The organism is Caproicibacter fermentans (assembly GCF_009746625.1).
GTDB lineage: Bacteria > Bacillota > Clostridia > Oscillospirales > Acutalibacteraceae > Caproicibacter > Caproicibacter fermentans.
Map to the genome: position 1 here is coordinate 1 of NZ_VWXL01000046.1, position 57,260 is coordinate 57,260.

Consider the following 57,260-nt stretch of genomic DNA (forward strand, 5'->3'; position numbering starts at 1 on the left):
CGGTCTGACCCCGGCACAAGTTGCGGGCCTAAACCTTTCTGCCAGAAGCAAACGCAAGCTTTTCCTCGTCGCTTGAAGCAATTGGCTGATTTCCCTTCTTAATCTTTCATGTTTACTTTACAAAGCCTTTGAATTAGGGTAGTATACCCATTTTTATATGAATGATACATGACGATTAAAAAATCCCTTATCAAAAAAATAAAATAGAGACCAACAGTAATGCGGCTTTCGAGCGTTTTTGTAGCAACGCCGAAGCAACAGCATGTCCTTCCTGATTTATATAGCATAATTAATGCTATCAGACTTAGGACAAAAATCTTAACGAAGTTTGTCGACGCATAAAAATCAGCCCGCTCACATCAGGCGGGGCCTTTACTCACTTTACCGTTTTCCACCCTCCTCTTTCCCCTCAATCCCCTTTAGCTCTGTGTAGATCTGATCTCGTGCTATAGCCGAATGTCGCGATTTTCAATAATTTTTCCAATACTTTATCCATTCCCGTCACCCCTGTAATATTTCCTTCTAATTATTAAGATTGGAATAATTCACCCGAGGCTAATTTCCCCTGCCCGGTCCGCTGAGGCATTGCCTTGCAAATAATTCAGCTTGAATTTTAAAAGTTGCACAAAGCAAAAACAGATAGTTTGTTCTATCAGCAGTGCAAAAATTTAATTAATTATATCCATAAATTTACTGTAATTGTTAATTATGGGTTTATATAAAGTATAATATTACATCTAATATTTATTTTTATTAGGAAAGTCCTTTCTTTAATTTGTTAATTTTTAGACTTGACCTTATTATAGTATTGATTACAATAATACGTAGCTTGGAAAAATTGGTACCAACAATTTTAAGCAAAGTTAATCAAAATTAAGGAGGTTATATTTTATGCCAAGAAGTAAACATCTGTCACGCGCTATTTGTTTTGCTTTATCTTTTTGCTTTATGTTTTCGGCGGTCTTCTGCCTGTCATCCGCAAAAGCGTATGCAAGTACGGATCCGAATGTTCAGCTTCTTTACGCCCAGAGAGACGAGCCGGGCGAAGCTGCATACGGCGGCTACTTGGGATTCATCGACGTTAAAAATCTTGCGTATCAAAAAAATGTAACCGTGCATTATACAACAGACGGAAACTCCTGGAAAGATGTTTCAGCTCAATATTTGAAAAACGATCCCGAAGATCCACAGTATGACGTGTGGGAGTTTAGCATTTTTGCTCCTTCTTCACCCGTAACGTTTGCAATTAAATATGAAGTCAACGGTCAAACCTATTGGGATAATAATAACGGAAATAATTACACTCTTTCGCCGACGGACCCTATCGTTCTGGAAAAATGTGCGCTTAAAACCGCACAGCTCAAAGAAGGGTCTCCCACAGCGATATTCCTGAAAAACCTCGGATATGAAAAAACCGTGCTTGTGAAATACACGACAGACAATTGGGCTACTACTAACAGCGCAAACGCCAGTTATGAAAAAACTTTGCCGGGCAATGTTGAGCAGTGGAGCATACCGAGCGATCTTCCTCATGGCTCCAACGTAAAATACTTCGTATCTTATACTGTAAACGGCATTACCTATATCGATAACAACTTCGGTGAAAATTATACCAACTATTAAATATTACAATTCAATCAAAAAAAGGGCCGCTGCAAAACGAAAATTTGCAGCGGCCCCTTTTTTGTGTTTAAGAGTCATCCGGTTCAATGTTTTGTTGAAAACTTACGGCCTTTTTATCCCACCGGAAATTTATTCAGAAAGATTGCTCGAAATTTGCGGACAAGCTCTATTTTTCAGCTAAGTTCCAAAATTTGAGTGCGCGGGGGCGAAGGTCCCCCGCAAGATACAGGGATCCGCAGATCAGCAAAGCCCCGTCCGGTTTCAAATATTTACTCGCCTTTAGGAGCGCGTCGTCGAACCCGGCGGCAGGTTCCGAACCTGTGCCGAGCCGGAGCCAGCGCTGTGCCAGCATCCCGGCATTCATGGCGCGCGGGCTGGAAGGCTCCACCGTTATGACGCGGGCGAACAGCCCCGACAGATTCTTGAGGGCGTCGTCAACATCTTTGTCCTGCAGCATACCCATTACGGCGACAAGCTGCCGCCCGGAGAAATAACGGCGGACCGCGTCGGCCAGAGCGGCTGTACCGTCCGGATTATGCGCTCCATCCAGAATAATAAGCGGGCTTTGCGACAAGATCTCAAACCGGGCGGGAAACACGGCCTCGGAGCAGCCGTTGATTACCGCTTCGTCCGGAATGGAAAAACCGGATTCCCGCAGCACTTCCAAAACAGTTAGCGCCGTCGCAGTGTTTTTGACCTGATGTTCCCCAAGGAACGGGATTCGAAGTCTGGTGCCGCGCCAAAGCAGCTGCGTACCGGACAGATCGGAGGAAAGCTCCGTGACATCGGTGCGGGCCGCGTCTATAAAACGGTTGCGGCGCTCCGCGGCAATTCTGCGGATGGTCTCCAGGGCTGCGGGCTTTTGATCCGGGTAACTGACCGTTACGCCGCCGTCCTTGATGATCCCGCATTTCTCATAGGCAATCTGTTCCACCGTATCACCCAGAATTTTCGTATGGTCGAGAGAGATGGAGGTAATCACCGAAACCAGAGGCTTTTGAATGACATTGGTTGCATCCAGACGTCCGCCGAGCCCGACTTCCAGAACAACAAGGCCGCAGTTGTTTTCCGCATACCACAGAAAAGCCATCGCGGTGACGGCCTCAAATTCCGTGATGATTTCCCCCCGCGATTTCATCTCTTCGATCACAGGGAAAACACGGTCGGCAAGAGAAGCCAGCTCCTCACGTGAAATCATCTGACCGTTCATCTGCATCCGTTCACAGAAATCCGTAATATGGGGCGAAAGATACAGCCCCGTCCGGTACCCGGCGCAGCGGAGAACGGACGCAAGCAGCACACAGGTGGTGCCCTTCCCGTTGGTTCCCGCCACATGGAGAAATTTCAGCTTGTCCTGTGGGTTTCCAAGCCGTTCCATCAGCCCGCCGATGCGTTCCAGGCCGGGCCGCGAACCGAATTGCTGCAGCGCTTCAATTTTCTGAATTGCCTCTTCGTAGTTCATTTTTCCCTCTCGGTATAAAACGGGAGCATCAAAGCTGATGCTCCCGGTAGAATTCCTTCAGTTCCTTCTTATCCTTTTCTGAAAGTCCGTGCCAGCGAATTCCCTGCACCGCGCCTTCCAGCGCGCACAGACGGTTGTAACAGGCGGAGGGATCAAAGCCCTGGATACGAAGCCATGCTTCCCGGCTGCCGATTTCTCTGAGCTGCTCCGGCGTTTCGACGCCGGCCCGGCGGAGCTGCTGCCCCACCGCTTTGCCGATGTTCGGCATAGCCTCCAGTGTTTCCATTTCTGTTCCCTCCTATGATTGACAAAGCAGAAAACCGCGCCGCTATTTTAACGATTCCAGAGACGACTGGATCAGCGCAATATGGTCTTTCAGCTTCGCGGCGTTCTGCCGGACGCCTTCCACCACATTTTCAGGGGCTTTCGTAATAAACTTCTCGTTTTTCAGCTTCGCCAGCGCGGTTGTCAGCTGCTTTTGCGCTGCTTCGAGTTCCTTTGACAAACGGGTTTTCTCCGCCTCACGGTCAACCAGCTCATCCGTAGGAATCAATACTTTCGCATCCGGCGTAACAATCGTAACGGCATCCGTCACATTGAGGTCCGTGCCGATTTCAACGCGATTTGCGTAGGCGAGGCGCTCCAGAATCGCGGCGCCTTCCCGGAACGTTTCCGGTGACGCGGTGTCGACCGACAGATGCGTCCGACGCGACGGCGGAACATTCATTTCCGCGCGGCGGTTGCGAACGGCGCGGACGGCTTCCATAATTTTGCCCATTTCCTGCGCCGCTTCCGGGAAATTGTGGGCTTCCTGCGGAACAGGCCATTGGGAAACCATAATAGATTCGCCCTCGTGCGGCAGGGCCTGCCAGATTTCCTCGGTGATAAAAGGCATAAACGGATGCAGCAGCTTCAATGTTCCCGACATCACCCAGACCAGCACCCGGCGCGCGGTCTGAGCCGCTTTTTCATCGCCGGAATTCAGACGGATTTTGGAAATCTCGATGTACCAGTCGCAGAATTGATCCCAGAGGAAATCATACAGCTTCTGAACGGCAATTCCGAGTTCAAATTTATCCAGATTTTCCGTGACCTCTCCCGCTACGCGGTTGAAGGAATCCACAATCCATTTGTCCTCCAGGGCAAGATCTTCCGGAAGGGTACCCGGAACGTCTTTTCCTTCCAGATTCATCAGGATAAATCTGGCGGCGTTCCAGATTTTATTCGCAAAATTCCGGCTTGCTTCCACCTTTTCCTGCGAATAACGCATATCGTTCCCGGGGCTGTTGCCGGTTGCCAGGGTAAAGCGGAGCGCATCCGCGCCGTATTTGTCGATTTCCTGCAGCGGATCGATCCCGTTGCCGAGAGACTTGCTCATTTTGCGGCCCTGTGCGTCGCGCACCAGACCGTGCATCAAAACATTGTGGAACGGAACCTCGTCCATCTGCTCAATGCCCGAAAAAATCATGCGGGCGACCCAGAAGAAGATGATATCGTACCCGGTAACCAGCGTGTCGGTAGGATAGAAATAACCCAAATCAAGGGTTTTGTCCGGCCATCCGAGCGTAGAAAACGGCCAGAGTGCGGAAGAAAACCAGGTGTCCAGCGTATCCGGATCCTGCTTTAATTTTTTGGAGCCGCACTTTGGGCAGACATGGGGCTCTTCACGGGATACAATCGTTTCTCCGCAGTCCTCGCAGTACCATGCCGGAATCCGGTGCCCCCACCAAAGCTGGCGGGAAATGCACCAGTCCTTGATGTTCTCCATCCAATGGTAATAGATTTTAGAGAAACGATCCGGAATAAAGCGAACCTTTCCGTTCTGAACTTCCGTGATTGCGGGTTCGGCCAAAGGTTTCATCTTCACAAACCACTGCTTGGAAACGCGGGGCTCCACCGCCGTTCCGCAGCGGTAGCAGGCGCCGACATTGTGCTTAATCGGCTCAACCTTAATCAGGAAGCCTTCCGCCTCCAGATCTTTCACAATCTTTTTCCGGGCGTCCGCTCCGGTCATACCCGCGTAAGCGCCGCCGTTCTCATTGATATTGCCGCTCTCGTCCATCACATTGATGACTTCCAGGCCGTGGCGCAGTCCTACTTCAAAGTCGTTCGGGTCATGGGCAGGGGTAATTTTCACCACTCCGGTTCCGAAGTCGCGCTCGACGTATTCATCGGCAATCAGCGGAATTTCACGGTTTACCAGCGGGAGAATCAGCGTTTTGCCAACCAGATCCTTATAACGTTCGTCCTCCGGATGGACGGCCACGGCGGTGTCGCCCAGCATGGTTTCCGGGCGGGTGGTCGCAAGCTGGATATACCCGCTGCCATCCTTGAACGGATAACGGATATGCCAGAAAAATCCGTCGCGCTCTGAAAATTCCACCTCCGCGTCGGAAATGGAGGTTTTGCAATGGGGGCACCAGTTGATAATGCGCTCGCCGCGGTAGATCAGCCCCTTTTCATACAGGCTCACGAAAACCTCGCGGACGGCTTTGGAGCAACCCTCGTCCAAAGTGAAGCGTTCCCGGTCCCAGTCGCAGGAGGACCCCAGCTTTTTCTGCTGCTCCACGATTCTGCGGCCGTACTTTTCTCTCCAATCCCAGGCGCGCTTTAAAAACGCCTCGCGGCCGATTCCTTCTTTCGTCAGGCCCTCCCTGCGCATGGCCTCGACGATCTTCGCCTCGGTAGCAATGGAAGCATGATCCGTGCCGGGCAGCCAAAGGGCGCAGTAACCCTGCATCCTGCGGTAGCGGATCAGAATATCCTGCAGGGTGCAGTCGAGGGCGTGTCCCATATGAAGCTGCCCCGTGATGTTGGGCGGCGGCATAACAATGGTATAAGGCTTTTTTTCCGGGTCGCGTTCCGCATGGAAAAGATCACCGGACAGCCAAAAATCGTAAATTCGGTCTTCCACTTCCCGTGGGTCATAGGTCTTTGCCAATTCCCTGCTCATTTACTTTCCTCCAATCGGTCAAACACGCAGGTTTAACCGAATTATTATGCCACTTTCAGGATTTTTTGTCAATCAGCCGCCGGCCGGAACCGGAGCCGTACAGTTACCCGAAACGGTACAGTCAATCAAAACGGCAAGGCACAGGCAGAGGAGAATGTTTTCCCGGTCGTTTATGTCAACTCCATAGCAGTCTCCCGCCACGCCCCAGTACTTGCCGTGCGTCATGACGACCTGAGATGCTTCATTCAGAATATCGAAAGAACGGGTGAGAAAGCTTCCGCGAAAATGCCAGCGTTTCCCCCGTATCCTGACGGGCTTGCGCAAAGAGAAGCAGTTGATGGCAACATGGATTCTCTCTCCGCCCGCCGCGGCAGAATACTGAGCGGCACCGGAAATCCGCACGGCGGAAATCCGGCCGACAACATCGTGCGAGCCGTCCAGCAAAAAAAACCTGTTGCCGAAAGGAGTTGTTCTGCCGGTTACTTCATAGACCGGTTGGCCTTTGGAATTCAAGATGGTAAAAAGGCAACGGGCTCCCCCCACAGGCTTGATATAAAACTGCAAGCGGACCCCTCCCCTTCTGCGGCAAATTCTTTTTTAATCATACCATTTTTCTTGGGACGCGGCAAGCCGCTTATAAAAAAACGCCCGGGGCTTTTGCCCCGGCGCAGAAATTGATTTGACCGGATTCCGCGGATTATTTTCCTTCCGACAGAATCGGAACCCGCTTTGTATGCGACATGGAAAACGCGATATTCGTCGCATGATCCGCAATTCGTTCCAAATTAATCAGCAAGTCGTTGAAAAGCGCGCTGGACTCCGCGTTACATTGACCGTTGTTCAGCCTGCAAATGTGGTTTTCTTTCAGCTCTTCGGTACGGTTGTCGATCGTTTCCTCCGTATTGTTTACCGTGAAGGAAAGCTCCGCGTCGTTGCTGCCCAGGAGAAACAGCTGAAAGGAGTCGTCCAGTATGCTTACAATCAGGTTCTGCATCTCATGCAGTTCATCGGATGCAACGCTGCTCAGCGACGCTTTCCCGTCTATGACGATCTGCGCCTGCTCGCCTATATTCTCGCTGTGATCGCCGATTCTTTCAATATCGTTGATCACGTGGAACAGCGCGCCGACAATTTGGCGGTCGTTATCCTCAAGATCGAGAGCGTTGATCCGGATTAAGAAAGATGTGATCCTTTGATTCAGGAAATTGATGACGCTCTCGTTTTCCTCTAACTCCTTGATTTTCACAGGATCCTTGTCAAAGAGCGCGGCCATCGAGTTCAGAAAATTTGTTTTTGCCAGGCTGGCCATGCGGCCTACTTCCTTTAAAAGCTGCGATACCGCCACCGGAGGAGTGCTGAGAATGCGGGAATCCAGGTATTTCAGGCTCATGGCCTGCGAACGGGCGTCTTCACCCGGGATGATCTTGTAGGCCAGTCGGATCAGGACACCGCTCATCGGCAGCAAGAGCGCCGTTGTGACCACATTGAAGATAATATGCACCAGGAAAATCTGGAACAGCACATTTTCCGGCGACAGGAACATGACCAGCCGGGCAAACGGCGTGATGATGGTAATAACCGTAAACAGCGCCGCACCGATCACGTTGAACAACAAATGAACGATCGCGGTCCGCCGGGCGGTTCTGTTCGTCCCGATGGAAGAAAGCATGGCAGTGACGCAGGTGCCGATATTGAGACCAAAAATAACAAAGATCACGGATTTCAAATCAATCACGCCGGAAAGCGCGAGCGACTGAAGGACGCCCACCGTTGCGGAGGAACTCTGGATGACCGCGGTGAAAAGCATCCCGGCCAGCAGACCGATCAGCGGATTCTGGAAATTCGTGATAATGTCTGAAAAAAGCGTGGACTGTCCAAGCGGCTTCATGGCCGAGCTCATCGTGGACATTCCGAGAAAGAGAATACCGAAACCGGCGATAATCTGACCGATATGTTTCGAGTTGCTTTTCTTCGAGAACATGATCATCCCGACGCCGACAAAAACCGCCACCGGGGCAATCGCCATGAAATTAATTGCAGTGATCAGACCCGTCACGGTCGTGCCGACGTTCGCGCCCATGATAATGCCGACGGCCTGGGTCAAATCCATGATGCCGGCGTTGACAAAGCCGACCACCATGACCGTAGTTGCGGATGAGCTTTGGATCACGGCCGTGACCGCGAATCCGAGCAAAGCCCCCATGTATTTGTTCGTAGTCAGCCGTTCCGCCATTTCTTTAATCCTGGAACCCGCCGCAAGCTCCAGGGACTCCCCCATCAGCTTCATCCCGTACAGGAACAGTCCCAGGCCGCCAAGCAGCATCAAGATATTATCCAGCGTCATAGTTTCTCCTGCCAATCGTTTTATTTGCTATGTTTTCCTGATTAAATCTGATATACAGAGTTAAGCGTATCCGCTTTGTTAATATTCTGTAAAATCCATGTAAAATAATATTACGAAAAGCAGGCTGCTATATTCCGGTGCCGAAAATATCTTGATCTTGAAGATATTTTTTCTTTTCATGATTACTATTAATTACTTAGTAAGCGGAATTTGCAAATATATGTTATAATGAAAGAAAACTTTCATTCGGAGGAGAAAATGCGTCGGTACTTGCAACAAGCCGGAATCGGCAAGAGACTCTGGTTTCTGATTCTTTTCCCAGCGTCGCTGCTTCTTACCATTTGTGCCGACTTGAAGTCTTCGTTTGCGGAATGGTATGCGACCGGGTTCTATTCCGCTCTTTCCCGAACCGTGAACCGTATGACCGGACTCGTTCCTTTTTCCATTGCGGAAGTTCTGGTCATCCTGTGTTTTCTGGGCCTTCCAACCGCCATTATTCTGTTTAGCGTCGGAATTGTCAGAAAAAAAGGAGGCCGCGCCCCCTTCGCGCTGAAATCGGCAATTAATCTGGCGGTTTTTGTCAGTATTGTCTGTTTTTTATTTACCTTAAACTGCGGAATCAATTATTACCGCTACCCGTTTGCCGACACCTGCGGGCTAAAAGTGCAGCCCTCTTCCCAGGCCGAGCTGCAAAAGCTCTGCGCTTCGCTTGCTTCGGACTTGAACCGTCTCCGCCCCGGCCTTGATACAGACGGGCATGGCGTTATGAAGCTCCATTCGGGGAGCATCGGCAAAACCGCAGTGCAGGCAAAGCTGGCCTACGATAAGATCGAACAGGACTATCCCCTGCTGCGCTCAGGCTACAGCGCTCCCAAGCTCGTTACTTTTTCCAGACTGATGTCCCGATGCGATATCACCGGTATCTTTTTTCCTTTTACTTTTGAAGCCAATGTCAACAACGACGTTCCGGAATACACGATTCCCGTCACCATGTGCCATGAACTTTCCCACCTGCGCGGGTATATGCGGGAAGATGAAGCAAACTTTATCGGCTATCTGGTCTGCCGGAAAAGCGGCGATCCCGATTTTGAGTATTCCGGCGATATGCTCGCCTTCACTTACGCAAACAACGCGCTTTTTTCCGCCGATTCAGACGCCGCAGATCGTATTTACTCATCGCTTGATGACGGGGTCCGCCGCGACCTGTCTTTTAATTCGGCATACTGGAAACAGTTTGAAGGCCCGGTTGCGAAAGTCTCTAACAGCGTGAACAACCAGTACCTGAAAGCAAATCGTCAGGAGGACGGAGTCAAAAGCTACGGCAGAATGGTTGATCTTTTGCTGGCGCTGCAGCGAGCGAATCAACATTAAAATTTTCTTTCTCCTTGACAAAGAGATTTTTTAGTCTTATAGTAAGTTTAACGATATATCGGAAAACATAATAAAGGAGCAAACGCCTTGCATGAATCCTACCAGACCGGAGCATTGACGGAAATTACTTTTTATATTCTGCTGAGCACTTTTCAGCCTAACCATGGATATGGAATTATGCAGACGATTGAAACAGAGACGCAGGGTCGGCTTGTTCCGGGTGCGGGAACCCTGTACGGAGCGCTCCGCGTTTTGATAAAAAAGGGCTGGATCTCGCCCTGCGGTAAAACAGAAAACGGGCGCGGGCAGCTGTACCTGATTACAGAACAAGGAAAACAGGCGGTTGCGAAAGAGACGTCTCGAATCAACCGGCTGCTGCAAACGGCAAAAAAACTGACAGCAGGGAGGAATCTGCATTGATTAACAAGTTCAGAATACGTTATCTGTTCGCTCCTCTTTCGGGACGGGAAAAATGGCTGAATCAAATGGCGGCTTCCGGTTACCGTCTGAAAGGCGTCTCAAAACTTCACCGCTATTCTTTCGAACCATGCTCACCGAACGAATATGAATACCGGGTGGAATTCGCAGCCGACCGGTCCGCCGATGAACTAAGAAAGTACCGCGCATTTCTGTCGGAACTCGGAATCACCGCTTATCCCGTCAGCGGCAGCCTTGGAAAATACTCATACGGAAATATTCGGCTGCGCTGGTTTGGCGGGGCGAGAATCTCGCTTGCCACATCTCCCGGGAACATCAATTCCGAATTTTTAATCCTGGAAAAGAAGAAGGACGGAAAACCGTTTCAGCTTCATTCCGACTTGAACAGCCTGATGGAATACATGAGAAAATGCCGTGGGGCATGCCTGTCGCTTGCGATCTTTTTTGCGTTTTTTACCATTATGAATCTTTCAAAAGGGTTGTGGACAGAAGCGCTTCTATGCGCTTTGGCTTTTGTGATTCCCTTGATTTTTACAACTGTCTGGTCATGGAAAATTCATCTGGTTCAACGGGACCATAAAATACACGAATGATATAAAAATTGAAAAGCAGTCCCTGAAAAGCACGAGATGCTTTTCAGGGACTGCTCTGATTATAACCATCAGCTCTTCCGTTTTTGGTGCTTTACTGAGGATTTTCGGGGTTCTCGGGCTGCTGAACCGGCTGTGAAGGTTCTTCTCCGCCGACATCAATCGGGTCAATGCTGCCGTCGGAAATCTCAACCTTGCCCTTCATTTTCGCCCCGCTGCTGATCGTGATGGTTGTCGAAGTGATATCGCCGATAATGACGGAATTTCCCTGACAGCTGACGTTTCCCATTACATGGACGTTTCCCTTCAGCTTTCCGTCTATTGTCAGATTCCCGCACTTGATATCCCCGACAATGACGGAGTCACTGTCCACGTTAACATCTTCGGCCGCATTCAAACATCCCCGTACCGTGCAGGTGTATAAATCGATGCTGGCCCCCTGAACATTGCCAACCTGCTTTCCGTTGATTTTCACATTCCCCGAAGTCGCGATGCTGCCCGTCATGCTGCCAAGCATTTCAATGCTGCTGTCCGATTTTATGTCGCCGGTAATTGTCGTTCCCTGCGAGATCACCGTGACGTTTTTGGGAATTTCAGCAGTCGGATTTTCAAAATTTCCGGAGGGCTCCCCGTAACCGGAATCCGATTTTGAATGACCCTCATCATAAATCTCATCCTGTTTTGCCATGCCCGCACGGCTAAAATTCATGTTCTCCGCTTTTTCCCTGTTCATCGGGGCTGTTTCCTCCATCTCAAGGTCGGTGTCCTGATACGGCCCGTTCCAGATTTTTTTTACTATTTTGGCAAAGGTAGTCTCGCGGTTTTCGCTCGCGATATCCATGTGCTTTTGCCTCCAATATAAAACTGGGCTTGCGGCTACCAAAACAGCAACTCACTGCCTGTGCGTATAATGATAATACATAATCCGATAAATTTCCACTATTTTCTGGGTTTTCAGTAATTTTTTTTAATATTTAGGATGTTTTTTGAAGTTTTTGAATTTTAAGGAACAGTTACATGCGGGCAAAGCCCTGTTTTACTGGCAGCGCCTCAAGGCGCTCGGAGTTTTCTTACGCTTGCAACGGTACTTCTCACCCCCTGCCCCCTCCCATTTCATGGAAGCCGCCTGCTTTCGCTTCGAAATTAGAATGGGAGGAGTTTGGGGTAGGTTCGATGACATTTTCTGCTCAACGCTAAAGCTCTTCTGAACCCCCCGGCTATGCCGGGGGGGCAAAGGGCACAAAAAAACGGAGCCGGCTAACTTCGCCGGCTCCGTTTTTGCAGTTATTCCGTCATCAAGCTGCAAATCTGATTGGAGAATGCAACCGGATCGTCAATCGGCGCCCCTTCGATCAGCAGCGCCTGTGTATAGAGCAGAGACGCATAGGTCTTGAGTTTCTCCCTGTCAGAGTCATACAGCTTTGTGAGCTTTTCGAACACGGGATGGTTTGCGTTGATCTCCAGCACGCGTTGTGCCTTCACCTTGTCCTGCTCCGCGTTGGGAAGTGAATTCAGAACCTTTTCCATTTCCATTGAGATTGCTCCGCTTGTGGTCAGGCAGACAGGATGGGTTTTCAGCTTGTTGGAGAGAACAACGGCCTTTACTTTGCCATTGAGCGCATCCTTCAAAAACGCAAGCATGTCCTTATTCTCTTCTACCTTTTTGGCTGCCTCCTGTTTTTCCTCCTCAGTCTCCAGATCCAGATCGTCCGCGGAAACGGATTTGAACTCCTTATCCTGGTACTTTTCAAGCACGCGCACGGCAAATTCGTCGATCGGGTCGGTAAGATACAAAATTTCATATCCGTGGTCCTTCACAGCCTCGGTCTGCGGAAGCAGCTCAACCTTCTGCACGGTTTCGCCGCAGGCGTAATAAATATATTTCTGGTCTTCCTTCATTCGGGCGACATATTCGGCCAGGGTGGAATATTTTTCACCGGCCGAGGTGTGGAACAGCAAAAGATCCTTTAAAGCATCCTTGTGGGCCCCAAAGTCCTGGTAGACTCCGTATTTGAGCTGAAGTCCAAAGTTCCGGAAGAATTTTTCGTAGTCTTCACGTTCGTTTTTCAGCATGGATTCCAGCTCCGACTGGATTTTCTTTTCCACTCGGCCCGCGATAACCGTCAGCCTGCGGTCATGCTGAAGCATTTCGCGGGAGATGTTCAGGGAAAGGTCCTGGGAATCGACCAAGCCGCGGACAAAACTGAAATAATCCGGAAGCAGATCGGCGCATTTGTCCATAATCAAAACGCCGTTGGAATAAAGCTGAAGGCCCTTCTCGTACTCCTTCGTGTAAAAATCATACGGGGCTCTGGCCGGAAGGTACATCAGCGCGTGAAAAGTTGCAACGCCCTCTGTGTACATATGAATGACTCTGGCGGGGTCCTCGTAATCCATAAATTTGTCCTTGTAAAACTGATGATACTGTTCCTTTGTAATCTCATTCTTATTTTTCCGCCAGAGAGGAACCATGCTGTTCAGCGTTTCTTCTTCGGTATAGCTTTCATATTCATCCTTGCTGCCCTCTTTCAGGCGGCTTTTCTCCACGTTCATCCGAATGGGATAACGGATGTAGTCGGAATATTTTTTGATGAGGCTTCGAAGGGTGTATGCATCCAGATATTCACCGTACTTCTCGTCTTCGGTATCGGGCTTCAAATCGATGATAATATCTGTTCCGCAGGTTTCTCTTTTTTCGCAGGGCTCGACGGTATACCCCTCCGCGCCGTGCGACTCCCAGCGGAAGGTCTCATCGCCGCCAAACGCCCGGCTGACGGCGGCGACATGATCGCTGACCATAAACGCGGAATAGAATCCCACCCCGAACTGACCGATAATCTCGATATCCGGCTTCTTTTCAAATTCGTTTTTAAAATCGAGAGAACCGCTCTTGGCGATAGTGCCGAGGTTGGTCTCCAGCTCCTCCCTCGTCATGCCGCAGCCGTTGTCCGAAATCGTAAGCTTCCGGTTTTCCTTGTCCGGCACAATCCGAATGGCAAAATCGTCGCGGTTCAGCCCGGTATTTTCCTCTGAAAGCGTCTTATAATAAAGTTTATCGATGGCGTCGCTCGCGTTGGAGATTAGTTCCCTCAGAAAAATCTCCTTGTGAGTGTAAATCGAGTGAATCATCAGATCCAAAAGGTGTTTTGATTCCGCCTGAAACGGCTTTATCGGCATAAAAAATCCCGTCCTTTGCAAAAAAAGAATTAGCACTCAAAATGTCCAAGTGCTAATTCTTATTTTATTCTATCGGACGGAAAATTTCAATAGGACAATTGTTAAATTTTTGTATCATAATCGAGTCGGAACATAATCGTGGTCCACCGTGATGACCGGATAGCAATTTCCCGGAACTCCGCGCACCCTTTCCGTTATTTGCCTCACGAGTTCTTCATCCGACAAGGGAAACCCGAAGGAAACGCAAATGTCAAACACAAGATTGGCATGGGTCGGACCCCAGACGACGCGAAAATCGTGCATTCCGATCTCGGGAGAAATCTCGGCAATCAGCTGAGTAATCTGCCGTTTCAGTTCATTGGTCCGCGGATCATTCGTTGTAACCGGGTCCATGTGAATAACGAGATGAATCCCCTTTTTTTCCAGAAAGTCGCGCTCAATATTGTCTATGATGTCATGACTGAGCAGAATGTCCCGTTCGGCGGGCACTTCGCAGTGTACGGTTGCAAAGCAGCGCCCCGGACCGTAGCTGTGAACATTCAGATCGTGAATGCCGAGAATCCCGTCATAAGCGCTGATCGTGCGGTAAATATCATCCACGAATTCCCGGGTCGGCGCCTCGCCAAGCAGAGGATTCCCCGTTTCACGGACCAGCTGAAAGCCGGTAAACATGATCATGACGGCGACGACCAGACCCATATATCCGTCCAGGTTAAAACCGGTCAGCCGTGTGAGCACCGCCCCCACCAGAACGGCCGAGGTAGCCAGAACGTCGTTCATGCTGTCCGCCGCGGTCGCGGAAATCGTCGAGGAGGAAATCGTCTTTCCTACTCTGCGGTAAAAAGCGCCCTGCCACGCTTTCAGCAGAATGGAACAAACCAGCACCGCCACGACGATCAGGCTGAATTCGCTTTGCTCGGGACGGATTATCTTATTTATGGAAGTCTGGGCAAACTGGAACCCGGTTACAAACACAACCAGAGATACCATCAGCCCGCTGATATATTCGATTCTGGCATGCCCGTAAGGATGGTCGGAATCGGCAGGCTTCGCGGCCATCTTAAACCCGACCAGAGTAACGATCGACGATACGGAATCGGTCAGGTTGTTCACCGCGTCCGCCGTCACGGAGATGCTGTGAAACAGCAGTCCGACGGTTATTTTCCCGGCAAACAGAAACAGATTTGTCACAATGCCGACCAGGCCGGAAAATTTACCATAGCGTTCCCGTACCTGCGGATCATCGATATTCTGGTAATCCCTGACGAACAGCCGAATTAAAAGGCGTGTCATTTTTAACCCCCGAACAGACTGCCGCCATAACAGTCAATGGCTGTCAAAAGCGGAAAATCCTCAAATTCCAAACGCTTGACCGATTCGCAGCCGAGATCCTCAAACGCGATCACTTCCAGCGAACGGACGCATTGCGCGGCCAGAGCGCCGGCTCCGCCGATTGCGCAGAGATACACCGCTTTGTTGCGCCGGATCGCGTCCACAACCGCCTGCGACCGGTTCCCCTTGCCGATCATGCATTTCAGGCCCAAGTCCAGAAGGCGGGGCGCAAACACATCCATACGAGACGAAGTCGTAGGCCCGCAGGAGCCGATGGGCAAGCCGGGCGGCGTTGGAGTCGGCCCGGCGTAATAAACCGAAGCGCCGCAGAGCTCGAACGGCAATGGCTCCCCTTTGTCCAGCAATGCAAAAATTCTTTTGTGCGCGGCGTCGCGCGCGGTGTACACCGTTCCGCTGAGCAGCACACGGTCACCGGCATGCAGTGCGGCGGCGGCCTCAGACATCTCCTCGGTATGAATTCGAATGGAATCCACGTCATGATCCCCCTTTTTCTATGTAAAAAGGGAACCGCGCGGCAGTCCCCTCTTTGTACCGGATATGATTTTCCATTACAGCATTTTCTTTCTATGAAGAATCCAGTATGCGATCGCAATACAGAGGAACGATAAGGCGGCCGGAAACCAAAAGCTGGGGAACGGTATCCCCGTGACGTTCATCCCATAAGCGCCGGTAATCACCGCCGGCACCGAAAACAGCAGCGTAATGGATGCCAGCGCCTTCATTACGATATTCAGATTGTTGGAAATAACGGACGCAAAGGCGTCCATGGTTCCGGACAATATGTTCAGGTGTATGTTGGACATTTCAATGGCCTGTTTCACTTCAATCAAAACATCTTCCAAAAGGTCCTGGTCTTCGTCGTACAGCTTGATCACCCTGCCCCGCATGATTTTTTCCAGAGTGATTTCATTCCCTTTTAGGGAAGAGGAAAAATAAACAAGGGATTTTTCAATATCCAGCAGCTGCAGGAGTTCCGAGTTTTTCATCGACTCCCTCAGTTCCGATTCCACGGTATTGCTGATTTTATCGATCTGTTTCAGGTACTGCAGATAGCGGCTGGCCACGCGAAGCATGATATGCAGCAAAAAACGGGTTTTCAGATTGGTACGCACGCCCTTGACCAATCCCCGTGCGAATTCGTCGACAACCGTATTATCGCGGATGGAGATCGTGATCACATTTTTTTCCGCCAGGATCAGCCCCATCGGCATTGTGGAATAGGCCAGGCTCTTCCCATTCTGTTCCACAACCGGAATATCGATCACAACCAGTGTGTTATCATCCTCATTGTCGATATGGGAGGATTCCTCTTCATCCATTGCGGCACGAATAAAATCCGGCTCAATCGCAAAATCCGCAATCAGGCTTTCTATCTCGCGGTCGTCCGGAGCAACACAGTTGATCCAGCAGCCGGGCTCGCACGCCTCGATCTGCGTCATGCGTCCATCCACCGTTTTGAAGTAGGACAGCATTGTGCTCATCTCCTTTATGAAATTTTCTTCGCGGTTTCCCCAAAGGGTCGGGATTCACAATGCCACCCCCTTTAAAAATTTACTGATTTCTTTTCCATGAGCTATTATAGCACATAAAACGGAGATTGCAAGAGAGTGGGCGATATTTTAAGGCCTATTTTTCCGTACCGGTCGAAAAACATCTTCAGCAGGCTTTTTTGATTGATTTTAGCCATTTTATACTAAAACGCAGAGTCAAAACCTGTTTTTCATATGTTTCGCTTTTCCGGGAGATCTCATTCACGCAATCACCCCAAAGAAAAAGCAGACCCCCCTCGGGGTCTGCCTTCGGTGATACCTTTCATTCAGGATTTGCGATTGAAAATCTGCATGATATCGGTAAAATCGTCGTCCTCGATCGAACTGCCGTCGTGGACGGCAGCCCGCTCATGACTCCCTTCTTCCTGCTTTTCCTTCGATTTCGCAACGGGTTCGTCCCCGGCGGACGTTGCGAATCCCGTCGCGATGACCGTCACGCTCATTTCATCGTCCATATTTTCATCAAACGCTGCGCCCCAAATGATGTTCGCATCCTCGTGCGCCTGCGACGCGATCATGGACGACGCGGTTTCTATTTCATCAAGTCCGATGTCCGGCGAAGAGGTAATGTTGATAATAACACCCTTTGCCCCGTTGATGGCGGTCTCCAGAAGCGGGCTGGAAATCGCCATGTTCGCCGCTTCCTGGGCCTTCTCTTTGCCGGAGGCCCGGCCGACGCCCATATGCGCGTAACCGGCGTCTTTCATGACCGCGGTAACGTCCGCAAAATCAAGATTGACCAGCCCGGGAAGCTTAATCAGGTCCGAAATGCTCTGCACGCCCTGACGCAGCACGTCATCCGCGATGGAGAACGCGTTTAACAGGGTGATACGCTGCTCGCTGACCAGTTTCAGCCGCTCGTTGGGAATAACCACAAGCGAGTCCACATGCTCCCTCAGGGCCGTTATGCCGTTTTCCGCCTGTTCCATGCGGCGGCGGCCCTCAAACTCAAAAGGTTTGGTGACAATACCAACCGTCAGAACCCCCATATCGTGCGCGATTTCTGCCACAATCGGCGCGGCGCCGGTGCCGGTGCCGCCCCCCATGCCCGCCGTGACAAAAACCATGTCGCTTCCGCGGATTGCGGCCGCGATGGCCTCCCTGCTTTCGTCGGCGGCCTTTTGTCCCATCTCGGGTTTGGAACCGGCGCCCTTTCCATGGGTCACTTTTTCACCGATCTGAATTTTCTGCGTGGCTTTGGAACGGTAAAGCGCCTGCCTGTCCGTATTTACGCTGATAAACTCAACGCCCTGTACGCCCATGGCAACCATCCTGTCAATCGCGTTGCCGCCGCCGCCGCCGACCCCAATGACTTTTATTTGAACAATATTATCAAAGTCATTTTCAATTTCAAAAGGCATGTGCCGCAATCCCCCTTATGCGAATCCTTTTTTGTGTAACCGCCTGTATCGTAAATTTGTCAATTATATATCGTCCCATACTAAATTATTATACACGATTCAGGTTCAATTTCAATAAATATTTTCCTTTTTGCTCCAAATATAGCGCGAAAAGCCCGCAGCGCTTTCAAGAAGTCGTATCCGGATCAAAATAAGCGGTATCGTTATCCTCTACGGTCGAAAGATTCAGAACTCCTTTTTCCGTATCCTTGATGTTGCCATGATCAAACAGCGCCTTTGCGTAAAGGATTTTATAGTCAAGCCCGGAGGGCATCCCAAGGTTGATCGTAACGCGTCCGTCATAATTCAGCGTTATTGCGGAAGTCCGGCTGAAATCCAGTCCCGTTATTTTACCCAGACCGTTCTTTTTCACGGCGTTTTCCACATCCGTCAAAGACGTCTGAAGGGATTTGTTTGCAAAGTCGGCTTTGTTTCCGATCTTTGCGCTTTTCAGCGTGATGCCCTTGATGGGCGGACAGTTCTGCGGAAGCTTGTCCGCCAATTCCAGCACCCTGAAATCTTCGCTCAGCACCGCGTATTTTTTGGAGTATTCCACCGCTCCGCAGACCTTAGCTTCCGAAACCTGAATGCTGATCCCCGCAGGAAATTTTCGTTTGACCTTGACAGAACCGATATAGGGAAGGCTGCTTTGAATCTTTTTTTCCGCCTGCTTTGTTTTCGCCAGGAAAAGGTTCTCCCCTGTTTTGATCCCGCACGCGCTTTTAATCTGCTCCTGGGAATAGCGGGAGGTGCCGGTCACCTCTACGGAATCGATTTTGAAAAGCACTGTGAGCGATAAGACCGCCGCCGACGAAATCACTGTGACAAACAGAAGAATATAAAAAATCAAAAGCGCCCTTCGCCTGCGCCGCCGTCTGTTTTCAGCGCGGACTCCGGCCCGGGAGGGCACGCCGACGTTCTCCCTCCGGGCAGACCTGTAAGCACCGTTTCCCATATCGTTTACACGCGACGTGTGCCGTCCGTTTTTCAAATCCCTCATGTTCCAGTTTCCTTCCGGCGAAATTCAAACGCGCCTGATATCCGCTCCCAGCAGGGCAAGGTTTTTTTCAATAGACTCATAGCCTCTGTCCAGATGATGCAGGCCGTACACTTCCGTTATTCCCTGTGCGGCTAAACCGGCCACCACCAGAGCTGCTCCTCCCCGCAGATCCGATGCCTCCACCGTAGCCCCGGAAAGCCTCTTTACGCCTTCGACAACAGCGACCCGCCCTTCCACCTTAATGTTTGCTCCAAGGCGAAGCAGTTCGCCTACATGTTTGTAGCGGCTTTCAAAAATGTTTTCCACAAACATGCTGGTGCCCTCCGCCAGAGTCGTCATCGCCATGACAGGAGCCTGCGCATCCGTTGGAAAACCCGGATACGGCATCGTCCTGATGCTCTTAATCCGGCTGAGATGCTTCGGGGCCGATATCCGTATGGAGCTGTCGTAAAGATCGACCTGACATCCGCTTTCTTCCAAAGCCGGTATGACGGGGGCCAAATGTTCCGGTATCACGCTGGACACTGTCAGCGTGCTTCCCGTAATCGCGGCTGCCGTCATAAAAGTCGCCGCCGCAATGCGGTCAGGTATGACGAAATGCTCGCATCCGGTCAGACGGCGGACCCCTTCCACACAGATCGTACTGTTGCCCGCTCCGTGGATTTTAGCTCCGCAGGAATTCAAAAAATCTGCCAGATCGGAAATTTCCGGCTCGCGGGCCGCGTTGTTGATCACGGTTTTCCCCTTTGCCAGACAGGCCGTAATCATGATGTTTTCGGTAGCCCCGACGCTCGGAAAAGAAAGGTTGATCACGGCGCCCTTCAGGCCGTTCGGAACCACACAGTCCAGACAACCGTGATCCTCTCTGATGTCGACCCCCATTTTTCTCAGTGAGGATAGGTGCAGGTCAATCGGGCGCGGGCCAAGCTCGCAGCCCCCTGGAAAAGATAGAATTGCCCGATCCAGACGGCTGACAATCGCACCCAGAAAAATGATTGAAGAGCGCATCTCCCGCATCAGGTGGTCGGGGATATCGTAGTTTTTCGCTGTAAGCGGGTTAATAACGACGTCTCCCGCAGTACGCTCCACTTTGCAGCCGAGATGCCGAAGAATCTTAATGGCTGTGTCCACATCTGAAAGCGCAGGACAGTTATGTAGGACGCATTCTCCTGCGCATAAGAGCGACGCGGCCATCAACGGCAGCGTACTGTTTTTGGCCCCGTGAATCTGCACTTCTCCTTTCAGCTTTTTTGTGCCATGTATCAGCAGTTTCGACATAGCAACACCCCCACATAATCTGGTAACATATTATGCTTTTAAGGGGATTGCGGTGACGGCTCAATCAGCCGGAGGCTGGTTCAGAATTTCACGGATCATTCTGTAGATTCTGTCGCAGGAATCGGGAATAGCCATTTTTTTCGCATTTTCCGCAAGCGTTTCTATTTTTCCCTGTTGAGAAAACAGTTCCTGTACCTTTCGGCACAGTCCCCCACCGGTTAAATTTTTCTCCTCAATCATTTCAGCTGCGCCGCGGTCAACCATTGCCATTGCATTATGAAACTGATGATTTTCCGCTACATTCGGCGATGGAATCAAAATGGACGCTCTGCCGACCGCCTGAAGCTCGCTCAGGGTAATCGCGCCGGCGCGGCAGATGACGAGATCCGCGGCGGCAAGGCAGTCCGGCATATTGCCGATATATTCTCGAATATCCATTTCTTTGCGGTCCCTTGTGTCCAGACCCTTTTCCAAAAGCAGGTCGGGAAACCATTTTCCCCATTGACCGTATCCGTGAATGTGCTGGTAACGGCCGCTCTTGGCACTCTGGACCAGCAATTCCGCCACAGCCTCATTGATCTTTCTCGCTCCCAGACTTCCGCCGAAGGAAAGGATCAACGGGCGGCTGTCAAGCCCGAGCTTTGCCCTTGCCGCCTTCCGGTCGGTCCGAATCACCTCCTGCCTGACCGGATTTCCGGTCAGCACGCATCTTGCGGCAGGGCTGAGGTGTTTCTGCGCGTCGGCAACGGCGAGCATGGTCCTGTCCGCCCTTTTTGACAGCATCTTATTGGTTACTCCCGGAAACGCGTTCTGCTCGTGAATCACGGACGGAATCCCAAGACGCATCGCTTCCCGGATGACGGGCCCGGAAACATATCCTCCCGTGCCGACGCAGATGTCCGGATGAAACTCACGGAGAATGCGGCGGGCTTCCACTGTGGAAGTAAACAGGCGGGCCGCCGTTTTTCCATTTTTAACAAGATTCCGAAAGCTCAGACTGCGCTGAAAGCCGGAAATCGTGATGCTTCGGAAATCGTATCCCGCGGAGGGTACAAGGCGCTCTTCCATTCCGCCCTTCGCGCCCACATACAGAATTTGGGCGTCCGGCTCTTTTTCCTTTATGTACCCGGCGATGGCGAGAGCCGGGTTGATATGGCCGGCGGTGCCTCCTCCGGCAAAAAGAATTCTCATTTTCAACCCTCTGTTCTTCTACGTTTTTTCTATGGCCGACGTTCGCGAGATCGAGAGAACAATCCCCATTTCGGCCAGAAGTATGACAAGCGAAGTGCCTCCGTAACTGAAAAACGGCAGACTGATTCCGGTATTCGGTATGGTGTTTGTAACAACGGCGATGTTCAGAATTACCTGAAGACCCACCTGAACCACAAGCCCGATGCCAAGCAGCATGCCGAATTTATCTTTTGCCCTCAGAGAAATGGTGATACCGCGCCAGATCAGCATGGCAAACAGAATAATAATAATCAGGGCGCCGATGAAACCAAGTTCCTCACAGACAATAGCAAAGATAAAATCGTTCTGCGGCTCCGGAAGATACAGGAATTTCTGCCGCGACTGGCCCAACCCAAGCCCGAGCAGCCCGCCGGAACCGATGGCGAACAGCGACTGCCGGGTCTGCCAGGTATCCGCGATCATCTGCGGAGTCGCATTGGAGAAAGGATCCAGCCAGGCGGTGATGCGGTCGCTCGCATAAGCGTATTCCTTTGCAAAAAGGACGAGATAGGCAACTCCGGCTCCCATCACGCTGAACGCGCCGACAAACCAGCGAAGCTTCACCCCGCCGATAAACAGCATCACAGCGCCCAGCAGCGTAATGATAACGGTGGCGGAAACATGGGGCTCCCACATCAGCAGGGCAGCGGTCATGCCCAAAATCAGCGCGTAGGGCAAAACGCCGTACCGAAACGTCCCCATTCGGTTAAAGTTCAGTGATATCAGATGGGCGAATATCAAAACAATCGAGAACTTGGCGATCTCGGAAGGCTGAAACTGCCCCAGTGGGCCAACGTTAATCCAGCGATGCACTCCGTTGATTGCCGGCATAAACCGGACCAGCACAAGCAGCGCGTATGAAATCAGCAGAATCGGAATCGCGAATTCATGAAAATGATGATAGTCAAAATAGGAAACGGCCATCATTACAAATATGCCCAGTACGGCGAAAATCGCCTGTTTGCTGATAAAAAAGTAACTGTTCCCGTTATGGCGGTAAAAAGCGTTTGCATAGCTGGCGGAAAACATCATGATCAGCCCGATAATCAGCAGGACCAGAACAAGGAACAAAAAAGGCAGATCCATGCCGGAACGAACCGAAAAGATACGGAATTTCTTCCGGACCTTTCTGCCGTAAGAGGTGGCTTCACGAATCTCTCCGGCGGGGTGTTTTGCGGCTCCCCGCGGCATGGGAGTTACAGAAGCCTCGTTTCGTGCCATGATTGTCCCCTCCTTCCCGTATCAGATACTATTGAAGCATATCGCCGCCGCCGAATCTGTCGTATCCTGTGAAAAGATTAAAAACCGTAGAACACTAGCAGCGCGGAAACCGCACCGAAAAACGCCGTGACAGCGCTGAAAACAAAGCAGATTTTCACTTCGCTCCAGCCGCAAAGCTCGAAATGATGATGAATGGGGCTCATCTTGAACAGACGCTTTCCATGTGTTGCCTTGAAATACGAGACCTGCAGAACGACGGACAGGATTTCGCAGAGATAGATGATTCCGATCGGCAGAATCAGAATCGGTGCGTTTACGTTAAACCCAAGCGCGCAGACAAGTCCGCCCAGAAACAGAGATCCGGTATCCCCCATAAATACTTTTGCGGGATTAAAGTTCCATATCAGAAATCCCAGGCATCCTCCCGCGGCGGCCGCCGAAACAATGCCCACGGGAACAAGCCTGAAAATGCCGGCAATCACCATGAAGGAAGCGGACGCGAAAAAAGTGACGGAAGCGTTCAGCCCGTCAATGCCGTCCGTAAAATTAACGGCGTTTACCATCCCGACGATTCCAAGAAGCGACAGCACCCAGTACCACAGGCCCAGATCAACGCCCCCGGAAAAAGGAATCAGCGTAACGGAACCCGAGCCGAACCTGTAAAGGGTATAAAGGTACGCCCCGGCCACAAGAAACTGAAGAACCAGCTTCTGCCGGACGGTAAGACCCAGATTTCTCTTTTTCACCACTTTGATGTAATCGTCAAAAAAGCCGATCAGACCAAATCCAAAGGCCATCAGCAGACCCCCCGCGATTTTGGTTCTCATAGCAAGATTGGTCTGGCTGAGCCCTTCCGAACCGTAATATGCGGAAAGACAGATTGCAGAAGCCACAGCGATTCCGACGATAAACAGAAAGCCGCCCATCGTCGGGGTTCCGTTTTTCTTTCGGTGCCATGACGGTCCGACGTCACGAATTGTCTGGCCGAAATTCACGCGGTGCAAAAACGGCACCATCCATTTCCCCAGCAGCGCGGTTATCCCAAACGATACTGTCGCCGCAATCAAGGTCCACAAAGAATTCATGTTTCAATTCACCTTTATTCTGTAAACTGTCCCTGCGATTTATACATGAGCCCGTCGGTGCAAGATTCCTGAAGCTCCCTGCGGTTCAGCGCCGTCAAGACGTCGGCAAACGGAATTCCTGCGCCTACGGCCGCACAAGCGGCCGCCAATGCCCCGGCGACTTCCGAAAGATCTCCGCCGGGGAGACGCACCCGGCCGATTACCCCAAAACCTACAATCTCAAAGGCGACGTCTCCGTTCGGAGTCGTGCGGACGTCGCGGGCAGTGAAATCCGCTTCGTTGCGCACCATTGAAAACGTGATGGTCCGGGCTGCTCCGGCAGCCCGGTCCGAAAGCTCTCGCTCAACGACGCAGACAGACCAGTCTCTCGGGTCAAATTCAGCCGCATCCCCACACAAGAGGAGCACCGGTTTTGTCGCGACGGGCGGCAACGGGTCACCGTATTCCACAACAAGGTTATGCTCCCTGCCGCAATTAAGAAAAATTTTCTTCAGCAACGCGGCCGCACGCCCATCCTTTTCAACGATTGCGACGGCTTTTGTGCAATGGCCGCAGTCCGTCGTGCTTTTCATCGAATCGCTCCTTTGCATTCATTATTCCACATGATTGGGTTCAATAAACGAAACCGTAACAACTGTTCCGGGCGCAACCTTGGTTCCCGGCGCAATGCTCTGAAGGCTGGACACCGCGTTTGCGGTTCCTGTTAACGCGGCGCCGGAAACACTGATATTGATTCCCGACTGGGAGGCGCGTTCGTTCGCCTGTGAAAGCGAAAGCCCGACAAGGTCCGGTACGGTGACCGTTTTCTCTTTGCTTTGCTGATCCGTAAACAGGACCACTCTTCCTCCCTTCGGGATGCTCTTTCCCGGTTCGGGAACCTGAGACACCACTTTTTCGCCGTCGCCGTAAATCTGAGGCGTAAGGCCGTCGGAGGAAACTTTATTCTTCGCCTGCGCGACCGTCTGACCCACAACATTCGGTGTGGACGCATCGAGCTTTGCCATTTCTTCCTCCGTGTATTTCGGTTCCACGCCGAGATACGGCAGAATTTCAGACATTGTTTTCAGAAAAACCGGGCCGGAAACATAGCTGCCGTAATAACTGTTTCCGTGCGGCTCGTCATAAAAAACCAGCATGGCGATCTGAGGGTCGTCCGCGGGTGCGAACCCGCAGTAAGACGCGATGTACTCCTTACTTGTCTTGATTTCCTGTTTTTCGGAAGTTCCCGTTTTGCCGGCGACCCGGTAGCCGGGAATATACCCGCTTTTCGCCGTCCCCGTTGTGGCGTCCTGCCGCAGAATCGCGCTGATCCGTTTTGATGTGTCGTTGGAGACCACCTGGCGTTTCGGCGTGGTGTCGGCAGACTTGACAATATTCCCGTCGCTGTCCAGAATCCGGTCCACAACGTGCGGCTTTACCAGATATCCCCCGTTCGCCACCGCCGCGCAGGCGGTAATCATCTGAATCGGCGTAATGGTAAAACTCTGACCGAAAGATTCCGTGGCGAGGTTGATCGGCGTAAGCTGGGCCGCCGTATAATAGATGCTGCGGGATTCACCGGGAAGATCTATGCCGGTTTTTGCGGTAAACCCAAACGCATCGAAATATTTGTAGAACAGATTCGGCCCCAGGAGCGCGCCGACCTTCATAAACACAACGTTGCTGGATTGACAGATTCCCTGTGCGAAAGTCAGGCTGCCGAAGCCGCTGCGCCGCCAGTCGTGAATCTGTCTTCCGCCGATCGTCAGATAGCCGGGGCAGCTGAACTGCGTGGTTTCGGTCACCAGGCCCTCTTCCATCGCAGCCGAGCCTGTAATCATCTTGAACACGGAGCCCGGCTGATAAGTATCACTGACGCATTTGTTCCGCCACTGGGCCTGCTGAGCTTCCCGAAGGGCCTTCGTCTTTGCCTCCCCGTCAGGCATCTTTGCAATCTGATCCGCCACCGTCTTGTCGGCTATGGTGAACGGGTCGTTGGGGTCGAAATCCCCTTTGACCGCCATGGCGATAATGCCGCCGGTTTTGACATTCATGATGATTGCGCAGCCGCGGTTCTGAACCTTATTGTTAACAAGGCCCTCCTCCAGGTTCTTTTCCAGAATCTGCTGTACGACCTCGTCTACGGTCAGGACCAGGCTGTTCCCGTCCTGAGCCGGGACTTCCTGTTCATAATCGTACTGCATGTCGGTTCCGATCGCGTTTTTCGCCGTTACCAGCTTGCCGGAAACGCCGGTCAGCTCGCTGTCGTATTCCGCTTCGATTCCGGAAAGGCCCTGGCTGTCGGTCCCTGTAAAGCCGAGTATGGTGGAAGCCAGCGTCCCGAAAGGATAATACCGTTTATAATCCTCAATTAAGCGAATTCCGTTTGTAATATTGTTTTTGTCCTTAAATGCGACGACCTTGTCCTTGACATCCGATTCCACCTTGCGTTTAATGACGTCGAAATATGTTTTCTTCCTAGTGTGTTCCAGGATGACGTTCTTATCCATGCCCAGAATCTGCGCCAGCCCGGCGGCGATCAGGTCCCGGTTGTCATCGGTGATATAGGCGGGCTCCAGAACAACCTGCCAGACCGTGGCGCTCTGCGCCAGAACCTTCATATTGCTGTCGTAGATCGTTCCTCGCTGAGCGGTCAGGACCGTGTCTTTCACCTGATTGTCGACAGCCCTCATTTTCAGGGTTTCGCCCTCAACAATCTGCAGCCGAACCAGGCTGAAGATCACAGCCCCAAATCCGGCAATCATCATCATCAGCAAAACAAACACCGTTCGGTGCCACATTCTTACGGTCGTCCCTTTTGCCATCCCATGTTCCTCCAAATTGCCTGAAAAAAACAGATTTGAATCAAAAATGAGAGTCAAGAACTTTTTCTCAACTCTCCTTCTATCGAACAGCGGAAGATTCCCACAGGCGCTCCCGGTCGCGCTATTAATACATATTGGAAAACCGGCCCCTTTATGACAGAAAACGGCGGATCGAACCGACCAGTTCTGAAAGCCAACTTCCGTTTTGTGCCGGCAGTAGGACCTGCGTTTTATCTCCGGCGGCAAGAGTCACGTTTTCTATCTGATTCCGATTCACTTTCTCCATGCCGAGCTGATCTGACGCATAGTTTTCCACTGATTGAAGAGACATCTGAGCTTCCGATTTCATTTTCATCTGCGTGTAAACGCTCTGGTCTTCCGAAAGCTGTTTTGTAACAACGCCAAGGGAATCCGACAACTCCGACAGCTCCACCTGGCCATAGATGTATGCACCGGCCATGCCGGCAATCATCAGAAAGGAAAGGATTGTTGGCAGCATTTTTAAAACGCTGCGCTTGGGCCGGCGGTTTTCCTCCAGCCGTTCCCGCGGAAGCTCAATGACATTATTTTGCCGCGCCGGTTCCTGCACCTCCCGGCGTTTTGGTTCAAACATTCCAAAATCATATGCTGTATTGCCGGCCGCCATTCTTATTCCTCCCCTTTCGTTTCTTCAAGCTTTTTACAGACCCTGAGCCGCGCGCTGCGGCTTCTGGGATTCTCTTTCAGTTCCTGCTCCGTAGGAGACAAGCCCTTTTTATAAATCAACTCCGCCCGCGGCTTCTTTCCGCATACGCAAACCGGAAAATCCGGCGGGCAGGTACATCCGGAACACCATTCCGCCATTCTTTTTTTTACAATACGGTCCTCCAGCGAGTGAAACGTGATAACCGCCAAACGACCGCCCGGCTTGAGAATTGAAAACGCCGCATCCAGGCCTTCCGAAAGCCTGTCCAGTTCGCCGTTCACCTTAATCCGCAGAGCCTGAAAGGTTTTACGGGCCGGATGCCCCGGTTTCCGGCGCACCGCGGCGGGTACGGACTCCCTGACGATATCAGCGAGCTGAAGGGTCGTCTCAATCGGCGACTGTTCCCTCGCCCTGACAATTCCCGCCGCGATTCTTCGGGCACTGCTCTCTTCCCCGTACCTGCGCAAAATATCCTCAAGATCACGCTCGGGCAGGGTGTTGACCAGGTCCCGCGCGGATACGCCCTCCCGGCTCATTCTCATATCCAAGGGAGCGTCGGCGTGATAAGAAAACCCCCGTTCTGGATTATCAAACTGAAAGGACGAAACGCCGATATCGAGAAGAACCCCATCTACCGGCACCAGACCGAATTTTTCAGCCGCTTCGTCCATGCTGGAAAAATTAGTATGATAAACCGTCGCACAGGGATAGTCTTTCAGGCGGTCGCCCGCCGCCCGAACGGCGTCCGGGTCCTGATCGAGCGCCAGCAGCCTGCCGGTAGTCAGGCATTTCGCAATCGCGAGGGAATGCCCGCCGCCGCCGGCCGTTCCGTCAATATAAATCCCGTCCGGACGAATGTTCAGGCTTTTAATTGTCTCGTCAAACAATACGGGCTTATGGTAGAATTCCATCGGCGCGCCTCTTTACAGTTCCAAAAGATCCATCGCTTCCGCGATGTTGTCCTGAGTCAAAGTGGAGTTGAAGCTTGTCCAGCGTTCGGTATCCCAGATTTCTGCTCTGCTGGAAGCGCCGATAAAGGTAACGTCTTTTTCCAGACCTGCATAATCGCGGAGCGTCTGCGGCAAAAGGACACGCCCCTGACGGTCCGGCTGCGCTTCCACGGCTCCGGAAAAGAAAAAGCGCTGAAGTCCCCGCGCTTTTGAGATCGGCATGGCGCTGATCTTTTCCTGAAGCCGGTTCCATTCCGACGGTGAAAGGACAAAGAGGCAGCCGTCAAGTCCCTTGGTGACATAGAAATTATCCCCCAGATCCTCTCGGAATCTGGCCGGAACAATCACACGCCCTTTCAGGTCTATGGAATGCTGGTACTCTCCGATCAACATAACGATCCTCTCTGCCGGGGCAAATGCGGAAAGCGATTCCACATTCTGCTACTTGCCCCCACCTTTCACCACTTTGTTTTGATTATATCGTAACTCATAAAAAAATGCAACTCATTTTTTGCATTATGTCAATTGCGGGTAGATATTTATTCAAATATTTTGTATTAGCTTTTCATGCATAAAAAAAACGCCACAAAATCTTGTGGCGTAAAAATTTTCCTTTTTTATGAATCTGTTCCATTTTGCCTTTGGGAGGCCCGTATGTTCTGTCTGGTCCGCCTCAGCTCGGCAAGAATCTGCGAAAGGCCGTCGTCGGTGCGTTTCATCAGGTCGTCGATATAATCGTTGCTGGCCTTGCGCATTTCCCGTACCTTGACCTGGGACTGCGCTGTGATTTCATTTGCCTTCTGCTGGGCCTGCCTGACAATCTCGTCCTGCGCGATCAGTGCTTTCGCACGTTCCTGTGCCACATGCAAAACGGTCTCCGCCTCCCGCCTGGCATCGTCAAGAATCTGGGTCCGGTCCGCCACGATCGCCTTGGCCTGCCGGATCTCTTTCGGCATGTTTTCCCGAATTTCATCCAGCACCTGCTTGACCTCTTCGCCGTCAAGAACCGCGCGGCCCCGGCTCAGCGGCAGGCTCCAGGCTTTGTCGACCATATCATAGAGTTCGTCAATTAAGTCGTCTACGCTCATTTCCGTTTCCCTCCTGCGCACAAACGCTGTTCGATATCCTGCAAAATACATTCCGGTACAAAATTGGAAATATCGCCGCCGAAGCAGGCGACCTGTTTTATTCCGCTGGAGCTTAAAAACATGTTTTCCGCCGTTGTATTGAGATAGACTGTTTCCAGTTCGGGATTCAGCTTTTTATTGAAAAGAGCCATCTGAAATTCGTATTCAAAATCAGACATCGCGCGAAGCCCCTTCACAATCGCTGCGGCATCCCGGATTCTCGCATAATCCGCAATCAGTCCGTCGAACCCGACGACTTCCACGTCGTCCATAGCCCGGGTACAGCGCTCCAACATATTGATTCGTTCCTCCACCGTAAAAGCTGTGTGCTTTTCCGGGTTGACCAGAACGGCAACAATCGTATGGTCAAAAAGTTTTCTTGCGCGATTGATAATATCCATGTGCCCAAGCGTAACAGGATCAAAACTGCCAGGACAAATCGCTGTTTTCACGGCTTATGTCACGTCCTTGTGTTTATATAGGGTCAGCGCAATTTTGCCATATCTGTAGGAACGGCCGCGGATAAAATCCCCGGCCGACTCCGGGAGGGGTTCGTCCGTCGGGTTTTCGCAGATAATCGTACCGCCGGGATTCATCCGCCCGGCAACAAGAGGGATTGCGCGTTGCAAAAGTCCCGTGCGGTAGGGCGGATCCAGAAAAGCAAGGTCGAAAGCGCCGCAGTCCCCCGCAAGGTAAGAGGCGAAATCCATACGTTTCACCTTTGCCCGGTCCGAAAGTCCCGTGCTCTCCAGATTCTGTGCAACAACGGCTGCAGGCTGTTGGGCCGCGTCGACAAAAACGGCTTCCCGCGCGCCACGGCTCAGGGCCTCGATGCCCAACTGCCCGGAACCCGCAAACAGGTCAAGCACGCGCCTGCCTTCCACCTGAAACTGAATAATACTGAACAATGCTTCCTTGACCCGATCCGGAGTTGGCCGAACGGCGTCGCCCGCGCAAACGGACAGCCGCTTTCCCCGGGCGGAACCGGTAATGACTCTCATAGTTTCTCCACCTTAATCCGACTTGGTTTTTATTATCCCATGAACCGGCGGTTCTGTCAATCGGTCCGGGCGGGTTCCTCCGGATGAAACGCGGAATAGACTTTCCGGGCCGCCGGTTTTGTCATTCCCGGCGCCGCGGAAAGTTCCTCCGTCGTCGCGTTCCGCACGGCGGCAACCGTTCTGAAATGTTTGAGCAGCGCTTTCGCGCGCGCGGGTCCGATTCCTTCCACGGCGGTCAGCGAAGAGGAAATGGAATTTTTCTTTCTCACCTGCCGATGATACCCAACGGCGAACCGGTGAACTTCCTCCTGAATGGAAGAAACCAGCGTGAACGCGCTCCGATTGGAGCTGATTGCGATTTCTCCGCCGTCCTTCGCGATCGCGCGGGTACGGTGCCTGTCGTCCTTGACCATGCCAAAGAGAGGAATCGGAAGCCCCGCCTCCTCCAAAACCGGCCTCACGGCGGAAATCTGTCCCTTTCCGCCGTCCAGCAGGATCAGATCGGGCAAACGGCCGAATCCCTCGCCGGATTCCCTGTTTTTTTCGTATTCTTCCAGCCTGCGGGACAGTACCTCCCTCATGGAGGCGTAATCGTCCTGCCCGACAACCGTCCGGATTTTAAACTTGCGGTAGGCGGACCGAAGCGGCCTTCCGTTTTCAAACACAACCATGCCCGCCACGTTTTCCCCGCCGGCAAGATTTGAAATATCATAAGATTCAATATAGGCCGGCGGTTCCGGCAGGCCGAGCAGGCGCGCGAGTTCGTCCAGCGCCGAAGCTTCCCGCCCGGTGCGCCCCGTCTTTTGGGCAAGCTGCTCCGCCGCGTTGCTGCGGCACATTTCAACCAACTGTGCCTGTTCCCCCTTCTGCGGAACCGTGATCGTAACTTTTCTGCCCGCCTTTTCCGTCAGCCATTGGGACAGCAGCTCCGCGTTTTCCGCCGGTCCGTCCAGTGAGACACGCGGAGGGATTCTGTCGCGCATGGAGTAATACCGTTCGAGAAATTCGCTTCGCGCCTCTTTCGCTTTTCCGGTTTCCCCCATCAGAAAGGTTTCCCTGTCACACAGCCTTCCATTCTGAAAACGGAACACTTCGAAGCAGCTTTTTTCAGTCCCCTGCGTCAGCGCGATCACATCCTGCTCCTTTACGCGGGACGCTACCACCTTCTGCCGGTCGCTCATCTTGCGAATCGCCGCGATTCTGTCGCGCAGCCGCGCGGCGCGCTCATACTCCAGGTTTTCCGCAGCCTCGTCCATTCTCTCCGTCAGGGCGCGAACGCTTTTGGCGCTGCCGCCGCGTAGAAACTCCAGGGCTTCCGAAACGTACTCGCGGTATTCGGACTCGCTGATTTTTCCCCTGCATGGGGCACAGCACTGTTTAATGTAAAAATTCAGGCACGGGCGGCCCTTGCCGATATCCTGGGGGAATTTTCTGGTACAGGAAGGCAGACGAAAAATCTTCAGCGCCTCGTCCACCGATTGTTTGACGGACCAGGAGCTTACATACGGCCCGATATATTCCGCCCCGTCGTCGGCGACCTGTTTCGCTTCCGAAATTTTCGGCCACGGGCCGGAGCTGACCCGAATGTAGTGGTACCCCTTGTCGTCCTTCAGCAAAATATTGTATTTGGGAGAGTATTGTTTAATCAGACTGCATTCCAAGACAAGCGCCTCGAATTCGCTGTCTGTCAAAATGTACTCGAACGTATCCACGCTCGCAACCATGCGGCGCACCTTGTCGTCATGGTTTTTTTCGGAGCCGAAATATTGGCTGACCCGGTTTTTCAGCGCTTTGGCCTTTCCAACATAAATAATCTTCCCGGTTTTGTCGTGCATCAGATATACGCCCGGGCTCAAAGGCAGGCGCATGGCCCGGGCCCTGAGCTCCTTTTTGTGCTTCTCCTGCTCGGTCAACACCACTGCTCCTCCTTTCCCGCTCGTCACGATACAAAAAAGAAAAAGCACCGCAATCAAGCGGTGCCATATGTTTCAACTGTTTATTCGGAGAAACCGGACTGCACCAGCTGAACCAAGCCGTCCACAGCCTCTTGCTCATCGGACCCGTCCGCGATAATTTTGATATTCGTCCCGCCGACGATTCCAAGGGAAAGAACCCCCAAAAGGCTTTTCGCGTTGACGCGTCTTTCCTCTTTTTCCACCCAGATGGAAGATTTATATTCATTCGCCTTTTGAATAAAAAAAGTTGCCGGACGGGCATGCAGGCCCACCTGATTCTGAACCAGAACTTCTTTTACATACATTCTAAATCCACTCCTACACAAAATCGTATCCGAAGGCATTCCGAAAAACAGAACACGATATTATTCGTCACCATATATATTATAGCACGTTTGGACGGGCCGTCAACGTTAATCAAAAACTTTGGATTGATTGCCCAACGGAGAGTCCCACGCAAAGGCTCATTTGTGCATTATGACGTAATTGTTGAAAGTTTTTGTTCTGTCTGCCGATTATCCCGCCCGAGCATGCTCACAAAAGCTGAAAATGCGAATTTAAAACAGAATTTTTATCAAACGAACCGATCTTTCGGAAACGGAGCTTCGTTAACGGGCGGACGGCCGTGTGAACACGCTTTTCCTATTCTATGCAAAAGATTTAAGATGTTTCTTTTTCGGTATGATCCGAAAGGGAGCACAAAAACCTTCGATCCTCATCCGTCAGGTCCGCGTCCGCGAGAAGCTCCGGGCGCTTTTTCGCCGTCCGCCCCAGCGACTGCTCCCTGCGCCAGCGGCGCACAAGGCCGTGGTTCCCGCTGAGCAAAACCTCCGGCACCTGCCGCCCGCGCCAGTTTGCCGGACGGGTATACTGGGGATACTCCAGCAGGGAGTGAAAATGGCTTTCTTCCTGAAAGCATTCCGCGTCAGACAAAACACCGGGAATCATGCGGCAGACGGCGTCCGCCAAAATCAGCGCGGGCAGTTCCCCGCCCGTTACGACGTAATCCCCCGCTGAAATCTCCTCATCCGCATAAGCTTCCAGAACGCGCTCGTCCACGCCTTCGTAATGCCCGCAGAGAAGCACCAGCCCGTCCAGCTCCGAAAGCTCCGCTACCCGCCGCTGCGTCAGGGGTTTCCCCTGCGGTGAAAGATAAACGGTGTGCGGCTTCTTTCCCAGATGCGCAATCAGGTCGTCCATGCACAGCGCGATCGGCTCCGCTTTTAAAAGCATTCCCATTCCCCCGCCGAACGGGGAATCGTCGACCGTGCTGTGCTTGTCCAGCGCATAATTCCTGATCTGATGGCAGCAGACCTGCACCGCGCCCTTTTTGCGGGCCCGGCCGATGATGCTCTCCGCCATGACGGTTTCGCACATTTCCGGGAAAAGCGTCAGCAGGTCAATCCTCATCGTCAAAAATCCCCCTGATCGGGCGGATCATCATTTTCCCCTTCTCCAGGTCGATCCCCAGAATGAACTCCGGAACCGCCGGAATCAGGTAATTTTTATGGTCCTGCGCAGTGATCTGATAAACGTCGTTGGCACCGGTGCGAAGCACTCGGGTCAAAGTCCCGTAATACAGAAACGTATCCGCGTCGTAAACATCCAGTCCGACCAGATCCTGCATAAAATAGCGGCCGTCCGGAAGCGTGACGTCGCTTCTGTCAAGATACAGGACTTTGTTGCGGTATGTGTCCGCTTTTTCGACCGAGTCCACTCCCTCCAGCACCATCAGCAGGAGCTCCTTATGCACGCGGGAGGAAAGCACGTGCACGGGAACATTCCCTGCTTCCAGATAAAGAGTGGAAAAGCGCGTCAGAAATTCGGCGGAGTCGCACCATGGCTGAACACGGAGTTCACCCTTAATGCCGTGCGTACCCACAATTTTTCCAGCTTCCAGATATTTCTTCTGCATAACTCCTCCAAAAAATAAAGATTCATTTTTTCATATGAAACAACGGTTCCTTTTCCATGACTTTCAGAAGTCCGAACAGCAGCAAAAAGTCGATCGGCAGCAGAATCAGATTGGTGAAGATACGTGCCGAGAGGACGGCAAAAAATGCTTTTGAGTAGAGAACGGAAAGCCACAGGGGATTCAGGCAAAGGCTGACGAGCACCGTTACGACGGTTTTGGCAAGAACAGACCTGAGCAGAGTAACCGGCTTTTTGTAAAGGAACCAGCCGTAGACGGCTCCCGACAAAAAAGCGTTCAGCGTAAAGCCGGGAAAATAGGGGCCCGTCGGATTGATAAAATAAGAAATGATATCGCCAAGAGCGCCGACCGTTCCGCCGGCCACCGGGCCGAACAGCATGCCGGCGGCCGCGACCGAAAGAAATGAGAACCCGATCTTCAGAATCGGAGACAGGTTGAGAGTGAACATCCCGAGGATGACATCGAGAGCAAGCAGCATGCCGCATGCGGCAAGGGACATGACACCGCTGCGTCCGTTGGATAGTTTGACGGAGTTAAAAAAAAATTTCATAGAAAAGACCTCCTTTTGTATTCATGCTACATAAAGGAGGTTTCCCCCAAACTATGTAGCAGCGGGATGCGAACTCTGCACCGCAAGTTTCCTTTTCGTCCGTCCGGCAACTCCCTGTCCAGGCGGCACTTAACGCGCAAAATTCTACTCTGCATTCTAAATCTTATCAGGCCCGCGCAAAACGTCCGGGCCTGAAGGAACGGAAACCCGAAGAACCGAATCAGTCGATCTCCACGGCGACCTTGCTGCCGTCTCGGGTCGCGGCAGCCCTCATCACGACGCGGATCGCCTTTGCAATCCGGCCCTGCCTGCCAATCACCCGGCCCATGTCGTTTTCTGCGACATGAAGATGATATACGACCGTTCCGTCCTCAGACGGTTCGTCAGCGTCCACGCGGACGAGTTCCGGGGCCTCGACAAGGCCCTGAGCAATGGATAACAGCAGTTCCCTCATGACAAGGCACCTCCCTGTTTCTTAAAGCACACCGTGCTTTTTGAACAGAACCTTAACGGTATCGGTGGGCTGAGCACCGTTAGCGATCCAGGCCTTGGCTTTTTCAGCGTCAACCTTTACAACGGACGGCTCCTCGAGCGGATTGTAATATCCGATCTCCTCGATAAAACGTCCGTCGCGCGGAAAACGGGAATCCGCCACAACAATGCGGTAGAATGGAGCCTTCTTGGCGCCCATTCTGCGAAGTCTGATTTTTACTGACATTTGTTTCACCTCCACGAACCTTGCATCTATCTTCACCGGCCCGAAAGCCGGGTGAATTCAAATTAAAACGGCAGTCCCATCCCGGCAAAGCGCCGGCGCATGCCTTTTTTCTTAAACTGCTTCATCAGCTTGCGGGTCTGCTCGAACTGCTTTAAAAGCCGGTTGACGTCTTCCACCTTCATGCCGCTCCCCGCGGCGATCCGCCTTTTGCGCGACGGGTTCATCAGCTCCGGCTTCTCGCGTTCCTGCGGCGTCATGGAAAGAAGGATCGCCTCCGTCCGGTCAATCTGCCGGTCGTCGATCTGCACATCCTTGAGCTGCTGGCCCATTCCCGGCATTTTGTTCAGAACATCCTGAATCGGCCCCATCTTCTTCATCTGGCGAATCTGGTCGAGCAGGTCATTCAGATCCATCCGGTTCTGCATCATCTTTTCCGCGGCTTTTTGGGCGGCCTTCTGGTCCAGATTCTTCTGGGCGTCCTCAATGAGAGTAAGCACGTCGCCCATTCCCAGAATGCGGGACGCCATGCGGTCCGGATGGAACACCTCAAGGTCCGAGAGCTTTTCACCGATGCCGGCGAATTTGATCGGCCTGCCGGTCACGGCGCGCACCGACAGCGCTGCGCCGCCCCTCGCGTCTCCGTCTAGCTTGGTCAGGACCACGCCCGTGATATCGAGAAGCTCATGGAACGATTTCGCCACGTTGACCGCTTCCTGACCGGTCATGGCATCCACAACCAACAGGATATCGGTGGGAGGAACCGCTTCCTTGATTCGGCGAAGCTCGTCCATCAGAGCCTCGTCAATCTGCAGACGTCCGGCGGTGTCGATCAGAACAAAGTCGTTGCCGTAGTCCTTTGCGTGCTTCACGGCCTCCCGGCTGATTTTCACCGGGTCGCCGGCCCCCTGTTCGAACACGGGCACGCCCGCCTGGCTTCCCAGAACCTGCAGCTGCTGAATCGCGGCAGGGCGGTAAACGTCGCACGCGACCAGAAGCGGACGATGGCCCTGATTTTTCAGCATCAGCGCCAGCTTCGCGGCGTGGGTCGTCTTACCGGAACCCTGCAGCCCGCAGAAAAGCACGACCGCTGGGGGGGACGACGGGCTGTTCAGCCGGGTTTCCCCTCCGCCCATCAAAGCCGTTAGCTCTTCGTTGACAATCTTAATGACCATCTGCGCCGGAGTCAGGCTTTCCATGACCTCGTTTCCTACGGCGCGCTCGCTCACCTTTGCGACAAAGTCCTTTGCAACCTTGTAGTTGACGTCCGCCTCCAGAAGAGCAAGACGGACCTCCCGCATGGCCTCTTTCACATCCGACTCATTGAGCTTGCCCTTGGAGCGCAGGCGCTTGAACGCCGCCGAAAGTTTTTCCGATAGATTTTCAAACGCCAAAACGGTTCCTCCTATTCGCAGAGCCTGCGGGTAATTTCCAAAATCTGCTTCGCGCTTTCATCAATTTCCCGCGCGTAAATATAGTGTTCGTTATATTCCCGGATGCGGCCCGCCGCCTCGTCGATTTTCTGAAGACCGTCCATCATTTCGCGGAATCTGCGGACAAGGCCGAGCTTTTGCTCCATTTCAAGGAGCAGCCCTTCGGAGCGCTTGACAAAGTCGCGCACACCTTGACGGGTGATGCCTTCGTTTTCCGCGATTTCGGAAAGGGACAGATCGTCGTCGTAATAATACTCGACGATCCGCCTCTGTTTCTCGGTCAGCATTGAACCGTAAAAATCGAGCAGAAGCGAAATATTCAAATCCTTCGCCATCTGACCGCCTCCGTTACGGTGTAAAGTTATTTCTCTTTACAGGCAATGATTATACTATAAAACCAAGGGGCTGTCAAGGGATATTTCACCCGGTGAGCCCCAGCTGGATTCTGAATTGAAGAACAAAAAGCTGATTCAGCAGTTTCATCTGGGTCATCCTGAGCTGCGCGGACGCGCCGGAGTAATCCACGCGAAACAAGGAGGCCGTATTGCAGGCCAGCGTGTTGTCCTTGCGGGCAAGAAGGGACGGCAGTCCTTTCTCCAGATAGTCCATGGCAAAGCCGACAGGAACAGGCAGCCGCCCAACGCGCACCGAGTTGACGGCAAACTTCATTTGCTCCGACGCCTGATCGAACGAAGGGGACACGTTCATCAGAACGCCGAACGTTTTGCCGCCGTAGCGCACGGGGGCATAGACATCCGCCGTGCCGTCCTCTCCCGCCGTGACGGAAACAGCCGTAAATTCCGAGCCGCTTGGTGCGTTTTTATCCTTTTGGATCAGAAAATTCAGCCAGCCGCTCACTTCCTCAGGCGTCAGGCTGACCTCTTTGCCTGCAACGGAGGCCGAAATCACCTTGGAAACCGCCGCGTCCGACGGCTGCGGCATAGAAGTTCCCGCGTTCGGATCGTTCAAAATCATCCAGCTGAGAATGCACAAGGCTCCCAACAGTACGACAAGAACCGAGAGAACCCCCGTCAGGACTCTGCTCCCCGTGCTTTTTCCCCGCATGTGTTTTGGCTGCATGGTTTTCCCTCCCATCATAATAACATTCAAATGGGCCGCTGCGGTTTAACGTCTGCGCTTTTTCTGTTCTGCGTTATTTGAGTTCCACAATCGTTACGCCGGACTCACCCTCTCCGAACGTGCCGAGGCGGTAGCTTCTGACGCTCGGATGATTCTTCAGGTGCTGCTGCACGGCGGCTCTCAGCGTGCCGGTGCCCTTGCCGTGAATCACGGTCAGCTGGTCGACCCCGCTGAGCAGCGCGGAATCAAGGAAGCGGTCCAGATTCATGACCGCCTCGTCCGCGGCCTGCCCTCTCAGGTCGCATTCCGTCGTCACCTTCGCCGTCGCGCGGGACGTCACGTTCCGGGTCACCCTGCCAACCGGCGCGCGCTGCGGTTTTTCCCGCAGAAGCCGGAGGTTCGAGACCGGAACGCGCGTCTGGAGAATACCGGCCTGAATCAGCGCCTCGCCGGAATCCCCTTCAGGCGGACGGATCACCGTGCCCTTTTTATCGAGATCAAAAATCAGCACGGCATCGCCCGCTTTGAGCGGACGCGGAAGGACATAGTCCCCGTTTCCCTTTTCGCGGACCGGGTCGGCTCCGTTTTCCAGTTCCCTCATGCCGGCGTTCATCCTCGCCTTTTGTTCCGCGGTCAGCGCTTTGTTCCGCTGCTTTTTCACTTCTTCCAGCTCGTTCAGAATAGAGTCGGCCTGCGCGCGGGTCCTTGCGACCAGCTGGGCCGCTTTTTCCCGCGCTTTCTCCAATTCGCCGTCCGCTTCCTTTTGGACCTGTTCCAGCTTTTCCTCCGCCTGACGGCGCATTTCTTCCGCCCGAAACCGGGCTTGCCGCGCTTCTTCGCGCTCACCCTCCAGCTTCTGGCGGCTGGATTCCAGAGTCTGCACCACATCCTCAAATCTTGTGTTTTCCTGAGAAACAAGGTCTTTCGCCCGTTCGACAACCGGATTCTCCAGTCCAAGGCGAAGCGAAATGGCAAACGCGTTGGAACGCCCCGGCACGCCGATCAGCAGGCGGTAGGTGGGCCGAAGGGTCTCGACATTGAATTCACAGGAGGCGTTTTCCACTCCCTGTGTTTGCAGGGCATAGGCTTTCAACTCCGCGTAGTGCGTGGTCGCCGCGATTCTGGCGCCCTTCGCGCGAAGGGCTTCCAAAATTGCCTCCGCGAGCGCCGCGCCCTCCACGGGATCCGTCCCCGCGCCGAGCTCGTCCAGAAGAATCAGGCTGCCCGGCCCCGCCTGCTTCATGATCTGTATGATATTTGTCATATGCGCGGAAAAGGTTGACAGAGACTGCTCAATGCTCTGTTCGTCGCCGATGTCTGCAAGGACCTGCTGAAAAACGGAAATCTCGCTCTCTTCCGCCGTGGGAATCATCAGTCCGCACATGGCCATCAGGGTAAGCAGGCCGACCGTTTTCAGCGAAACCGTCTTGCCGCCCGTGTTCGGCCCGGTAATCACAAGGGTGTCGAACCGTGTGCCCAGTTCAATATCCGTCGGTACCACGGCCTTGGGGTCGATCAACGGATGGCGGGCCTTTTTCAGCACGATCCGCCCCCGGTCGTTCACCTTCGGCATCGTTGCCTTCATCCGGTAAGCGAGGTCCGCTTTGGCAAAGATTACATTGAGTTCCACCGCCGTGTGATACCCGCGGAGAATTGTGTCGGCGAATCCCCCGGCTTCCGCGGAAAGCTCCGAGAGAATCCGCTCGATCTCCTTTTTTTCCTCCGACTGAAGCACCCGCACCTGATTGTTTAATTCGACGGCGCTCAATGGTTCCACAAACAAAGTGGAGCCGCTGGCGGATGTGTCGTGTACAAGGCCGGGCACTTCATTGCGGTATTCGGCCCTGACCGGGACGACGAAACGCCCCCCGCGGATGGTGACGATCGGGTCCTGAAGATATTTCTGATAGGACGCGGACCGGATCATCCTGTCAAGAACCTCGCGCGCTTTGGAGGATGCGTTTCGGATTTTTCTGCGGATTGCGGAAAGCGCCTGCGAAGCGCCGTCCGCCATTTCCTCTTCCGATAAAATCGCCTGATTGATGCGGTTTTCCAAATACTGATTCGGCATGAGCATGGAGAACCGGTCATCCAGACAGCTTTTCACTCCTTCGCTTTTGCTTCGCCATTCCACAACGGCCCTCAGCGTGCGCAGAAGCCCGGAAACCCTCAGCAGCTCCGCCATGGTCAGCATTCCTCCGGCCTGAGCCCTTCGCAGGGAATTCGTCACGTCGGTCAGCCCGCCGAACGGCGGGGCCCCAAAACGGGCCATCATCACATAAGCGTCGTCGGTTTCCTGCAAAAGCCTTCCGACTTCATCCGGGGATGTTGACGGCACCAGATTTTCCGCAATCCGCGCCGCGTCGTCGCACGCGGTTCTGGACGCAAGCAGCTTTAATATCTTATCCAGCTCCAGAGCCCGCGCGTGCTTTTGTATTCCTTCACTAGGCATGTATTTGTTTTTCCTCCCTTACAGGCCGCTACTCAGAGAACTCGTAACCATTTTCCCTAAGAGCCGCAACGGCTTGGTTCAGCTTTTCATCCTTCATCAGAATATAATCCGTGTCAAATGTCGACACCGCGAAAATACTGATTTCATTTTTCGCCAGAATTCCGGAGATCCGCGCCAGAATCCCAATCAGGGAAAAATTGAGAGGGCCAAGCACTTTCACACAGGCCCAGCCGTCTTCCCGGCTGACGCAGTGCTCCGGCACGTTTCCCGTCGGGCAGACCAGTGAAATTTCATCCCTGGTTACTGTAACGGAGACGAAGTCTCCGGAAAGGAAAGCATCCTTTATGTTTTGAATCCTACAGACCGTAAATCCGCCTTTTATCAATTCCAGCTTCATGTTTCACCATCCAGAAGTTTTTCGAAGCAGATAAAAGTTCCTTTGCAGAACGTCACATTCCCGGCCCTGCTATAACCCGCAGACTCATACAGTTTGACCGCCGCAGGATTTTTCGTAAAGGTATCGAGCCGTATGGTACGGTACCCAAGCGAATAAGCCCGCCGCTCGGCGGCCTCCAGCGTCCGCTTTCCCAAGCCCTTTCCCTGCGCCTGCGCCCCGACGCAAAGCCGGTGGATTACCCCCGGCGGGTCCACTCTACCAATATGCCACTCGACCGCTTTATATTCGGGCGATTGCTCCGCGTTCAGCACAACTGCGGAAACCGGTTTCCCGTCCATTGTCAAAAGCAGCATTTCACCCCGCTCAACGTCTTGCAGCAAAATCTCTCTGTCCGGATAACGCTCGTCCCACTGGTCGATGCCTTCGTCGCGCATTTTCCGCGTCGCGCCTGCATAAAGCGATAAAATCCACGAAAAATCCGACTGCGCCGCCAAACGGATTTTCAGGTTCTCTTTCCGTTCCATCTTTTTACCCTCTCCACCCGGTGTCCCCGGCCGTTGCGTGATAAAAGTCCAAAGTGGCAAAACCGCGGCTCAGCGTGCTGAGAACATAGGCTTCCGCGGCCCGCCCCAATTCTTCCGTTCCCTGCGGAGAGAGCGTGAAGGAAAAGGCTTTTTCCAGACTCGCGTAAATCGTATGCCGCAGACCTGCCATTGCGCCGCGCCCCAGTCGGACAGACGTTTCCCCTTGAGGACAGCCGCATTCTCCGCAGATAATTCTGCCGGAGACCGGAAGAAAATACATGGTATCCGATTCAAACCGCCCGCATTCCGAACACCCGACCAGATCGGGCTGATAGCCCGAAAGGGCCAGCATGCGCATTTCCACGACCGATTTGATAATGCGCGCGGGCCGGTCCCCGCGGCCAAGAAAATAAAGCGCGTTGAGAACCAGGCGGAGATATTCTCCGGCGGGCGAATCCTGCGGAGCAAGGGCAAGGGAAAGCTCGCAGAAATATTGGGCAAGCGAAAGACGCTCGATATCCTTCCGAAGGTCAAAAAACACTTCGATCGGCCGGGCGTCGTCGATTATGTATTTATCCCGCCCCTCAAAAACTGTGAAGCGGGAGTAACTGAAAAGCCTTGTCGCGGAAAGCCTGCCGTTTTTGGCCCGGCCCGGCCGCTGAACAAAAGCCCGCAAAATTCCTTTTTCCTTTGTGAGGACGGTGATCAGCCGATCGCTGTCACCCACGCATTTCTCCATGATAACTAAGCCCTCGGCGTCCGTCCTCATTCTGGTCCTCCCGCAACTGTTCCTCCTCGTCAACCTGCCGCAGCTGACTGTAGATCAAGTAATCCTTGACACTTCCCGTATGTTGAAAACTATCCCATGCTGTCTTCTTATCCAAGATTACCGCTCCTTTTTATGATACTATTCAAAGTATTTGCCTTTCGTCAGTATCTATGAGCGGTAAATAAATGAATTTACCCCATAAAATGACACAATTTTCAAGAAAAGTGTGCTTTCTAAAAAATTTGTCAGGCGTCGAATCCGGATGAGTCGTAGCCCATCATCCGCAGCGCGGACTGACGGTTGCGCCAGTTTTCCTTCACTTTTACCCAGAGCTGCAAATTCACCTTACAGCCGAAAAACTGCTCCATATCCTTGCGCGCATAGGTGCCGACCCGTTTCAGCATGTCCCCGCTTTTGCCAATGATGATCGCCTTATGGGATTCGCGCTCACAGTAAATGGTTGCGGTGATGTCGGTAATCCCGCCGCGGTCCGGCCGTTCCGCCATCCGTTCGACCACGACCCCGATCCCGTGCGGAATCTCAGCGCTCAGAAGCCGAAGAAGTTTCTCCCGCACAATTTCAGAGGCGATCACCCGTTCCGGCTGATCGGTCAGGGTATCGTCGTCAAAGAAATGCTCTCCGGGCTCCGCCAGGGCAAAAAGCTCCTTTTTCAGATCCTCAACTCCGCTGCCGGTCTTGGCTGACACGGGAACCACCGCCTCAAAATCATAAAGCCGGGTCACACCCGCAATCTGTTCCATCAGGGCAGTCTTGTCCTGCAGCAGGTCGATTTTGTTAATGGCCAGAATCGCCGGCATGTTCTGCGACCGGAACCGGTCGATCAGTTCCAGCGCGGAGCGGGAGGTTTTTCTTCCCGCTTCCACCACCAGCAGACAGGCATCCACGCCGGAAACGGATTCCAGAACGGAGCGCACCATAAATTCCCCCAGACGATTGCGAGGCTGAAGCAACCCGGGCGTGTCGATAAAAACAGTCTGCGTTTCTTCCTCCGTCAGGACGCCCATAATGCGTGTGCGCGTGGTCTGCGGCTTTTGTGAAACAATCGCTATCTTTTGCCCGAGCATGGAGTTCAAAAGCGACGATTTGCCTACGTTCGGCCTTCCGACAATCGCGATAAACGCTGATTTTTTACTTCCCTGTTCCACCAAAAAATCTCTCCCTATTTCCGTTTTTTCTTCTCCGCAGACGGTCGCGGATTCCAAGCGGTCCAAGCACGATATAAAAGACAGCAGCCGCCGTAAAGAGGGGCAGCAGCAAAAGCAGAATCGGATGCTGTGTAAAATGCCAAAGAATCTGCGCGAAAACATTTGGCTTCCAGAAAAGGCATACACCGACCGTAACGGAAAACACGGCGCACACAAGGACTCCGCCGGACGCCATGTCCTTCACGATGCGCACAACGGGGTTGAAGCTCGCCGCGTTCAAATCGCACAATTCTTCCGCAACCGTATTGAACAGCTCCGCCGCGAAAACCAGCGCAAAGGTTAAAAACAGTACGGCGTATTCAACCCGCGTCAAATGAAAAAAAAACGAAAACACAAACACATACAGCGCTATTGCTGTGTGTATCCGCATATTTCGCTCATTATTAATGCAGTAAACAATCCCGCGAAACGCGTACTTAAAGCTTTTTAAAAAGCGCAATCCTATTCCTCATCCTCGTCCAGAACATAACTGGCCGTGCTCGGCAGACCGAGCTGCATCATGACTTCTTCTTCCTTTTCGCGCATACGGACTCGCGCGATACCGCCCTTTTCGTGATCGTATCCCAAAAGGTGCAGCATGGAGTGCGCCGTCAGGTAACCGACCTCACGCTCCAGAGAATGCCCGTAACGATCCGCCTGTTCCACCGCCTTTTCCATGGAAAGGACAATATCCCCAAGAATTTTGGCGCCGGTCGCATGGTTAATATCATAAACGCCGTTTTCGCCCATGGGGAAAGACAGCACGTCCGTCGCAGCATCCTTGTCTCGGTACTGCGCGTTCAGCTTCTGAATCTGCTCGTTGTCGACAAAAATCACGCTGATCTCCGCCGGGCCTTCGAATTTCTCCAGCTTCAACACGGCATTGCAGCAACGGCGTACCAGCATGCGCAGCCCGGTCGGTATTTTGACCGCTTTCTGCTTATTGTCAATAATCACTCTTATTTTCTCCAACTTCTATCGCCCCGCTTCTTCATTTTTTTCATATGCCTTAATAATATCCTGCACCAGACGGTGGCGCACAACGTCTTTTTCCGAAAAACGAACCTGTGCAATATCATCAATGCCCTTCAGAATATGAAGGACGTCGCGCAGCCCCGATTTTCTGCCGTCCGGCAGGTCGATTTGCGTGATATCGCCGGTGATCACCATCTTGGAATTAAAGCCCAGTCTTGTAAGGAACATCTTCATCTGCTCGGGCGTCGTGTTCTGCGCCTCATCCAGAATGATGAAGCTGTCGTCAAGCGTTCTGCCGCGCATATAGGCAAGAGGCGCGACCTCAATATTGCCGCGCTCGACATATTTCTGATAGGTTTCGGCACCCAGCATGTCAAAAAGAGCATCGTAGAGAGGACGCAGATAAGGGTCCACTTTCTGCTGCAAATCCCCCGGTAGAAAGCCCAGCTTTTCCCCGGCTTCCACGGCAGGGCGGGTCAGGATGATCCGATTGACCTCCTGCGCGCGAAACGCCTTGACAGCAAGCGCCACAGCCAGATAAGTTTTCCCCGTTCCCGCCGGCCCGACGCCGATTGTAATCGTATGGCTTTGAATCGCCTGGCAATAGCGCTTTTGCCCCAACGTTTTCGCCTTGACCGGTTTTCCTTTGGAGGTGATGCAGATGCAGTCGCCGGCGAGAGTTTCTATTTTGCTTTCACTTCCCTCGTTGACAAGGGAAATGCAGTAGCGGACATTCTGTTCACTCAGCGCTTCTCCCCGGTTAATCAGCGACAGCAGACTCTCGATCGCGCGGACCGCCTTACCCACGCCGTCCGGCTCGCCGGAAACCTTCATTTCACCGCCGCGGTAGACGATGGAGACGCCGTACTCCTGTTCGATAATCCTGATATTTTCATCAAAACTGCCGAACAGTGCGACAGCCTGCTCCATGCGGTCTATATTGATCCTTTGTTCAAACATCCCATCACCTAAAGCCCTGAGCAGGAACAAAATTCCTGCCGGATAGATTTTAGTTTATTATAGCACAATTATAGGATTTCGTCACCATAAAATATACAAAATTATATTACGATTTTATTAATATTTCCGACTCTTTTGCAATGTTTTCCTCGCATTTCAGAGTGACGGAATAAATAAGTGTTTCTTTTTCCGTCCTGTCGGATGCGGAGGAGCTTAAAATCTTTGTGCCCTGAGGCAGATTTTTTTCATATTCGGCGAGATCTTTTTTCGCCTCGGCGACAGCCTGCTGCCTTGTGACTGTTACGGGGACGGTGCGCATCCCGGTCCAGTCCTCCTCGTAAAGGCTGACGGGGAGAAGAGTGCCGAAAAGCCTGACATCCGTTTGTGTTCCTGAAACATCGCAATCTCCCTTCGGCTTTCCGGTCAGCGTAAGCGGGATATTAGCCCCAAACAGCCGCAGGCTCCTGCGAACCGCAGTGAAACCCGTGGATTGCCGAACGCTCCGCCGCAGCGGAATCCGAAACTCGCAGGAGCGAGAAGTTTCCGCGATGATTTCCGCCTTCGCATGAACGAACGTGCTTCCTCCGAATTCGTCTTCCACCACGCCGCTGACCAAAAGCTGTCCCTCTACCACGGCATCTCCTTTTTTTACCTGCGCCGTGCCGGAAAAAATCCGGATTGCGACGATTTGCCCCGTCGACGCCGCTTTCACGTTGCAGACGCCGCTTTCCTGTTCAATCTCCGGGCGCTCCGTCTTTTCCTGAATACAGACCTGCATGGTGCAGCCCTGCGTATTAATGGTCATCCAACGGATCTTCGGAAACATCAGTATCAGCTTCTGTTCAATTCTTTTCGTGTCGACGTCTGAAATTCTTGCCCCGGGATAAAGACCGTTTTCGGTAAGCGCGGACAGCACCGCTCTGGAATCCAGCGTAGTATTTCCCGTGACATCGATGCACCAGACATGCAGGGAAAGCAGAATCAGAATCACGGTAAACGCGGCTGTTCCGAAAACAATCCCTCTGTGGGTGCGCGTTCTTCGAAGGAGAAACGGTACGCCCCGGCGTTCCCTGACGCGAAGGCGGCACCCGGCTTTGCGCGCCATAAAGCGCAGATTTCTGTACAGACCGGCGGAGACGCAGGCTCCGCTGTCGCTGCGGGAACTGATGTTCCACAGAATGATCCCGGACCTGGCGCAATAGCTGAAAAAGCGTTCCGGGCTGCCGCCGATCACCGAAAAACGGACATATCCCAGAATCCATCTGGTAATTTGAAGCGAAAACATCACAACACCTCAGACCAGAAATTCAATTCCCGTAAAAAAACCCGTTACCACAAGAGATTCCGCTGTAAGGCATTTGATCGTCAGGCCTCTTCCGGTGAAACGGACAACCAGTTTGCCCGTACGGATGCGAACCACGTCCGAGTCATACTCCAGCACACCGCTGCACCCGTCCACCACAGCTTCCGTATTCCCGTTAATCTCCATATGAGTTGGCATGCCGAGTCCGGCGCGAGCCAGCAAATTGTTTTTGTTCCCCAAAGTGATCCCCCGCTCCCGTTGTGATTACACCTAATGCTATGCGGAAAAAGGGGTAAATATCCGCAGGGACACATATACATAAACGATGGGGTGATTCATTATCATGAGGATTAAAACCGGAGCGCTGCTTCTCGCAGCGCTGACCGCCGCCTGCGCGCTGCTGATTTTCCCGGTACAAGCGGCACAGGGCGCAAAAAACGGCATCGGTTATTGTCTGGAAGTTCTTGTTCCCTCCCTTTACCCGTTCATGGTGCTTTCCGTTTTTATTGTTAAAAGCGGCCTTTCACGAAAAATCAGCGGGATCTTTGAGGGCCCCACCCAAAAGCTGTTCCGCCTGCCGGGCAGCGCGGCCCCCACCGTGCTGATGAGCCTGATCGGCGGGTACCCCGCCGGGGCCCGCTCTGTCGCTTCCCTTTATGAAGACGGCGAAATCAGCCAAAAACAGGCAGAGCGTATGCTTGGGTTTTGCGTGAACGCGGGCCCGTCTTTTGTGATTACCGCCGTCGGCGCAGGTTTTTTAAAAAGCCCGCAGGCGGGCGCCATTCTGTTCGCCGCTCAGGGAATCGTTTTTCTGCTGCTTGGCATCGGCAGCGGGCTGACCGCAAAAAGAGAGGCACCGAAGCTCGGCGGAAAAAGGGCAAAAGCATACGGCGCGTCCCAGGCCCTGATTACATCCGCGGCCGATGCGGCTCACTCCACAATCAACATGTGCTGTTTTGTCATTTTGTTCGCAGCTTTGATGAATCTCATCAGGATGGGCTGTTCCGACCCGGCCCGCTCGGCAGCTCTTTCCGCTTTGCTGGAGGTAACGGGCGGATGCTCCGACCTGGCCCGTCTGGGCGTTCCCCCCTGGGTCTTTTCCGCCGCCATTGGCTGGGGAGGAATCTGTGTTCATTTTCAGGTTTTGTCGACCTTGACGGAACTGAAAATCAACAAAGCGCGTTTCGTTCTGTCCCGTTTCTTCCAGGCGGTTCTTTCCGCGGCCGTTTCCTGGGGTCTGATGCTTTTATTTCCGGAAACAGAGGCGGTCTTCTGCAGTTTTGCGGGTCCTGTCAGCGGCGCGCTTTCGGCCGCTCCTCCCGCTGCCGCCGCCCTCCTTGTTCTCTGCTCCGCTCTGCTGCTGAGTATTCCTCGGAAAGGGATGGAAATCGCGGAAAAGGGATGCTATAATGAAAGCATTATCAATCGGAAAACCGGAGGGATATGAAGATGTTCGGACGAAAAAAGAAACCGCTGTTTGGAAACGACATTCAGCCGGACTGCAGCTACTGCGTCCACGGCCCAGGACCGGCGGAGAACTGCGACTGCCGCCAGCCCGGCGAGGATGAAAACCCCGGATCATGCCGCGCGTTCCGATATGATCCTCTTCTTCGCGCGCCTTATGCGCCTCCGCCGCTAAAGAAACACGACCCGGGCGAATTTGAGCTATAAAAACGAGAACCGTCCTTTCCTGAGGCTGGAAAGGACGGCTTTTTTGAGTTTTTCAGAAAATTGAATTGATATCCTCCACCACTGCCGATTCAATCAAATGATTTCCCGCCATATCCTCCATAATACGGATAGCGTCCTCGTGCGATAATCCTCGTCGGTAGGGTCTGTCTTCCGTCAGGGCCTGATAAATATCCACACAGGCAAGAATTCTTGAATTAAAATCCAGCCGGTCTTCTCCGAATCCATACGGATACCCCGTCCCGTTCAGCTTCTCGTGGTGATTGGATGCCCATTCCGTAATATCTTCAAACCCATTGATCATCTCAAGGACTTTTCTGGTGTAATAAGGATGCGACTGGATCACACGGAATTCTTTTACGTCCAGCTTTCCCGGTTTATCCAGAATCTCATTCGGTACCGCCAGTTTTCCAAGGTCGTGCAGGTCGGCCGCAATCCTCATTTTCCAGTAGGTGGTATCGTCAAACTCATAGTACTGGCAAATCATCCCGACCTTTTCGCTGATTCCGCGGGAATGAGAACCGGTAAACGGGGATTTGGCATCGATGATGTTACTGAAAATCTGTGAAATCGTTCTGATCTTCTGAAAATCAAGTTCACGGGAAACCTTTGGCAGCATGGATACCAGAGAGCTTTGAACAAACATATCGTCCATTCCAAGCCAGAACTCCATGTATCTGCTCATCTCCAGAAACGCCTCGCGGACGACAGGGTCAAAAATGCGCGCTTCCCGATTGATCTGAGCAATGATTGTGTCCGAAGTATATCCGTACGCATACCGGATCGCCACACGGTCCGCGAGCGAAATCACGCGGGAATAGAGGGGAATGTCTCTTCCTGAGATGCCGAAAAAACCGCTTCCGTCATAATGCTCATGATGATACAGAATCACGTTCTTTTCCCGGTTCAGAAAAGGAAACGCGGCGATATTCTTTTCGCCCTCCACGCAATGCGCGGGGTTTGTCTCCGTATTGAATTTTTCGCGGGACGGCGAATCAAGCAAAGCCTTCATAACCCCGTTGTCATGAAGCAGGGAAAATGAAATCAAATCAAACAGATTCTCATCCGGCATGGAAAGCGAAAGCGCGATTCTGCCGGCGATATATGCTACCCTCATTCCATGATTATAGTTATTCCGAAGAACCCCTTTCTCCGCGAAGTCCAGCGTTCTGGATAAAGAAATCAGAAATTCATTCACATTTATTCGCATGATCTCAACATCCTAAAATCTTTTATAGCTAAAGTAATTATAACAGTTTTTTAGGTTTGATATTTCCACAATGTAGATTAAACGACAGCATTCGGCAATAAATGGAAAAAAATCTAACCCGATTTTTTGGAGATATTAACAAATGCGCCTTCTAATTTCAAAAAATCGGTTCATACTAAAGCAGAAGAGAAAGGAGGGATTTTCATGCAGCATTACGAAGATTTGTACGGTCTGATACGCCAGGACCCGGAAGCCGACCGGTATTTTCGTTCCCTTCCGAATTTCGTCCGCGAATCAATCAGCCAGCGGGCCCAAAGCATCAATTCCATAGAAAGCCTGCGTGACTACGCGGAAAATCTAACCAGGGACGACGAATAACATGCTGAGTCCAACGGGTCCGCAGGACCCTTTACCGCTGCGAACTACAAAAATTCCAGATTGCTTTCGCGGCTTCCGTCTCTCCATCTATTTCGGTCAGCAGCTTCTGTAAAATTTGCATCTTGGAACGGTAATGAGGGTCCGTGCCGACCGTTTTCAGCGCACCGCAGATTGCGTCGGCCTTCCAGCGCCGGGACGGAAGCCTGACGGCCGCCCCGAATGAAACAATATGCTCCAGATTGATCTGCTGCTCCGGCTGTACCGCAAACCCCACAACCGGAGTACCGCTTGCAACCGCCGTCTGAAGCGTCCCCTGTCCCCCGTGGCTCAGAACCACATCCGCCATTTTATTCACCTTCAGAGCCGGAACAAACGCGTCCGTCAGGTACAGGTCCGGGCTGCCGCCCGCAACGTTTTTCGCTTCCTGAAAAGGGCATACGGAAGGCGGGCACAGGACCACGGAGGTACAGTTTTCCATCCTCTTTAATGCGCGGATCGCCTCAAGTAAAAAATCTTTGCCTCCGGAAGAACCAAGCGTACAGAAAATTTTCAGCTTTCCGGAATCCGGTTTCAACCGCCTTTGTATTTCCGGATCAATCTCCGCATCCCGGGTCCCTTTCGGATACAGCGGTCCCGTCACGGCAAAATTTTCCGGAAGTGGTTTTCCTTCATAAAAAACCGAAAAATCGTTGATGATCGTAAAATCCGACTTGAGCATATCGAAGAGATTCTCAGGTCGGTTTTCTTTCCCTCCCGCCAGTTCAAACGCCCGGATCAGATTCTTCTGACGCAGAAGCGGTATTTTCAATTTCAGGGATTTGGGAATAGCCGCCATAATTTTCATCCGGACCGTTTTGGGGAGCAGAGTCAGCGGCCCCACGAAATCCGGAAGATCTTGAAGCAACCATGTAGAAAACGCTTTCGGTTCAAACGGAACCGGAAGATAACATATTTCCGGAGTACCGGTCAGCTTTGCCGCCATTCCTGCAACCGGCCAGAATCCGTGAATCACGAAATCCGGCCGAATCTCCAACATTGCTTCATATTCCCCGCGAAGCAGTTCGGCGGCCAGACCCGCATCCCCCACAAATTCAAGCGCCGAAGTCTTCAAATCCTGCCGGAATCCGACTCCCGGCAATGCGGGCTTTGCAGGTGTGACGGAAAAACCGGCTTCGGCGAAGGCTTCGTCAAAGCGTCCGCCGTGGCTTAGAAAGATGATTTCCGGGCTTAACCCCGGCGGGCACTGCCGCCTAAGTCCCCGCGCCAGCTCCAGCGCGCGAGTCGCTTCCCCGGCATCCTGGAACAAAGAACAAAAAACGATGCGTACCTTCTTTTCCCCCATTTTATAAATCGCCTTTCTCGCTCTCGGACGTGTCATTATATTTGTTCTCCAGAAGTATATATTACTCCGAGGTGATTGCATTATGATTATTTCCTGGAAAAAATTAAAAGTTCATCTGATCTCGATCCTGTTTGCTGTCGGGGTTGGCGCACTAGCCGGTTTTCTGACCAGAAACGGGATGACTGCGTTTGAGGCACTGAAAAAGCCGTCTTTGACGCCGCCCTCAGCAGTATTTCCCATCGTGTGGACCGTTCTTTATGTGCTGATGGGGATCAGCTCAGCCATGATTTATCAATCGGATTCCCCCGGCAGAAGAAACGCGCTGATTTTCTATGCGGCTCAGCTTGTCGTCAACTTTTTCTGGACTATTTTTTTCTTTTCCCTGAGAGCCTACTGGTTTTCCTTTTTCTGGCTTCTTCTGCTTCTTGGCCTGATCATCGGCATGGTCGTGACGTTTTGGAAAATTAATAAATCCGCAGCGCTTCTGCAGCTGCCCTATTTGCTTTGGGTCGTTTTTGCCGGCTATTTAAACCTGATGATCGCCCTGTTGAACCGGACATAAGCGAAACGAATGCTCAGGGAAACAACCGTTTTGTTTTGGAAAAGCCTGTGATATAATGGAATAAAATTGTAGATAGGAGTATGGATACCATGGACAAAAAAACAATCCTGTTTGATTTTCCCGAAGGCTTTAAGGCGGATGAAATTCGCCGGGCAAAACTGCGGGGAATTGCGCCCGATGCCGAACTGATTTTTCAAGATAACAACGAGATCAATCAGGACTTGATTGCAAAGGTTAATATTCTGATTGGAATGCCGCGCCGGTCCATACTGAAATATGCTTCTAACCTTGAATGGCTGCAGCTTCTCAGCGCAGGAGCGGATCTGTATACCAAGCCCGGCGTCCTGCCCGACGGAGTCACCCTTACCAATGCCACAGGCGCCTACGGAAAATCCATGTCGGAATACATGATTTGTTCGGTGCTCAGTCTTCTTATGGATTTCCCCCATTACCGTGACAATCAGCGGCAGCATCAATGGAAAAGCAGCGGAAAATCGAGGCATGTCCTCGGTACCACCGCCCTTGTCGTCGGCCTTGGAAACATCGGCAGCGAATTCGCAAAACGGTACAAAGCGCTGGGCGGCAAAGTGATCGGCGTAAAACGCACACCGGGTGAAAAGCCCGATTATCTGGACGAGCTGTATACCGCCGACCGGCTGGACGAGCTTCTTCCCCGCGCGGATGTCGTCACCCTCAGCCTGCCGTCAACCGGCGAAACACAGCATTTGTTCGGCAAAGAAAAGATCGGCCTGATGAAACCCGACGCCGTTCTTGTCAATGTCGGTCGGGGAACCGCAGTCGATACCGATGCTCTCAGCAAAGCCCTTTATGCAGGAAAGCTTTATGGAGCCGCACTCGATGTTACGGACCCGGAGCCCCTGCCGGCGGAGCATCCGATCTGGGACGCGCCGAACACCATCATTACCCCGCACATCTCAGGCAGATGGGACGCCCGCGAAAACTTCGAACGGGTTTTTGAAATTATCTGTACAAACCTGTCCCGCTATTTTGATAACAAAACCTTGATCAATATCGTCGATCTGTCCACCGGTTACAAGAAGAACGACTGACGGAAAACAATTTGAAGCAATCCCTTCCTGCCCCCGGCTTCTTTGCCGGGGGAATTTATTTTCTGTTTTTTCATTAAAACGCGTTTTTCCGAAACAAATCACCTATCACGCTATAATTTGCAAGACTATTTATATAAATTGTTTGACAAATTATTTTTAGATGATTATAATTTAAAAAGAAACGAGGTGTGGGAATGGATCGCAATGTCTACAGTATTGTGCTGCTGGAAGAATTGGTGGACGCGGTGGACCGCCTTGCGTGCGAACGGGGAATCAGCCGAAGCGGAATGATTAACCGAATCCTTGCGGACTACCTTTCCTGTGCCACTCCGGAAGAAAGAATCGGAAATATCTTCAGCTGTATGGAACAATATTTTTCAGCCGCGGAAAATTTTCAGGTGCGTTCCCGTCAAAGTGAGACCATGCTGACCATCCGCAGTTCCCTGAAATACCGTTATCATCCGACCGTTCGTTACGCGCTGGAGCTTTTTCGGGAGAATTCGAAGGCCATTGGAGAGCTGCGGGTCACCTTGCGTACAAAAAGTGCCGTGTTGGAAGATCTTCTGACCGAATTTTTCACTTTCCGGGGCAAAATGGAGCAGCGGTGGCTTGGAGCGCATTTCCCCGGCGACCATGTCCCGTATGGGATCGGACCCGGCCGCTTTACCAGAACTTTAGTCGCCCCCGCTTCCGAACAGGACCGAACGGCGGAAAAAACATCGGAAGCAATCTGCGACTATATTTTGGAATTTGACCGGGAATTGAAGCATTACTGCGCCGGTTCCGATTCTCCCATCAAAACGCAGGTAAAACTGGAATGGGAATATCAAAATCACATTAAGAAAAACATAATCATATAAAAATAAGTTTCAGACAGACAAAAGGGGGTTTGGGATTGATGGATACTCAGAAGTTTACTCAAAAATCACTGGAAGCGATTCAGCAGGCTCAGAATATTGCGATTGAAAACAGCAATATGCAGGTCGGGCAGGAACACCTGCTGCTGTCCCTGCTGACCCAGCAAAACGGACTGATTCCTCAACTGATCAAGAAAATGAGCATTGACTCGGAGGCCCTTATCCGTGATGCTCAGGAGCTGGTGAACCATCTGCCCGGCGTGACGGGTCCCGGCCGGGAACCCGGGAAAATTTATGTTTCCTCCGGTACGGACGCCGCTTTGACCGAGTCTGAACGCCTTGCGGAGCGGATGAAAGACGAATATGTTTCTGTGGAACATGTCATGCTCGCTCTGATTGACCGCCCGGATCCGGAAATCCGCAAGTTGTTCGATCGTTATGGGATCAACCGCAATTCTTTTCTCGCTGCGCTTTCCACGGTAAGGGGAAGCACGCGCGTCACCAGCGACAATCCGGAGGAAACCTATGACGCTCTGGCGAAGTACGCACAGGACCTGGTATCCCTTGCAAAGAACCACAAGCTGGATCCCGTCATCGGCCGTGACGATGAAATTCGCAACGTAATTCTGATTCTTTCCCGCAAGACAAAAAACAACCCCGTCCTGATCGGCGAACCCGGAGTCGGCAAAACCGCGATTGCAGAAGGTTTGGCGCAGCGCATTGTACGCGGAGACGTCCCGAACAGTATTAAGGACCGCAAAGTGTTTTCCCTCGATATGGGCGCGCTCATCGCGGGCGCCAAATTCCGCGGCGAGTTTGAGGAGCGTTTGAAGGCCGTTCTGAACGAAGTCAAAAAGAGCGAAGGAAAAATCATTCTCTTTATTGATGAGCTGCACACGATTGTGGGCGCCGGCAAAACGGAAGGGAGCATGGACGCCGGAAATCTGCTCAAGCCGATGCTCGCCCGCGGAGAGCTGCACTGTATCGGCGCGACCACGCTGAACGAATATCATCAGTACATTGAGAAGGACGCGGCTCTGGAACGCCGGTTCCAGCCCGTCATGGTTGAGGAGCCGAGCGTGGAGGATACGATCTCGATTCTTCGCGGACTGAAGGAACGCTATGAGGTTTTTCACGGCGTGAAAATTCAGGATCAGGCGCTGATCGCTGCGGCGGTACTGAGCAACCGCTATATTTCGGACCGTTTTCTGCCCGATAAGGCCATCGATCTGATTGACGAAGCCTGCGCGATGGTCCGCACGGAAATCGACTCGATGCCGACCGAGCTGGACGATATTTCCCGCAGGATTATGCAGAGAGAAATCGAAGAGGCTGCTTTAAAGAAGGACTCGGATCCGCTTTCCAAAGAACATCTGGCACAAATTCAAAAAGAACTGGCGGATGAACGCGCCCGCTTTAAAGAAATGAAAGCGAAGTGGGAAAATGAAAAGCAGGCGATCAGCAAAGTGCGCGGACTCCGCGAGCAGATCGAGCAGGTTAACGCGGAAATTGAGAAAGCGGAACGGAATTACGACCTGAACAAAGCGGCGGAACTAAAGTACGGAAAACTTCCGGAGCTCGAAAAGCAGTTAAAAGCGGAGGAAGCGGTCGCGGAGAAAACTCAGAATTCCGATTCTCTTCTGCATGACCGCGTCACGGAAGACGAAATCGCGCGGATTGTCGGGCGCTGGACCGGAATCCCGGTGTCCCGCCTGGTGGAAAGCGAGCGGGAAAAGCTGCTGCGGCTCGGAGATATTCTTCATCAGCGCGTTGTCGGTCAGGACGAAGCGGTCCAAAAGGTGACGGATTCCATTCTTCGGTCGCGGGCGGGAATTCAGGATCCAAACAGACCGATCGGCTCGTTTTTGTTCCTAGGCCCCACCGGAGTCGGCAAAACGGAGCTGGCTAAGGCGCTGGCACAGGCACTATTCGACGACGAAAAGAACATGGTTCGAATCGACATGACGGAATATATGGAAAAATTCTCCGTATCCCGCCTGATCGGCGCCCCTCCCGGTTATGTCGGATACGAGGAAGGCGGCCAGCTGACGGAGGCCGTCCGCCGGCACCCGTATTCCGTGGTTCTGTTTGACGAAGTGGAAAAAGCCCACCCGGACGTCTTCAACATCCTGCTGCAGGTTCTGGACGACGGGCGGATCACCGACTCGCAGGGACGCACCGTCGATTTTAAAAACACCATTCTGATTCTGACCTCAAATCTCGGTTCGGACCGGATTCTGGAAGGGATCAATCAGGAAGGACAGATCAGCGAGGAAGCCAGAAGCCAGGTCACCGCATTGCTGAGGCGTCAGTTCCGTCCGGAATTTTTGAACCGGCTGGATGAAATCGTCTTCTACCGCCCTCTGACGCGGAAAGAAATAGACAAAATTGTAGACCTGCAGATCGCGGCGCTTCAAAAGCGTCTGAGCGGCAAACAACTCAGCGTACGCCTCACTCCCGCCGCAAGGGAATTTGTCGTAAACCGCGGCTATGATCCTGTTTACGGTGCAAGGCCGCTCAAGCGGCTGATTCAGAGCAATGTCGAAACGCTGATTGCCAAGATGATTCTCTCCTCCGCCTTGCCCCCCCAGACCGAGTTGATCATCGACAGCGACGGGGAACAGTTATTCCCCAAAACCGAAAAATAGCCCCCTCCCTACGGAGGGGCGAACGAAAAGAGGACCGGCTTTTCAGCCGGTCCTCTTTTCACAGAAAGAAAAAATGTGCCATTCATGAGTCATGCCGAATTCCGCTGAGAAAATGATCTGTCCTGAAGGACGCCTGTTCCCATACCGCCGTCATGATCTAGCAAATGCAGGAGGCATTCAACCTGCACACGAAGCAAGCTGCTTTCACCGAGTACGCGGTCGCCGATCATAATGCTTAACAACAGAAGCTGAACGGCGGACTCCTTTGCCGCTGAATCATCTTCGTCTTCCGCATCTGCATGCGATGATGTGGAAAGGATGCGTTTGCTGAAGTCGTGGACAATCGGAGAACACATGACGCTGTAAGTAGGGCTGGTCAAGACCTGTATGATGAACTTGGCTTCATCTGCAGTTTCATAACTGAGATTGAGAAAACTTCTGACCCTGGATTCAAAATCCTCTTCCGGATCGGACAGAACCTGCAAAAGCCGCTCAAGCTCTCCTTCCAGATATAATCTGACGCATTCGACAACAATTTCATCTTTGTTTTTAAAATATTGATAAATGGAAGCTTCATTCATTTTCGCCTCGCCGGCCAATTTTTTTACAGG

General features: G+C 52.4%; 59 protein-coding genes and 1 riboswitch (1 of these 60 running past the window's edge). Of the genes, 11 read left to right on the forward strand and 48 right to left on the reverse strand.

Features of this window, described 5'->3' with window-relative positions; all coding sequences use genetic code 11:
- The first annotated feature begins 891 nt into the window (after positions 1-891).
- Positions 892-1,623, forward strand: a complete 732-nt coding sequence (locus CAFE_RS06360) for a carbohydrate-binding protein (protein WP_156990137.1) — start codon at positions 892-894, stop codon at positions 1,621-1,623.
- A gap of 166 nt (positions 1,624-1,789) precedes the next feature.
- Here CAFE_RS06360 and CAFE_RS06365 read toward each other — a convergent pair whose 3' ends face one another.
- The 5 genes from CAFE_RS06365 to CAFE_RS06385 all read right to left on the reverse strand — a co-directional run bounded on the left by CAFE_RS06365 (position 1,790) and on the right by CAFE_RS06385 (position 8,382).
- Positions 1,790-3,085 (reverse strand): bifunctional folylpolyglutamate synthase/dihydrofolate synthase, encoded by a 1,296-nt coding sequence (locus CAFE_RS06365; RefSeq protein ID WP_156990138.1) that lies wholly within the window; start codon positions 3,083-3,085, stop codon positions 1,790-1,792.
- Positions 3,086-3,113: 28 nt separating this feature from the next.
- Positions 3,114-3,371 carry a TfoX/Sxy family protein gene (locus CAFE_RS06370; RefSeq protein WP_066647414.1) on the reverse strand — a complete coding sequence of 86 codons (258 nt, stop codon included), beginning with the start codon at positions 3,369-3,371 and terminating at the stop codon, positions 3,114-3,116.
- A 42-nt stretch (positions 3,372-3,413) separates the two neighbouring features.
- Entirely contained in the window at positions 3,414-6,038 is a 2,625-nt protein-coding gene (locus CAFE_RS06375) for a valine--tRNA ligase (RefSeq protein WP_156990139.1), read from the reverse strand.
- A 72-nt stretch (positions 6,039-6,110) separates the two neighbouring features.
- On the reverse strand, positions 6,111-6,602 hold the full coding sequence (locus CAFE_RS06380; protein ID WP_156990140.1) for an LURP-one-related/scramblase family protein: 492 nt from the start codon (positions 6,600-6,602) through the stop codon (positions 6,111-6,113).
- 133 nt (positions 6,603-6,735) lie between these two features.
- Complete coding sequence (locus CAFE_RS06385; RefSeq protein ID WP_156990141.1) at positions 6,736-8,382, reverse strand: Na/Pi cotransporter family protein; 1,647 nt, start codon at positions 8,380-8,382, stop codon at positions 6,736-6,738.
- A 258-nt stretch (positions 8,383-8,640) separates the two neighbouring features.
- Here CAFE_RS06385 and CAFE_RS06390 point away from each other — a divergent pair, with 258 nt between their 5' ends.
- The 3 genes from CAFE_RS06390 (at position 8,641) to CAFE_RS06400 (ending at position 10,784) form a co-directional block, all read left to right on the forward strand.
- Positions 8,641-9,753, forward strand: coding sequence for a DUF3810 domain-containing protein (locus tag CAFE_RS06390; RefSeq protein WP_156990142.1), 1,113 nt, complete (start codon positions 8,641-8,643; stop codon positions 9,751-9,753).
- Positions 9,754-9,840: 87 nt separating this feature from the next.
- Positions 9,841-10,173 (forward strand): PadR family transcriptional regulator, encoded by a 333-nt coding sequence (locus tag CAFE_RS06395; protein WP_066647426.1) that lies wholly within the window; start codon positions 9,841-9,843, stop codon positions 10,171-10,173.
- Positions 10,170-10,784 carry a DUF2812 domain-containing protein gene (locus CAFE_RS06400; protein WP_156990143.1) on the forward strand — a complete coding sequence of 205 codons (615 nt, stop codon included), beginning with the start codon at positions 10,170-10,172 and terminating at the stop codon, positions 10,782-10,784. The genes CAFE_RS06395 and CAFE_RS06400 overlap by 4 nt, the downstream gene beginning before the upstream one ends.
- Before the next feature lie 91 nt (positions 10,785-10,875).
- On the opposite strand, the gene CAFE_RS06405 is transcribed toward CAFE_RS06400, so the two are convergent.
- The 40 genes from CAFE_RS06405 to CAFE_RS06595 all read right to left on the reverse strand — a co-directional run bounded on the left by CAFE_RS06405 (position 10,876) and on the right by CAFE_RS06595 (position 47,133).
- The gene (locus CAFE_RS06405) at positions 10,876-11,622 is read right to left on the reverse strand and encodes a bactofilin family protein (protein ID WP_066647434.1); all 747 of its coding nucleotides are present in this window, start codon (positions 11,620-11,622) and stop codon (positions 10,876-10,878) included.
- Positions 11,623-12,065: 443 nt separating this feature from the next.
- Entirely contained in the window at positions 12,066-13,958 is a 1,893-nt protein-coding gene (gene htpG / locus CAFE_RS06410; RefSeq protein ID WP_156990144.1) for a molecular chaperone HtpG, read from the reverse strand.
- A gap of 114 nt (positions 13,959-14,072) precedes the next feature.
- The gene (locus CAFE_RS06415; protein ID WP_066647445.1) at positions 14,073-15,251 is read right to left on the reverse strand and encodes a cation diffusion facilitator family transporter; all 1,179 of its coding nucleotides are present in this window, start codon (positions 15,249-15,251) and stop codon (positions 14,073-14,075) included.
- A 2-nt stretch (positions 15,252-15,253) separates the two neighbouring features.
- A complete protein-coding gene (locus CAFE_RS06420; RefSeq protein WP_413814423.1) occupies positions 15,254-15,775 on the reverse strand; it encodes a FumA C-terminus/TtdB family hydratase beta subunit in 522 nt (173 codons plus the stop codon).
- An 84-nt stretch (positions 15,776-15,859) separates the two neighbouring features.
- On the reverse strand, positions 15,860-16,783 hold the full coding sequence (locus CAFE_RS06425; protein WP_066647454.1) for a magnesium transporter CorA family protein: 924 nt from the start codon (positions 16,781-16,783) through the stop codon (positions 15,860-15,862).
- A 344-nt stretch (positions 16,784-17,127) separates the two neighbouring features.
- Positions 17,128-18,222, reverse strand: coding sequence for a cell division protein FtsZ (gene ftsZ, locus CAFE_RS06430; RefSeq protein WP_066647771.1), 1,095 nt, complete (start codon positions 18,220-18,222; stop codon positions 17,128-17,130).
- Between the two features lie 166 nt (positions 18,223-18,388).
- Positions 18,389-19,261: a cell division protein FtsQ/DivIB gene (locus CAFE_RS06435; protein ID WP_156990145.1), complete on the reverse strand. Its 873-nt coding sequence runs from the start codon at positions 19,259-19,261 to the stop codon at positions 18,389-18,391.
- 24 nt (positions 19,262-19,285) lie between these two features.
- On the reverse strand, positions 19,286-20,539 hold the full coding sequence (gene murA / locus CAFE_RS06440) for a UDP-N-acetylglucosamine 1-carboxyvinyltransferase (protein ID WP_156990146.1): 1,254 nt from the start codon (positions 20,537-20,539) through the stop codon (positions 19,286-19,288).
- A gap of 60 nt (positions 20,540-20,599) precedes the next feature.
- The gene (gene murG / locus CAFE_RS06445) at positions 20,600-21,730 is read right to left on the reverse strand and encodes an undecaprenyldiphospho-muramoylpentapeptide beta-N-acetylglucosaminyltransferase (RefSeq protein ID WP_066647779.1); all 1,131 of its coding nucleotides are present in this window, start codon (positions 21,728-21,730) and stop codon (positions 20,600-20,602) included.
- A gap of 18 nt (positions 21,731-21,748) precedes the next feature.
- Entirely contained in the window at positions 21,749-22,855 is a 1,107-nt protein-coding gene (locus CAFE_RS06450) for an FtsW/RodA/SpoVE family cell cycle protein (protein ID WP_166525082.1), read from the reverse strand.
- A gap of 212 nt (positions 22,856-23,067) precedes the next feature.
- On the reverse strand, positions 23,068-24,075 hold the full coding sequence (gene mraY, locus CAFE_RS06455; protein WP_066647785.1) for a phospho-N-acetylmuramoyl-pentapeptide-transferase: 1,008 nt from the start codon (positions 24,073-24,075) through the stop codon (positions 23,068-23,070).
- Positions 24,076-24,089: 14 nt separating this feature from the next.
- Positions 24,090-24,647: a hypothetical protein gene (locus CAFE_RS06460; RefSeq protein WP_066647788.1), complete on the reverse strand. Its 558-nt coding sequence runs from the start codon at positions 24,645-24,647 to the stop codon at positions 24,090-24,092.
- Positions 24,648-24,668: 21 nt separating this feature from the next.
- Positions 24,669-26,879 (reverse strand): penicillin-binding transpeptidase domain-containing protein, encoded by a 2,211-nt coding sequence (locus CAFE_RS06465; protein WP_156990148.1) that lies wholly within the window; start codon positions 26,877-26,879, stop codon positions 24,669-24,671.
- Positions 26,880-27,030: 151 nt separating this feature from the next.
- Positions 27,031-27,525 (reverse strand): hypothetical protein, encoded by a 495-nt coding sequence (locus tag CAFE_RS06470; protein WP_066647794.1) that lies wholly within the window; start codon positions 27,523-27,525, stop codon positions 27,031-27,033.
- A 2-nt stretch (positions 27,526-27,527) separates the two neighbouring features.
- Positions 27,528-28,475: a 16S rRNA (cytosine(1402)-N(4))-methyltransferase RsmH gene (gene rsmH, locus CAFE_RS06475; RefSeq protein ID WP_066647797.1), complete on the reverse strand. Its 948-nt coding sequence runs from the start codon at positions 28,473-28,475 to the stop codon at positions 27,528-27,530.
- 12 nt (positions 28,476-28,487) lie between these two features.
- Positions 28,488-28,907, reverse strand: coding sequence for a division/cell wall cluster transcriptional repressor MraZ (gene mraZ / locus CAFE_RS06480; protein ID WP_156990149.1), 420 nt, complete (start codon positions 28,905-28,907; stop codon positions 28,488-28,490).
- Between the two features lie 224 nt (positions 28,908-29,131).
- Positions 29,132-29,602 (reverse strand): ATPase, encoded by a 471-nt coding sequence (locus CAFE_RS06485; protein ID WP_066647801.1) that lies wholly within the window; start codon positions 29,600-29,602, stop codon positions 29,132-29,134.
- Positions 29,599-30,093 carry a pantetheine-phosphate adenylyltransferase gene (coaD, locus tag CAFE_RS06490; protein WP_066647802.1) on the reverse strand — a complete coding sequence of 165 codons (495 nt, stop codon included), beginning with the start codon at positions 30,091-30,093 and terminating at the stop codon, positions 29,599-29,601. The genes CAFE_RS06485 and coaD overlap by 4 nt, the downstream gene beginning before the upstream one ends.
- 3 nt (positions 30,094-30,096) lie before the next feature.
- Positions 30,097-30,642, reverse strand: a complete 546-nt coding sequence (gene rsmD / locus CAFE_RS06495; protein ID WP_066647804.1) for a 16S rRNA (guanine(966)-N(2))-methyltransferase RsmD — start codon at positions 30,640-30,642, stop codon at positions 30,097-30,099.
- A gap of 56 nt (positions 30,643-30,698) precedes the next feature.
- Positions 30,699-32,558 (reverse strand): excinuclease ABC subunit UvrC, encoded by a 1,860-nt coding sequence (gene uvrC, locus CAFE_RS06500; protein ID WP_228725106.1) that lies wholly within the window; start codon positions 32,556-32,558, stop codon positions 30,699-30,701.
- A gap of 80 nt (positions 32,559-32,638) precedes the next feature.
- A complete protein-coding gene (locus CAFE_RS06505) occupies positions 32,639-32,902 on the reverse strand; it encodes an HPr family phosphocarrier protein (protein ID WP_066647806.1) in 264 nt (87 codons plus the stop codon).
- A gap of 355 nt (positions 32,903-33,257) precedes the next feature.
- Positions 33,258-34,007: a tRNA (guanosine(37)-N1)-methyltransferase TrmD gene (gene trmD / locus CAFE_RS06510; protein ID WP_066647809.1), complete on the reverse strand. Its 750-nt coding sequence runs from the start codon at positions 34,005-34,007 to the stop codon at positions 33,258-33,260.
- Positions 33,997-34,512 (reverse strand): ribosome maturation factor RimM, encoded by a 516-nt coding sequence (gene rimM / locus CAFE_RS06515; RefSeq protein WP_066647816.1) that lies wholly within the window; start codon positions 34,510-34,512, stop codon positions 33,997-33,999. The genes trmD and rimM overlap by 11 nt, the downstream gene beginning before the upstream one ends.
- Positions 34,513-34,534: 22 nt before the next feature.
- Positions 34,535-35,080: a folate family ECF transporter S component gene (locus tag CAFE_RS06520; protein ID WP_156990150.1), complete on the reverse strand. Its 546-nt coding sequence runs from the start codon at positions 35,078-35,080 to the stop codon at positions 34,535-34,537.
- Between the two features lie 57 nt (positions 35,081-35,137).
- A riboswitch (THF riboswitch) is annotated at positions 35,138-35,234 on the reverse strand.
- Between the two features lie 66 nt (positions 35,235-35,300).
- Positions 35,301-35,534 (reverse strand): KH domain-containing protein, encoded by a 234-nt coding sequence (locus tag CAFE_RS06525; RefSeq protein ID WP_066647820.1) that lies wholly within the window; start codon positions 35,532-35,534, stop codon positions 35,301-35,303.
- Positions 35,535-35,555: 21 nt separating this feature from the next.
- A complete protein-coding gene (gene rpsP / locus CAFE_RS06530; protein WP_066647822.1) occupies positions 35,556-35,798 on the reverse strand; it encodes a 30S ribosomal protein S16 in 243 nt (80 codons plus the stop codon).
- 62 nt (positions 35,799-35,860) lie between these two features.
- Entirely contained in the window at positions 35,861-37,189 is a 1,329-nt protein-coding gene (gene ffh / locus CAFE_RS06535; protein WP_156990151.1) for a signal recognition particle protein, read from the reverse strand.
- An 11-nt stretch (positions 37,190-37,200) separates the two neighbouring features.
- Positions 37,201-37,563, reverse strand: coding sequence for a YlxM family DNA-binding protein (ylxM, locus tag CAFE_RS06540; protein WP_066647828.1), 363 nt, complete (start codon positions 37,561-37,563; stop codon positions 37,201-37,203).
- An 85-nt stretch (positions 37,564-37,648) separates the two neighbouring features.
- Positions 37,649-38,308 carry a hypothetical protein gene (locus tag CAFE_RS06545; RefSeq protein WP_156990152.1) on the reverse strand — a complete coding sequence of 220 codons (660 nt, stop codon included), beginning with the start codon at positions 38,306-38,308 and terminating at the stop codon, positions 37,649-37,651.
- A 73-nt stretch (positions 38,309-38,381) separates the two neighbouring features.
- Entirely contained in the window at positions 38,382-40,760 is a 2,379-nt protein-coding gene (locus CAFE_RS06550; RefSeq protein WP_156990153.1) for an endonuclease MutS2, read from the reverse strand.
- Between the two features lie 28 nt (positions 40,761-40,788).
- A complete protein-coding gene (locus CAFE_RS06555) occupies positions 40,789-41,157 on the reverse strand; it encodes an ACT domain-containing protein (protein WP_156990154.1) in 369 nt (122 codons plus the stop codon).
- Positions 41,154-41,681: a GNAT family N-acetyltransferase gene (locus CAFE_RS06560; protein ID WP_156990155.1), complete on the reverse strand. Its 528-nt coding sequence runs from the start codon at positions 41,679-41,681 to the stop codon at positions 41,154-41,156. The genes CAFE_RS06555 and CAFE_RS06560 overlap by 4 nt, the downstream gene beginning before the upstream one ends.
- A gap of 4 nt (positions 41,682-41,685) precedes the next feature.
- Positions 41,686-42,450: a DNA repair protein RecO gene (gene recO, locus CAFE_RS06565; RefSeq protein ID WP_156990156.1), complete on the reverse strand. Its 765-nt coding sequence runs from the start codon at positions 42,448-42,450 to the stop codon at positions 41,686-41,688.
- Positions 42,401-42,565 carry a hypothetical protein gene (locus tag CAFE_RS19655; protein WP_166525080.1) on the reverse strand — a complete coding sequence of 55 codons (165 nt, stop codon included), beginning with the start codon at positions 42,563-42,565 and terminating at the stop codon, positions 42,401-42,403. The genes recO and CAFE_RS19655 overlap by 50 nt, the downstream gene beginning before the upstream one ends.
- 130 nt (positions 42,566-42,695) lie before the next feature.
- Positions 42,696-43,619, reverse strand: coding sequence for a GTPase Era (gene era, locus CAFE_RS06570; protein ID WP_233452735.1), 924 nt, complete (start codon positions 43,617-43,619; stop codon positions 42,696-42,698).
- Positions 43,600-44,115 (reverse strand): diacylglycerol kinase family protein, encoded by a 516-nt coding sequence (locus CAFE_RS20000; RefSeq protein ID WP_156990158.1) that lies wholly within the window; start codon positions 44,113-44,115, stop codon positions 43,600-43,602. The genes era and CAFE_RS20000 overlap by 20 nt, the downstream gene beginning before the upstream one ends.
- Before the next feature lie 2 nt (positions 44,116-44,117).
- A complete protein-coding gene (gene ybeY, locus CAFE_RS06580) occupies positions 44,118-44,627 on the reverse strand; it encodes an rRNA maturation RNase YbeY (RefSeq protein WP_066647846.1) in 510 nt (169 codons plus the stop codon).
- Between the two features lie 3 nt (positions 44,628-44,630).
- Complete coding sequence (locus CAFE_RS06585) at positions 44,631-45,590, reverse strand: PhoH family protein (protein WP_066647848.1); 960 nt, start codon at positions 45,588-45,590, stop codon at positions 44,631-44,633.
- A gap of 106 nt (positions 45,591-45,696) precedes the next feature.
- Positions 45,697-46,875: a sporulation protein YqfD gene (locus CAFE_RS06590; protein WP_066647851.1), complete on the reverse strand. Its 1,179-nt coding sequence runs from the start codon at positions 46,873-46,875 to the stop codon at positions 45,697-45,699.
- Between the two features lie 9 nt (positions 46,876-46,884).
- Positions 46,885-47,133: a YabP/YqfC family sporulation protein gene (locus CAFE_RS06595; protein WP_066647855.1), complete on the reverse strand. Its 249-nt coding sequence runs from the start codon at positions 47,131-47,133 to the stop codon at positions 46,885-46,887.
- A gap of 103 nt (positions 47,134-47,236) precedes the next feature.
- Here CAFE_RS06595 and CAFE_RS06600 point away from each other — a divergent pair, with 103 nt between their 5' ends.
- Both CAFE_RS06600 and CAFE_RS06605 read left to right on the forward strand, forming a co-directional pair.
- A complete protein-coding gene (locus tag CAFE_RS06600) occupies positions 47,237-48,340 on the forward strand; it encodes a hypothetical protein (protein WP_066647858.1) in 1,104 nt (367 codons plus the stop codon).
- Between the two features lie 2 nt (positions 48,341-48,342).
- Entirely contained in the window at positions 48,343-48,564 is a 222-nt protein-coding gene (locus CAFE_RS06605) for a hypothetical protein (RefSeq protein WP_066647860.1), read from the forward strand.
- A 52-nt stretch (positions 48,565-48,616) separates the two neighbouring features.
- On the opposite strand, the gene CAFE_RS06610 is transcribed toward CAFE_RS06605, so the two are convergent.
- On the reverse strand, positions 48,617-49,792 hold the full coding sequence (locus CAFE_RS06610) for an HD domain-containing phosphohydrolase (protein ID WP_066647862.1): 1,176 nt from the start codon (positions 49,790-49,792) through the stop codon (positions 48,617-48,619).
- A 204-nt stretch (positions 49,793-49,996) separates the two neighbouring features.
- Between CAFE_RS06610 and CAFE_RS19660 the strand changes: the two genes are divergently transcribed.
- On the forward strand, positions 49,997-50,170 hold the full coding sequence (locus tag CAFE_RS19660; RefSeq protein ID WP_166525081.1) for a hypothetical protein: 174 nt from the start codon (positions 49,997-49,999) through the stop codon (positions 50,168-50,170).
- Positions 50,171-50,201: 31 nt separating this feature from the next.
- On the opposite strand, the gene CAFE_RS06615 is transcribed toward CAFE_RS19660, so the two are convergent.
- On the reverse strand, positions 50,202-51,548 hold the full coding sequence (locus tag CAFE_RS06615) for a glycosyltransferase (protein WP_083210183.1): 1,347 nt from the start codon (positions 51,546-51,548) through the stop codon (positions 50,202-50,204).
- A gap of 46 nt (positions 51,549-51,594) precedes the next feature.
- Here CAFE_RS06615 and CAFE_RS06620 point away from each other — a divergent pair, with 46 nt between their 5' ends.
- The 4 genes from CAFE_RS06620 to clpB all read left to right on the forward strand — a co-directional run bounded on the left by CAFE_RS06620 (position 51,595) and on the right by clpB (position 56,649).
- Entirely contained in the window at positions 51,595-52,074 is a 480-nt protein-coding gene (locus tag CAFE_RS06620) for a TspO/MBR family protein (RefSeq protein WP_066647865.1), read from the forward strand.
- Positions 52,075-52,163: 89 nt separating this feature from the next.
- A complete protein-coding gene (locus CAFE_RS06625; protein ID WP_066647868.1) occupies positions 52,164-53,144 on the forward strand; it encodes a D-2-hydroxyacid dehydrogenase in 981 nt (326 codons plus the stop codon).
- A gap of 194 nt (positions 53,145-53,338) precedes the next feature.
- A complete protein-coding gene (locus CAFE_RS06630) occupies positions 53,339-54,004 on the forward strand; it encodes a ribbon-helix-helix domain-containing protein (RefSeq protein WP_066647872.1) in 666 nt (221 codons plus the stop codon).
- A 38-nt stretch (positions 54,005-54,042) separates the two neighbouring features.
- Entirely contained in the window at positions 54,043-56,649 is a 2,607-nt protein-coding gene (gene clpB / locus CAFE_RS06635) for an ATP-dependent chaperone ClpB (RefSeq protein ID WP_156990169.1), read from the forward strand.
- 89 nt (positions 56,650-56,738) lie between these two features.
- Here the strand turns inward: clpB and CAFE_RS06640 are convergent, their stop codons facing one another.
- On the reverse strand, positions 56,739-57,260 hold the 3' portion of the coding sequence (locus CAFE_RS06640; RefSeq protein WP_066647878.1) for a TetR/AcrR family transcriptional regulator. It continues 78 nt past the right edge of the window; only the last 522 of its 600 coding nucleotides appear in the window; its start codon lies off the right edge, out of view; its stop codon occupies positions 56,739-56,741.

Coding starts and splice junctions, on each gene's coding strand:
- rsmH (WP_066647797.1), bottom strand. CDS start 28,475: ATGGAATTCTACCATAAGCCCGTATTGTTTGACGAGACAATTAAAAGC.
- CAFE_RS06545 (WP_156990152.1), bottom strand. CDS start 38,308: ATGCAGCCAAAACACATGCGGGGAAAAAGCACGGGGAGCAGAGTCCTG.
- CAFE_RS06365 (WP_156990138.1), bottom strand. CDS start 3,085: ATGAACTACGAAGAGGCAATTCAGAAAATTGAAGCGCTGCAGCAATTC.
- CAFE_RS06375 (WP_156990139.1), bottom strand. CDS start 6,038: ATGAGCAGGGAATTGGCAAAGACCTATGACCCACGGGAAGTGGAAGAC.
- rpsP (WP_066647822.1), bottom strand. CDS start 35,798: ATGTCAGTAAAAATCAGACTTCGCAGAATGGGCGCCAAGAAGGCTCCA.
- CAFE_RS06470 (WP_066647794.1), bottom strand. CDS start 27,525: ATGGCGGCCGGCAATACAGCATATGATTTTGGAATGTTTGAACCAAAA.
- CAFE_RS06610 (WP_066647862.1), bottom strand. CDS start 49,792: ATGCGAATAAATGTGAATGAATTTCTGATTTCTTTATCCAGAACGCTG.
- CAFE_RS06450 (WP_166525082.1), bottom strand. CDS start 22,855: ATGGATCTGCCTTTTTTGTTCCTTGTTCTGGTCCTGCTGATTATCGGG.
- CAFE_RS06485 (WP_066647801.1), bottom strand. CDS start 29,602: ATGAGCGTAGACGACTTAATTGACGAACTCTATGATATGGTCGACAAA.
- recO (WP_156990156.1), bottom strand. CDS start 42,450: ATGAGGACGGACGCCGAGGGCTTAGTTATCATGGAGAAATGCGTGGGT.
- CAFE_RS06520 (WP_156990150.1), bottom strand. CDS start 35,080: ATGAAATTTTTTTTTAACTCCGTCAAACTATCCAACGGACGCAGCGGT.
- rsmD (WP_066647804.1), bottom strand. CDS start 30,642: ATGAGAGTCATTACCGGTTCCGCCCGGGGAAAGCGGCTGTCCGTTTGC.
- murG (WP_066647779.1), bottom strand. CDS start 21,730: ATGAGAATTCTTTTTGCCGGAGGAGGCACCGCCGGCCATATCAACCCG.
- CAFE_RS06390 (WP_156990142.1), top strand. CDS start 8,641: ATGCGTCGGTACTTGCAACAAGCCGGAATCGGCAAGAGACTCTGGTTT.
- ylxM (WP_066647828.1), bottom strand. CDS start 37,563: ATGGCGAAGGATTTGAATATTTCGCTTCTGCTCGATTTTTACGGTTCA.
- CAFE_RS06550 (WP_156990153.1), bottom strand. CDS start 40,760: ATGCCTAGTGAAGGAATACAAAAGCACGCGCGGGCTCTGGAGCTGGAT.
- CAFE_RS06465 (WP_156990148.1), bottom strand. CDS start 26,879: ATGGCAAAAGGGACGACCGTAAGAATGTGGCACCGAACGGTGTTTGTT.
- ftsZ (WP_066647771.1), bottom strand. CDS start 18,222: ATGCCTTTTGAAATTGAAAATGACTTTGATAATATTGTTCAAATAAAA.
- CAFE_RS06590 (WP_066647851.1), bottom strand. CDS start 46,875: ATGTTTTCGCTTCAAATTACCAGATGGATTCTGGGATATGTCCGTTTT.
- rimM (WP_066647816.1), bottom strand. CDS start 34,512: ATGCAGAAGAAATATCTGGAAGCTGGAAAAATTGTGGGTACGCACGGC.
- mraY (WP_066647785.1), bottom strand. CDS start 24,075: ATGAATTCTTTGTGGACCTTGATTGCGGCGACAGTATCGTTTGGGATA.
- CAFE_RS06625 (WP_066647868.1), top strand. CDS start 52,164: ATGGACAAAAAAACAATCCTGTTTGATTTTCCCGAAGGCTTTAAGGCG.
- CAFE_RS06560 (WP_156990155.1), bottom strand. CDS start 41,681: ATGGAACGGAAAGAGAACCTGAAAATCCGTTTGGCGGCGCAGTCGGAT.
- CAFE_RS06600 (WP_066647858.1), top strand. CDS start 47,237: ATGAGGATTAAAACCGGAGCGCTGCTTCTCGCAGCGCTGACCGCCGCC.
- CAFE_RS06405 (WP_066647434.1), bottom strand. CDS start 11,622: ATGGATATCGCGAGCGAAAACCGCGAGACTACCTTTGCCAAAATAGTA.
- CAFE_RS06585 (WP_066647848.1), bottom strand. CDS start 45,590: ATGTTTGAACAAAGGATCAATATAGACCGCATGGAGCAGGCTGTCGCA.
- CAFE_RS06415 (WP_066647445.1), bottom strand. CDS start 15,251: ATGACACGCCTTTTAATTCGGCTGTTCGTCAGGGATTACCAGAATATC.
- murA (WP_156990146.1), bottom strand. CDS start 20,539: ATGTCGAAACTGCTGATACATGGCACAAAAAAGCTGAAAGGAGAAGTG.
- CAFE_RS06435 (WP_156990145.1), bottom strand. CDS start 19,261: ATGAGGGATTTGAAAAACGGACGGCACACGTCGCGTGTAAACGATATG.
- CAFE_RS06460 (WP_066647788.1), bottom strand. CDS start 24,647: ATGAAAAGCACGACGGACTGCGGCCATTGCACAAAAGCCGTCGCAATC.
- CAFE_RS06605 (WP_066647860.1), top strand. CDS start 48,343: ATGTTCGGACGAAAAAAGAAACCGCTGTTTGGAAACGACATTCAGCCG.
- clpB (WP_156990169.1), top strand. CDS start 54,043: ATGGATACTCAGAAGTTTACTCAAAAATCACTGGAAGCGATTCAGCAG.
- CAFE_RS06615 (WP_083210183.1), bottom strand. CDS start 51,548: ATGACACGTCCGAGAGCGAGAAAGGCGATTTATAAAATGGGGGAAAAG.
- mraZ (WP_156990149.1), bottom strand. CDS start 28,907: ATGTTGATCGGAGAGTACCAGCATTCCATAGACCTGAAAGGGCGTGTG.
- CAFE_RS06370 (WP_066647414.1), bottom strand. CDS start 3,371: ATGGAAACACTGGAGGCTATGCCGAACATCGGCAAAGCGGTGGGGCAG.
- CAFE_RS19660 (WP_166525081.1), top strand. CDS start 49,997: ATGCAGCATTACGAAGATTTGTACGGTCTGATACGCCAGGACCCGGAA.
- CAFE_RS06555 (WP_156990154.1), bottom strand. CDS start 41,157: ATGAAGCTGGAATTGATAAAAGGCGGATTTACGGTCTGTAGGATTCAA.
- CAFE_RS06385 (WP_156990141.1), bottom strand. CDS start 8,382: ATGACGCTGGATAATATCTTGATGCTGCTTGGCGGCCTGGGACTGTTC.
- htpG (WP_156990144.1), bottom strand. CDS start 13,958: ATGCCGATAAAGCCGTTTCAGGCGGAATCAAAACACCTTTTGGATCTG.
- CAFE_RS06360 (WP_156990137.1), top strand. CDS start 892: ATGCCAAGAAGTAAACATCTGTCACGCGCTATTTGTTTTGCTTTATCT.
- trmD (WP_066647809.1), bottom strand. CDS start 34,007: ATGAGGATTGACCTGCTGACGCTTTTCCCGGAAATGTGCGAAACCGTC.
- CAFE_RS06525 (WP_066647820.1), bottom strand. CDS start 35,534: ATGAGGGAACTGCTGTTATCCATTGCTCAGGGCCTTGTCGAGGCCCCG.
- CAFE_RS06620 (WP_066647865.1), top strand. CDS start 51,595: ATGATTATTTCCTGGAAAAAATTAAAAGTTCATCTGATCTCGATCCTG.
- CAFE_RS06425 (WP_066647454.1), bottom strand. CDS start 16,783: ATGCTGTCCTACTTCAAAACGGTGGATGGACGCATGACGCAGATCGAG.
- CAFE_RS06630 (WP_066647872.1), top strand. CDS start 53,339: ATGGATCGCAATGTCTACAGTATTGTGCTGCTGGAAGAATTGGTGGAC.
- CAFE_RS06505 (WP_066647806.1), bottom strand. CDS start 32,902: ATGTATGTAAAAGAAGTTCTGGTTCAGAATCAGGTGGGCCTGCATGCC.